The sequence below is a fragment of the Streptomyces sp. SAJ15 genome (assembly GCF_007595705.1).
Classification (GTDB): domain Bacteria; phylum Actinomycetota; class Actinomycetes; order Streptomycetales; family Streptomycetaceae; genus Streptomyces.
Genome location: NZ_NISY01000002.1, coordinates 115344 through 173014, shown reverse-complemented (window position 1 = coordinate 173014; position 57671 = coordinate 115344). Strand labels below are relative to the sequence as shown.

Here is a 57671-nt window from a genome sequence, read left to right as displayed (position 1 = left end):
CCGCCAGCCAGGGCGTGCAGGTCTTCGCGGAGAACGGGTCGGTGAAGCTGGACAAGGCCGTCGTCTGGCACCTCGACTCCGCCCACAACTGACGCCCCACGACCGACAAGGACACAAGACCGTGAAGAAGACCCTGCTCGCCGAGTTCACCGCACGCGAGGGAGTGCACGACGAGGTCGCCCGCCTGATCGGGGACTACGCCCTGAAGGTGCGCGAGGAAGAAGGCAACCTCGCCTTCGACGTCTACACCAAGACAGCCGACCCGCGCGCCTTCTGGATCTTCGAGGTGTACCGGGACGAGGACGCTTTCCAGACGCACCTGAAGGCCCCGTACGGCAGCCCCTTCAACACCGCACTCGCCCCGCTGATCGAGGAGGATGCCTCGGTGCTGACCTTCCTCGATCCGGTGACCTGACGGCTGCTCGATCCGGCGACCTGGCGTCGGCCGGGCCCGCGATGCGGGCCTGGCCCTTGCCGGTCGCGCCTCCCCCCAGCATGACCTGCAGATCAGCCAGGTGACGCTCCATCAGAACGAACGTAAAATGAGCGATCGTGAGCGTCATTTCGGCGTCAAGATATCGCCCGTAACGCCCACACCACACATAAATGCGCGCGCACAAAACCGTAGGTCAGCCCCCCCTACTTCACCGGCTCCAGCACCGCCACGTACTCCACATGGTGCGTCATCGGAAAGACGTCACGTCATGTGGAGCGAAGAGAAAGCCCAGGTCAGAGACCCTTTTTCAGCTCTTTGAGTGGCCGTTTGGGCCGTCGGAGCGTCAAACGAGCGTCACGCGCAGCGCCGTACGATTGCAGAAAGGCCAACGAATGCCGGCGTTGGACGGTACTCCCAACGGTCTCTGGGGGAGGCTCGCACCAGCGACCTGGCACGGCGTCGCGATCAGGACCGTCCTTGGTCCTGCAAGCTACCCTCCGTTTACACCGCTAGACTGCGGACTCGTGCCCTGGTGAGTGCGACATAGAGCGAGCGGTGAGCCTCGTCGGTGGGATCGAGCCCCTCTCGGAGCACGGCGGCGTCAGACTCTTCCAGTCTCACCCCGACCCTCGCCCACTCCCTGCCCTTCGCCTGGTGGCACGTCAGGCCGAGAACAAGTCGCTCCTGCGCGTCCTCCAACCGCAAGCGCAGGTTACCGAGAGCCTTGCGCGGTGTCCGCTTCTGGCTCTCCGACGGCTCGAAGTGCGTCTTCGCGACCACGCTCTCCGTCAAGGCGGTCCAGACTTCGCCGAGGTCGTCCTGGCTCGCCAGTCGCTGAAGAGCAGTCTCTAGGTCCGGACGCAGCCTCTCGAACGTTTCAGCTTCTTCGATGCCCAGTGTGGACCGAGCATCGCTGAGAAATGCGGCGGGCAGACCAAAGGAACTCTGGGTTAGCTCGTTCAGGAGCAAGGTGCACACTGCCTCCTGGAACGGTCCTGATGGCTGCTTGACGGCCAGCGGGAGGATGTGGGGGCTCCCGTCCCACAGCGTCTTCCAGCGCCGTGCGAGGACGACTTCGACGTCTCGTACCGCACCCGCGGGAAGCGCCACCGGCTCCCTGCGGCGCAGTCGGCGTGCCAGTGATGCCTGGTCGGTACTGCCCTGCCATCTGAACGACGTCTGGAGTTCGAGGCGCTCGAATTTCAGCAGCTCGATGAGCCGGCGCACGCTCTGCGGACGGGCGCCACGAAAGGCGTAGAGGGCTTGCCAGGGGTCTCCCACCAGAGTGACGGCCAGTCCCGCTTCCGCCGCGATGCCAATGATCTCCACGTCCAGCTCGTTCGCGTCGTAGACCTCGTCGACGAGTAGGGACCTGATCGTCATGGCGAAGTAGGTCGTCACGTGGGCGCGGATACGGTCAATGCGGAGGGCCGCGTGCAGGACCTCACGTACGTTCTCGTGCGTGCACCTTCCTTCGTGGACCGTAGTGGCGAAGTCTGCCGGCTTTATGTAGTTGTCCGGCTTCGGCTCAGATAGGTAGGTGGTGCTGACCTGGGTGCCCACGAGGCGGAGAGCGGGCTTCGCGGTAGTGCGGATGGTGGGGAAGTGTGTCCGCCATGTGTCCAGCACCTCCAGCTCCTCGTGGCCACCTGGCCACTGGAGGACCCCAGACCGCAGGAGGTGGGTGAGTAGGTCGTTCAGGATGGTGTCGAGGGTGATGATGCGATGGGGCCACGCCAAGGCTGAAGGGCCCCACTGTCGAAGCACGCGGCTACGTATCTCCTCAGTGGCCGAGCGTGTGAAGCTGACCGCCACAACCGCCCGGTGGTCGGTCGTGCGCGCGAAGCGGTGCAGGCCAAAGCGCTGTTGGGAGACGGTCGTCTTCCCGGATCCGGGAAACGCCTCTACATAGACGAGGCGGTTAGGGCTCGCGGCGGTAAGGAGCTGCTCCGGCGTAAGACCGCGCGTGCCAGGCCAGCGACTACTCATCGGAAACCGTCATTCGATGTGTGGCTGTTGGCCAGCCCCTCAGGGGAGGGCTGCCAGTACTGGAGTTCCTCCCATGGCGGCGCGTCCGGATCCGGCACGGCGGAGTCCGGCGGCTCAGGGATCGGATCGTGTCCGGTTGCTTCCGCCCACGCCATCTCTTCCTTCTGCCAATCATCCGGCCAGTGGAACTCCACTTCGTCAACGGCCTGTTGCTCATCCATGTCCCGTTGGTCGTCCAGCACGAGCCAGTCCGGCTCATCAATGTGCTCACAAGGGTCGGTCTCATCGGCCGGCATGGGCGGGTACAGGAACTCGAAAAGCCGCCGCATGTGATCGGGCACGGTCGGAAGGCGCGACGCCTGCTCGGGACCTGCTTCGTTGGCTTTTGCCAGGACACCGGCGAAGGCAAGCGCAAAGTCGCCCTTCTTACTGGAACCCAGCCCTGCTGGGACGCCGGGCTTCCCGTCCTTGCTCGCCCGAGCACTGCGGAACAGTTCATATACCGTCCGGGCCGTTACGAGCGGCTCGTGCAGGTCCACTTCGAGTAGGGCCGTCTCGATCAAGCCCTCGTTACCATCAGTGATCGATGGTTCCAAGGTCGGATGGCTGACAAAGGCTTCGACGACCGAAGGATCGTGGTCGGAAAGCCAAGTCGGCTTCTTGCGCTCGTTGCTTTCGAACGGTAGATCACTGTCGACGAGGATCGCCAGTTTGGTACACAGTTCCTGACCCCGAGTCGCCAGGAGATGCGCCGGCCACTGCCCGACCTTCCATCCCATGTGGACAATGCTGAGCGCGTCGATGAATGCCTGCTTGCGTGCGTCCTCTCCGGCCCAAGTCCTGCCGAACTCCCGAAGCACGGCGGCGTCGGTGACCCCCTCGACCAGGACGAGGCGGTCGGCGAAGAGGGCGGCGGACCGACTGGCGTCCAGATGGAGCCGTGTCTTCCGCAGTGTCACGTCGCGGTGCTTGTTCGGTACAACGTCGGCGACAGCACGGCACACTCTTCCCTGCGCCGTCTGGCGTACGACGACGAGTTCCTCGGGGACGCAGGACGTGATGACGTCCGTCGCATGGCTGGAGAGGATGATCTGCAGCTCTGGCCGCTTCTTGACGGTTCTGCGCAGGTATCGGACGAGAGCGTGCTGCAACTGCGGGTGAAGGTGTGCCTCAGGCTCCTCGATGACGACCGTCGCGTGGAAGGGCTTTGCACCGAAGAAGGAGTCCTCCTCCGCCTCGGAATCGGCCTCTGCCTGTTCGGAGTTCCTGGTCGCCTGCTCGATCTGCTGGATATCCGTGAGGGGCGGCTGGTCAGCAGCGTCTTGGGGAATTTCAGTGGAGTCCGGTATCGCCGCCAGGATTACGGCGATGTGCAAGAGGTTGACGTATCCCAATCCGGACATTTCAAGGGGCCGAGCGAATCTGCGTCCCTCCATGACAGCGAGCATGATTTCCAGTACTCGAGCCAAGTAGGTGTCGTCGATGACCTGCCCGCGGATGTACGACCACTGGCGACTCACGCCAGCCGACAAGTCTGTGAGGTACCCGCCGATCCTCTTTTCGACGGCGTCGATGATGCTCTCCTTGGCGAGCTCCTCAAGGAGCTGGGAGGCCCGCGCCCGGAGTCCCACAAGGTTTCGGGTGCCGTTCAAGCGCTGCTGTTCCGCACGGAGCAGCTCAACCAGGATCCGAGCTTCGCGGCGGGCCAGTTCGTCCAGCGGACTACGCAAGGCCGGCAGATAGATCAGCTTGTACGGGTCTAGGTCCAAGGACCTACCAGGCGTTATCTCGATCTTCGAGGTAACGCTGCCGAGCCTGCGCCCCAGTGTGACACCCCAGCTCTGAGCGACACCCCCAAGGCGCTGGTGGCCAACCTCGTACAACTGGTGTCCGAGACGGCCTTCCCCGGCGAGGCTATCGCCCAGCCGGTACTCCACCTTGATGGTGCGGGTGGACCTCTCGGGTGCGAGCGTGGCGGATCCGTACCTCGGCAGGACCGGGAAGCGAGAGCCGGGATGAGCAAGGTAGAGCGCATCCGTCAGCGTCGTCTTGCCGACGCCGTTGGCTCCGATCAGCACGCTGAAACGGCCAGGTAGATGGCAGACCATCTCACCGTCTACGCTCGCCCGAAACCCACTCACCGCGATACGACTCAGGTGCATCATGCCCCCCATGGACAAGAAGTACGTGAAGTCATCATCACCCCCAGCACTGACAACGCTGCTTCTCCTTTGATCACTTGCGGCCTGAGTGTGCCTGGGTTCGATCGGACGCCGGACGACTCCCCTTGCTCTCTTCAGGATGTTCTTTCCAACAGCTCGCCCCAAGACAGTCGGCACGGGCGGGCCGTGAACGTCCACTTGAGCAGGCAAATGCCGCTATTGCGCTGGTTTCGGACGGAGCCTGCCGGCCAGGTTCTATGAGCCGGCTGGCCATGTACTCCACCGGCGCTGCTCGCAGGGGCGGCTTCGGCACCGTGCGCCCGGAAACGGGTTTCGGTGTGACCGTTCCCGGCCTCGCCGGCTCTAGGGTGGCAGCCCGCCCCGCAGCAAGCCGAGTGGAGCCCATGGTCGTGAAGTACGTGTTGACGGAGCCGCAGGCTGTCTTGCTGCGGGAGATTGCGGCGGCTACCAATGCTGTGGCTCTTCCTCCCTCCGCGATCCACACGGCCTGGGCGCTGGAGAAGCGTGGCCTCATCAAAAGGACGCGGCGCGGTAGCGGGCACACCGCGCGGGCCGGGCGACGCCTCGCGTCACCGACTGCACGTCTCTGCCCTTGCGCTCGCGCGGGCGGGCGAGATCGGCCTCACGGTTTGGTACAGGCCCCGGCACCGGCTCACCTCCCGGGGTTCAATGGACGACGTGGATCAAGACATAGTCGGACTCATCGGAACCGCCGTCGGCGGAGCTATCGGAGTCGTCGGAACCCTGGTCGGTGTTCGGCAAACCGGCAGAGAGCAGCGCCGCAGCCAGCACGAACTGTGGCGTCGACAGGTGCGCCGCGACGCCTATAGCCAGTTCATAACGCAGGCGCAGGCGGTCATCGACGCCGGCAACCTGGCGAGCAATGACCTACCGACCGTGCAGGCTGATCACGTAGACGAGCTCCAGCGGGCGGAGGATCGGCTTTGGGCTGTACGGAACACCGTGATGCTCGAAGGTCCGGGCATCATCGTTGAGGCCGCTGATCGCGTATACGACGTTGTCCAGGGTTGGACCGCTGCATTGCGCACCGTTTTGTTGGACCCTGAACCTGATCGGGTGAGAAGCGCCGCTTCGCGTGCTACCTGGGCGGGTGCTGAAGCAGAGGATGCGCTGGAGGGATTGGGCAAAGCCTGCCAAGCTTTGCTCGATGAATGGGTCTCACCGCAGTAGGCCGGGGTGATCCCCCGTCCGCCGGAACCATGCGCCGCCGCTGGGCGGCCAGAGCGAGGGCTCCCTCGCTTGAAAACTTGGTCTGGTAATGAAACCCGCAGAGTGCTCTCCCGATCGGCTGATGTCGCGTGATCTCCTGACAGATGGGAGCTGAGTCCGGTAGATGTGTGCACGTGACTGACTCCACGCCCTGCGAGCCCGCCCTCGAAGACAGCAAGCCCACGTCCTTCACCTCGAAGGCGAAAGTGCTGTACCAGAAGCACAGGGAGAAGATTCATGCCGTCGGCGGCGTGGTCGTCAGCGCGGCCCTGACTGCCGCAGTCGCCCGCCTCATGGAAGGGCGGGACGCTGAAGACGCCGACAATCAGGCGCCGTCCCTCCCTCCTGAAGCCGCGAGCGAGCCCCGTCAATCCTCCCCCGCCCCTGACCGTGACCCCTTCCTCCGAAGGCTCCCTCCCGGTCAGCGCGCCAGCGACGAGGCCAGGGCGAGGTACAGGGAACTGACAGGGGACGAGCTTCCTGATGGTTACACCGTGGTTCGCCGCTGGATGTTTGGCAAGGCAGCCTAAGACGCCATTTCACTTGGTAAGCCGACGATGACATATGAGGGTCGCGGCGATGGCGGTGAAGGCGAGGAAGTGTTCCGGCTTGCGTTCGTAGCGGCGGTGGAGGCGGCGGCAGCTGGACAGCCAGGACATGGTCCGCTCCACGACCCAGCGGTGTCGGCCCAGGCGTTGGGATGACTCGACCCCTTTACGGGCGAGACGGTGCCGGATGCCGCGGGCGGCGAGCCATTGCCGCAGGTAGCGGTAGTCGTAGCCCTTGTCGCCATGCAGCTTGCCAGGTCGTCGACGTCGCGGGTCGCGGCGGGAGCGGATGGGCGGTATGCCGCGGACCAGCGGGATGAGGGCCTGGCCTCGATCCCTTCTTGCCGCGGTCGGTCGGATTCGGTCCTGTCAGCTGCCCCCTTTGAGGGCCCGGACGCTGACGGAGTCGATCGCGCACCGCGACCAGTCCAGCTCACCCCGGGTGCCGAGTTCGTCCAGGACCAAGCGGTGGAGCTTGGCCCACACTCGGGCCTCGGTCCACTCGGTGAACCGCCGGAAGGCGGTCACCCCGGACAGACCGAAGCCCGGCGGGAGTTGGTTCCAGGTGCAGCCCGAGGTGGCCACGAAAACGATCGCGGCCAGCACTTCGCGGTCCCCTCGCCGGCGATGCCCTCCACCTTGCGGGCGGACCGGTGCCGGTGGCACCACCCGCTGGAACAACGTCCACAGCTCTTCCGGCGCCATCCGCTCGACAAGCGCAGCAGTCATCACCCCAGACTGCCGCAAGATCACCCCAACTGAAATGGCGTCTAAGGGCGACCGCCACGCCGGTGACCGCACGGACGTTGCTGAGCGCCTTGTCATTGCGATCCTCGGCCACCCGGAAGGGCGACCGCCACCCCTGGCGTTTGCGCGGTCATCGGGGCAGTACGTGTTGCGATCCTCGGCCGCTCCAAAGGGTGACCGCCAGCGTTGCGCAGGGCCCGGCCAGACTGGTTCAGCGGACCGTTGCGATCCTCGGCCGCCCCGGAGGGCGACCGCCACCCGTCAGCGAGATCCGCGAGCAGTTCGACGTGGCGGCGTTGCGATCCTCGGCCGCCCCGGGGAGCGACCGCCACAGTCGTACTCGCCTTGGAGTTCGCGGACCGTATATCGGTTGCGATCCTCGGCCGCCCCGGAGAGCGACCGCCACGTGGATCGAGCAGCAGCTCGCCCGGGGCGTGTCGCAGTTGCGATCCTCGACCGCCCCGGTAAGCGACCGCCACCGGCGTAGGTGTAGCTGCTGATACAGCCGGGGAAGTCGTTGCGATCCTCGGCCGCCCCGGAGAGCGACCGCCACCCGTCGGCAGGCAGGTAGGTGCGGTGCCACTCCAGGCCGTTGCGATCCTCGACCGCCCCGAAGGGCGACCGCCACTCGACCCCCGCATCAACCTGCGGATCGTCGCGGGCAAGTTGCGATCCTCGACCGCTCCGAAGGGCGACCGCCACCTCGCTACGTCGATGTCCATCGGCAGCTGGCGCTGGACGTTGCGACCCTCGACCGCCCCGAAGGGCGACCGCCACGTGTCTGGGGTGTCGGTCACGGGGTGGAGCATACCGAGTTGCGATCCTCGACCGCTCCAAAGGGCGACCGTCACGGTCGCACCGGTCGCAACCTCGGCAAGTGGGGCGAGTTGCGATCCTCGGCCATCCGAAGGGCGACCGCCAGGGTGAAGCCGGCCGTCGGCACGCCGTCCCAGGCGCCGTTGCGATCCTCGGCCGCCCCGGAGGACGACCGCCACCGGTCGGGGTCCGGACGCTAGCCGTGTCCGGGAACACGTTGCGATCCTCGGCCGCCCCGAAGGGCGACCGCCACGATCCCGCAGCTCCTCGATCAGCCGACGGCCGGTGTTGCGATCCTCGGCCGCCCCGGAGGGCGACCGCCACTTGTCGGGTCCGGAACCATCGTCCGGACGAAGAGGTTGCGATCCTCGGCCGCCCCGAAGGGCAACCGCCACCCTGCCAGGCCCGAGGTCACCACTCCCAGAATAGAGCGTTGCGATCCTCGGCCGCCCCGAAGGGCAACCGCCAGCGGCGTCCGACCAGGCCGGGCCGGGGCCGACCTTGTAGTTGCGATCCTCGGTCGCCTCGAAGGGCGACCGCCAGGAGCCACGGCCGGCCGTCGACCCGCTCGATGATCCGGTTGCGACCCCGGTCGCCCCGAAGGACGACCGCCAGTTGACGCCGCCACGGAACATGAGAGCGTCCTCACCGTTGCGATTCTCGGTCGCCCCGGAGGGTGACCGCCACCTCGGTCGTGAGGTGCAGCGGGATCTTGCTCACGCTGTTGCCCTCGGCCATCCCGGTGAGCGACCGCCGAGCCTGGTTCGGCGTTCAAGGTTTTAAGCTCTCGTTCCTGTGACATTGACCCTTACACCATGGTCTTGAGCAGTTTATCGATGAGTCGCTGCTTGGTGGTCTGGATGGTCATGCAAGAGGCTCGATACCTCGTTGGGGATGGTAGGGGCCGATCCACTGGTGCAGGTCACCGGCGATTTCGATGGCGTGGCCAGCGTTGATTGCCAGTTCTAGTTCCCTCTGGGGGATGGATGCCATGTGTTCCTGCAGGGTGTGGTAGGTGGCCGGTGTTGGCAGGCCACGGCGGAGCTGGTCGACGGCGTTCTGGGCGGCCTGGCGGGTTTCTTCTTTGAGGTGGGGGCGGATGACGACTACGGCTACGGAGTGCTCGTTGTCGATGATCCTCATTCTGCGCGCGACCTCCGGGTAGTGCAGTTTTGCGCGCAGCGCTTCGATGACTTCTCCGGTGGCTCCGTTGGGGTCCTTGGAGTGTTGTCCTGCCTGGAGGCGGTAGCGGTGCTGGTAATACGAGCGGAGGGCGTCCAGATCGTCGGGGTAGGCCAGCCCGTCGCCGAAGTGGCGGGATGCTGCTGCGATGGCGCACGTGTTGTAGACCAGTTCCGGGTTGAGTCCGTCCCGGGGGTCGAAGATGGTCATGACGCTGTCCTGCGCTGGGCGTTTGCCCTCGCGGTTGACCCGTCCGGCGGCCTGCTGTTCGGACTCTGGTGTTGATCTGGCTCGGTATCCGCGAGGGAAGTCGAGGTTGACGCCAGCTTCGATGAGCGAGGTCGACACGAGGAGAGTGTCCAGGCCCTCCTCCAGACGTTGCTTCGTCGTCTGGATGGTTTCTCGGCGGTGGCCGCCGGTCATGCGGGTAGACAGGTGCAGGACGCCTGGGTCCTCGGCATAGTTGGTGCCGATCCAGACGCGGTGGACCTGGTTGGCGTCCTTGGTCCCGTTGACGACGACGAGGGCTTGGTCGTGCTCGGCCGCCTCGGTGGCGATGCTTGCCAGGGTCACGTCCGGGCCGGTCCGCCACTCGTATCTGACGCGGCGCAGCTGTTTGAAGAGCGGCGCGGGATCGGAGACGACGTCGCGTTGAGGGAGGCCGGAGCGCCAGGGGTTCAGTGCGGCGAGTTCCGGCTGGGTCGCCGATGACAGTACGAGGGTGACTCCGTAGTGCTCTACGAGTTCTCGCAGGCCGGAGAGGATCGGGGTAAGGAGACTGTCGGGGAGGGCCTGGACTTCGTCGAGGACGATCACGGAGTTGGCGAGCCGGTGGAGCCGGCGGGTGGCCCAGAGGGTGTTTCCGAAGATTGTTTCGATCAGGCGGACGGTGGTGGTGACGATGAAGGGGGCGTCCCAGTTCTCGGTTGCCAGTTTCGACCACCGGTTGGGTCGGCCGCCTTTCTGGCCGTGGCTCGCGTTCGTCGAGGTGCCGGCGGACTGTGGTGTGCGTTGCTGCGGGGCTTCGACGTTCACGGCTGAGTGGTGTTCCAGTACGACCGATGGTCCTTGCTCGGGGTCCAGGAGGTTTCGGTACTCCGCTGCGTTCTGTTCGGTGATGGAGATGAAGGGGACTGCGACGATGATGCGCCGCAGTCTGTGCAGGGAGGCGTGGCGGAGGGCGAAGCCTCCGCCGGTGAACGTCTTTCCGGCGCCGGTCGGGAGGTGCAGCCGGTAGACGCCCGGCTTGCCGGTGGCGGCTTGGAGTGCCTCCCGGTAGACGTTTTCGCGGAGTTTGTCCAGCCAGGAGGCTCCCTTGGAGCGCTGGCGTTCGGCGATGGCCTCTTGGCGGCGGGCCTCGTACCGCTCCCAGAGTTCCGCCATCCCGATGTGCGGCCGAATGTGCGTGCCGGGCCTGAAGTGGGCTGCGGTGTCGAGCCGGTCGGCGTCGACCACGGCCGAGTAGGTCATGCGGACCAGCATCTCCACAGCGATCGTGTCACGGGGGTCGAGCCAGTCCGGAGCGGCCGGGCATGAGCCGTCCAGGATTTCCGGCATGATCGCGGCGACCCTGTGGATGGCTTCGTCCACCTCGCTGGAGTCGGCCATTAGGGCCTTGAGCCGGAGCCGGACTTCCGACCACGCGGACAGACCGGTGTGGTGTCCCTCGATCACACCGGCGCAGGGCAGCAGAGCGGGGGAACGTTCGGTCGCCCGGGCGAACAGGAGGGCTCCGGCGTCGTTGTGTGGGGGCCGTCTGGTCTTGCGGCCGGTGGTGGCCTCCTCGATCAGCCCCTCCTGCCACGCACAGGCCCCTTTGCCCGTGTCGTGGTCGCGTCCGAGCTGGTAGGCGAGGTCACCGCCTCCCCATGGCTCTGCGAACCGACGGGCCAGCTCGCCCGTGCCGCGGGCGTGGTCTTCGTACCAGTGCCAGGTCCCTTGGTGGCCCGGCGAGTGGGCCACGAGCCTGCCCTCAGGGACGGGATTCGAACCAGCTAACGCGTCAACTGCCTTGCCTGCAATGATATTTGACTTTCTATCAGTTATACGCTGAGATCCCACCAGATCGCCGCATACCCCTCGAATCCCACGGCGTAGACCTCGGGGTTGTGCAACGTATGGAAGCTAGCCGCAGGCACTGACAACGGGCTGCGCCAGCAGGCAGGGAAGGGAACAAGTGCATGGTTGCGTCGCGTCCCCGAAAGCAGCGTGAGGAGAGGGCTGACCGGCCACTTCACGTCCAGGTGGAGGCGTGGGGGCCGCTGGCCTGCTTCACCCGTCCGGAACTCAAAGTCGAACGTGTTTCCTATCCGACCATGACTCCCTCAGCGGCGAGGGGACTGCTGGAGGCCATCTTCTGGAAACCGGAGATGGCCTACCGAGTCGAGCGGATCGAGCAGCTCAAGCCGGTGAGGTGGACCCGCTTCCGGCGTAACGAGGTCAACAACTCGATCGTCACCAGGCACGCCTACGAGAGCCTGCGAGCCAACACCGGCTACCGCTACGACGCCGCCGAAGACCGCGGCCAGCGGGTCATCGTCGCCTTGAGCGACGTCGCCTACCGCATCCACGCAACGATCCGCGCCACCGACCGGTGCACCGCGCCCTTACCGAAGTACCGCGACCAGTTCGATCGCCGGCTCGCACGTGGTGCCTGCTACGAACAGCCCCACTTCGGCTGCCGCGAGTTCGCAGCCTTCTTCGGGCCTCGCGGATCAGCGGAGGAGGCCGGCGCGGTCACGGTCGCCGATCAGGCGGGTATTCCGCCCATCGACGAGATCGGGCTGATGCTCCACCACATCGAGTACCTACCGAAGGGCAAGGAGCGCTACCACTGGTTCCGGGCCAGCCTGGAGCACGGCGTTCTTCACGTGCCCGACCGCCCGTTGGCCCCTGCCGATGTCGATGGCATGCCCGGAGCCGAGGGACGCGCCTCCGCGGACGGGGTGGCCTGACGTGCTGCTGCAGAGCCTCGTCCAGCAAACCGACAGCCGCCAGGGCGATGTCCCCCAGTACTATCTCGCGCGCCGGGTTATGTGGCAGATCGACCTCTCCAGCACAGGGAACGCGGAACCGCTGGTCATCGACCTCCGACAGGAACAGCGGAAGATCACCGCCCCGTACACCGGACGCTCCGGGCGGAAGCCGGCACCGATCCTGTTCGCCGACACCGCACAGTTCGCACTCGCTCATCCCGGTCTAGTGAAAGGGCCGGACGGGGAGAAGGTCCTCTCGATCAGCCCTGCCGACGTCACCAAGGCGAGAACCCGGCACGCCGCCTACCGCTCACTGGTCACGTCTTGGTGCAATGACCACCCGCACCTTCCCCAGGCGCAGACAGTGGCCGCGTGGCTGAACAGTCCGGCGCCGACCGTGTGGCCGCTGGAGATGGACAAGGATCACCTCGTCGCCATCAGCGTGGACGGCGAGTGGCTCCACGACCTGCTGGAAGCCAGGAGCTGGTGGGTCGACAAGGTCAAGAAAGCGAAGAGCGGAAAGGCGGGAAAGGCGAACCAGGGGCTCTGCCTCGTGTGCGGGCATGTCATGCCGTTGCTGTCCACGCTCCCGGTTCCCATCAAGGGCATCCCCAACTCCGGGATGAACACCCAACTGGTCTGTCTCAACCAGCCCGCCCACTTCAGGGCCAGCACCAAGCAGCTCGGTGCCACCCCCATCTGCGTCGACTGCGGCACCAAGTCCGCCACCGCCCTGAACACGCTGCTCGCCGACCCCGAACACCGCGCCTTCGCCGACGACTCCGCCATCGTCTGGTGGACTCGCAACCCCGACACCGACACGTCCATGTGGGCCCTGAACAACCCCGCGCCCGAGGAGGTGGCCCAGCTCATGGCCGGCCTCCGCCACCCCCGTCAGGGACGAGACGCGCTGGCAGTCCTCGACGAGGGCGCCTTCTACGCCCTCACCCTGCGGGTGAACACCAACAGGGTCATCGTCGCCGACTGGATCACCATCCCCGTCCCCGAACTGAAACGGAGACTTGGGACCTGGTTCTCCGACCAGCAGACCTGGGACGGCTGGAACAACACCTACACCTACTGGTCGGTCTGGCGACTCGCCCTCGCCTGCGCCCGCTGGGACAAGCGCAAGAACAAGTACGTCGATACCACCGTCCCCAAACATCTGCAGGCCGACCTCACCAAAGCCGCGCTCCACGGCGCCGCGCCACCGGCCCATCTCCTGCCGGTCCTCCTGCAGCGCGTCCGCGCCGACCACCACCTCGACCGGCCCCGCATCGCCCTGCTGCGCCTCGCCCTGATCCGTACGTCCACTCGCCACAAGGAGCTCTGTGTGCCCCAGCTGAACCCCCAGTCGACCGAGCCCGGCTACGTATGCGGACGGATCATGGCCATGCTCGAAGCGATCCAGCGCAAGGCCATGCCCAAGGCCAACACCACCATCACCGACAAGTACCTGAGCACCGCGGTCGTCTCCCCCCAAGCCGTCCTCACCCGCCTCCGCATCGGAGCACGCCCCCACCTGCGCACCATCGCCCGCACCAGTGAGCCTGCGGCCAAGGCCATGGACAACCGGCTGCGGGACACCTTCGACCTGCTCGACACCATCCCCGCCCATCTGAGTACCGAACAGCAGGCCCTGTTCGTCCTCGGCTACGACCACCAGCGAGCCCACTCCGCACGCGCTGCGGCAGAGGCCATCAAGGCACGGGAAGCCGGCAAGGAACTCGCCGCAGGGCAGCAAGCGGACGCCCTTCCTGAAGCCGTCGTCGAGGACGCTGACGCTTCGGACGACACCCTCTGGTGACGGACGCCCCGCCGCCGCCAGCTTCACCACGACGCCACAGCCCCGGAAGGACACCCAGTACAACCATGACCGACGCGCACCTGGACCCCACCCGCAAGCACGACTACGTCTTCCTCATCGACGTCAGGGACGGCAACCCCAACGGGGACCCCGACGCCGGCGGCATGCCCCGAACCGACCCCATCACCGGTCAGGGCCTCATCACCGACGTCGCCCTCAAGCGCAAGATCCGCAACACCGTCACGCTCCTCCACCAGGGCCGGCCCGGATTCGAGATGTACGTCGAACAGGGCGTCGCCCTCAACCCGCAGATCCAGCGCGCCTACATCGAAGGGGGCGCCAAGGAAGGCGAGACCACCACCGCGCAGGAGTGGATGATCCGCAACTTCTGGGACGTGCGCCTGTTCGGAGCCGTCATGTCCGTGGGCGACCAGAAGAAGCACGCAGGAAGGGCCCGCGGGCCCATGCAGCTCACCTTCTCCCGCTCCATCGACCCCATCACCCCGCTGGAGGCCGGCATCACCCGCGTCGCCCCGAACAAACCCGAGGACCTGGCCAAGGGCAAGGTCACCGAGATGGGCAACAAGCACTACGTCCCCTACGGCCTCTACCGCGGCCACGGCTTCTACTCCGGAGCCCTCGGCGCGAAGGCCAACGTCACTCCGGAGGACCTCGCCGCCTACTGGCAGGCCCTGACCATGATGTTCGACCACGACCGGGCATCCTCCCGCGGCGAAATGGCCATCCGCGGCCTGTACGTCTTCTCCCACGACGACGCCTACGGACAAGCCCCCGCCCACAAGCTCTTCGACCTGATCCGCATCAAACCACTCGGCCACAGCGAGGCGCGCTCTTGGGACGACTACACCGACCGCATCACCATCGACGAAGACAAGGTCCCCGCCGGGGTGACCCTGACCCGGCTCATCGACTGAACCTGCCGGGCTGCTTGGAATCACCACCTCTAAGCAACCTGGCGTGACATACCGGAGGGTTGATGACGGTCGCCCGCCAATGCAGCCAGGGATCACAACCTCTTGGCCGAGGACCCAGGGGTCCGGTTCGGATCCATGCGGTCGCCGTCTGGGCGGCCGAGGATCGCAACGTCAACACATACGGTGCGCGCTTCCCATTCTGATGGGAGTTGCGGCTGCCTTTAGGACAAACAAGGATCGCCACCGCTCATTCGTCTTCGCCGCTGAGCAGGGCAACGTTTGGCGGTCGTCCCCGAAGACAGCCGAGGGTCGCAACGCCCCCTTCCCCCAGAGCACCGCGAAACACTGCTCAGGCGGCGGTCGTCCTCCGGGACGCCCGAGGATCGCAACTCATTGGTTTCGCCTCCGTACTCGCCCGGGGTCACGTGGCAGTAGCCTTCCGAGGCGACCAAGGATCGCAACATCAACTCCCGGATGGTCGAAGGCGTCAAGTACGCGATGGTGGCTGTCTTGTGGGACGGCCGAGGATCGCAACAACGAGTACGGCACACAGTTCCGGCAGTTTGGACTGGCCATAGCGGTCGCCCTCGGGGGCGACCGGGGGTCGTAACATCGAGGCCGTGGTAGGCAAGGGACTCATCAAAGCCTGTGGTGACTCTCCTTTCAGGATCGCAACGCCCCAGTTGACGAGAAGGCCGACAACCTGTAGGGAGCAGCGGTCGTTCTTCGAAGTGGCCGAGGAGCGCAACCGCCAGTGAGGCGATACGGCCGACCGTGCGTGGGCCGTTGACGGTCGTCCGCCGCGACCGAGGATCGCAATCTCGACACCCTGAACGAGTACTGGACCCAGTTGAACGTGGCGGTCACTTTCGGGACGGCCGAGGATCGCAACGTAATGTTGTCGACGACACTCAAGTGCGGCATGCACCCTGGGCAGCAGGTCGCCCGTCACCGGGACGGCCAGCCCGCCAGCGCGGCGTCGGCTTCCCTCTTGGGCAAGGAGCCGTGTGCTGCTGCAGGCTGCGCAGCACCTCCGGGCCGCACGGCCGGAGTGGATCCGTCAGCTGTGCGACGGCTTCTTCGATCTGCTCCCGGTCACGCTCGTCCCGGATGACGACCACCGGGACACTGTGCTCGTCTTCAATCATCTGGAACTCACGGTCCACCTTGGGGAAGTCAGGGGTGCCCTGCAGCTTCTGGGATGTGCGCCCCCAGCCCCGCTTCCGGGGCCCCCGCCCTGCTGGTAGGCGTAGCGCCGCTGGTAGTAGTGGTGCAGCGCGTCGAGATCGTCCGGCGCGGCGAGCGGATGCGGTCCGAAGAACTGTTCCCCGGTCTGCACCGCGGTGCGGTACTCGTCGCTGCGCGGCCGGCTGCCGTCTGCGGGGTCGAAGACGATCACGGTGCCGGCGGGCAGGCGTCCGTCGCGGTTGCAGCGTCCTGCCGCCTGCTGCAGGGACTCCGGCGGCGCCCACGCCCGGTACACGCGTGGGAAGTCGACGTCCACACCCGCCTCGATCAGACTGGTCGACACCACCTGGACCGGCTCCCCCGGCCGAGCAGTTCACGGATCTGTGCGATCACCTCCCGGCGGTGGGCGCCGGTCATCCGTGTCGACAGGTGCAGCACCACACCCTGCGCGAAGGCGGCTTGAAGGTGACGGTGGAAACGGGCTGCGTCCCTGGTCGTGCCGACCACCGTCAGCACCTGCGGGTGCGTCGCCGCCTCCCGGGCGATGCTCTCCAGCGTGACGTCCTGCCCCGTCCGCCACTCGTACTCCACCCTGCGCAGGGCGTCGAACAGCGCCGCCGGGTCGTCGATGACCGCTTTGCGCTCCAGCCCCTTCCACGCCGACAGCTCCCAGAACGACGGCTGGGTCGCCGAGACCAGCAGCACCGTGGCGCCGAAGTGATCCACCAGCCCCCGCAGCCCGCTCAGGATCGGCGCGAGAAGACGGTCCGGCAGCGCCTGCACCTCGTCCAGGACGATCACCGAGCCGGCCAGGTTGTGCAGACGCCGCATCTGCGACGGCTTGTGTGAGAAGAGGGACTCGGACAGCCTGACCGTGGTGGTCACCACGAACGGCACGTCCCAGTTCTCCGCCGCCAGCTTCGCCGTCCGGGCACGCTGCCGCAACGCCTCGCGCTGCTCCTCGGCCAGCTCACCGAACCCAGCCTCCTCCACGTCGAGGTCCACGGCACTGTGATGCTCCAACACCACCGCCGGCCCGCCGTCGGAGTCCTCGGGGTCGAGCAGGTCCCGGTACGCGGCCGCGTTCTGCTCGGTGATCGAGATGAACGGCACCGCCAAAACGACACGGCGCTTGCCATGCTGTGCCGCGTGCCGCAGCGCGAAGGCTCCCGCGGCCATGGTTTTCGCCCCACCGGTGGGGACCTGAAGCACATACACGCCCGGCTCGCCCGCCGCCACCGCGCACGCCCGCTCGTACACCGACTGCCGCAGCGCATCCACCGGCGAGGAATCCCGCCCCGCCAGGTACCGCTTACGCCGAACCTCGTAACGCTGCACCAGCGCCGCCATGTCCACCGGCTCCCCCACCCGCACCGCCGCACCCTCGAAGTGGGCGGACGTGTCGAGGTAGTCCGCGTCCACGACACAGGAGAACAGCATCCTCACCAGCAGGTCCAGCCCCAACCCCTGCTCCGGCCTCGGCAGGTCGAGCAGCCAGCCGGGCAGAGCGACCCGCGAGGAGCGGTGAATCTCCGGAACGATCCCCTCCACAGCGCGGATCGCCTCCTGAACCCGCGCAGCCTCCGAACCGCCCGGACGGCCCTTGTGTAACTCGTCCCGCAGCCGCTCCAGGTCCGGAAGCCCGCCGTGATGCCCGAACACCACCGCCGCACACGCCAACTGCGTATACCGCTCCGCCAGCACCGTGCCGGCATGCTTGTGCCCAACCCCCACCCTCTCCCACCTCCGCGCGCCTCGACGGCCCGGAGCCCGTCCTGCCACGCACACGCCCCCTTGCCCACGTCGTGCACCAAGGCCAGATACTCCGCCAACTCCCCGGCCCCGAACACCTCCCCGAAACGCCGCGCCAACGCAGCCGAGCCACGCAAGTGGTCCTTCAGCGTGTGCCGCACCCCCGAGACACCACTCAGGCTGTGCGCATACAACACACCCGCCACTACCCCGTCTCCTCCCCCACCAGGCGCACGGCGCCCTCCGCGACGAGACCAAGACCGTATCCGCACCTTCGGCCACCAACCGGCCACAGACCCGAATCAGCCCCCCCAAAAAAATGCCTAACCCACACTGCGAACACCGAGCCGCGAAGCCGTCCCATTCCTGTTGACCTGACAGCACCACCTCTCCAGCATCCGGGTCAAAGCCAGCAGGAGCGCCTAAGACCCGATGGCACAGCACGTGCAACTCACCGATCAACAGCCTCCCAAGACAACCGCCAAGAGGCCGCCACACCCTGGCCACCGACGTGGTTGTGCATTGCGATCCTCGATCGCCCCGAAGGGCGACCGCCACGGTGCACGTCTGGCCGCTCGGCCCGAAGGCGTTGGTGTTGCGATCCTCGGTCGTCCCGGAGGACGACCGCCACGGCGGATGCCGGAGAGGTCGTAGTCGTCGAGGGAGGGTTGCGATCCTCGGTCGCCCCGGAGGGCGACCGCCACCTCGCCCGCAAGGTCGCCGCTCTGGAGCGGGAGGTGTTCCGATCCTCGGTCGCCCCGGAGGGCGACCGCCACCCCTGCTTCAGGCGTCCGGGTCCGAGGTCCAGACGATGTTGCGACCCTCGGTCGCCCCGGAGGGCGACCGCCACGCTGCTTGAGCAGTGTAAACAGCCTACCGCTCACTCCTCTGTGGGTGAGCATCGAGTAACAGAGTTGCTGAATACGGACATACGACTTAGGTGCAATTCGCGTGTCGCGTGTGTGCTTCTGGTTCCGAAGCAGTCGTGAGGAAGGAACACTCATCCAACTGTCGGCCGTGTAGCGGACATCGTGGTCGTCAAAGTACGCGATCGCCATAGGGAGGCTGGTGGAGGGCCTGCGCTCTGGCGCCCCAGGGGAGGCGGCAACGTCCTGCTCCGCTGGGCCGGCGCCCTCCCGGTCAGGGGTCCGGAGCCGGGCTGGCCGGGCCTGGCCGAGCGGAGCAGGGCGCACTGGAGGCCCCGTCGGCCGGGCCGGCCGAGCCCGCTCCCCCGGGCGGCCCATGGCCGGTCGCATCACCCGGACAACTGCTTACTTGGCTGGTGGCGCTGGCGGCTGACGTCGCCCAAGACCGCGCCTGGACAGCAGACAGGCTGACTCGGGGCTGTGAGCCGGTGACGGTGATGGCTGGGCGAACGGCCCCGATGTCCCCGGCAGCCCGCCACGCCTACGAAACCAGGAGCCCACCTGAACAGCGACGCGATAGACCTGATGCCCCATCAGAACGAGCGTCAAATGAGCGTCAAGACGCCTCGCAGAGCGTCATTTGAGCGTCAAGATATCGCCCGTAACGCCCATAGCGCACATCATGCACACCCATCAAAACCGCAGGTCAGGACCCCTTCGCGGCCGGCTCCAGCACCGCCACGCACTCCACATGGTGCGTCATCGGAAAGAGATCGAACGCCCGCATCCGCCGCACCCGGTACCCCGACTCGCCGAAGTACTTCAGGTCCCTCGCCAGGGCGGCGGGATCGCAGGCTACGTAGGCGATGCGGCGGGCGCCGAGGGTGGTGAGGTGGCGGACGGTCTGGGCGCCGGCGCCGGCTCGGGGTGGGTCGAGGACGACGAGGTCGGCCTCGGTGATGCCGGTGCGGGGCAGGACCTGTTCGACCTTGCCCTGCTCGATGCGGACGCGGTCCAGGTCGGCCAGGTTGTGGCGGGCGTCCTCGACGGCGCGCTTGCCGGACTCGATGCCGAGGACGGCACCCGTGTCGCCGACCCGCTCGGCCAGGGCGCCCGCGAAGAGGCCGACGCCGCAGTAGAGGTCCAGGGCCGTCTCGCCCTTGCGCGGCATGAGGCCCTGCATGACGGCCTCGACCAGGAGGCCGGCCGCCTGGGGGTGGACCTGCCAGAAGCCGCCGGCGCCGACGCGCCAGGTGCGGTCGACGGCCCGCTCGCGGACGAAGGGGCGGCCGTGGACGCGGTGCACGCCGCCGGTCTTCTCGTCGACCCGCAGCACCGAGACCGGCTTGTCCAGCTCGACCAGCGGCAGCCGGCCGCCGGGGCGCGGGGTCAGGACGACCTGGCGGTCGTTGGAGCCGGTGGCGGCGATCGCCTCCACCGTGTCCATCTGCGGCCACGAGCGGCGCTCCACGCCCAGCTCGGTCACCCCGGGCGCCGCGATCATGCAGTGGTCGACGGGGACGACCTCGTGCGAGCGGTGCTTGCGCAGGCCCGCCCGGCCCTCGTCGTCGACCGCGTACTGCACCCGGGTGCGCCAGGCCGGGACCTCGCCCTTGGGCAGCTTGTCCCCCGGGGCCGGCTCCACGGTGCCGTCCCAGCCGGCCTGCTCCGGGGTGAGCCCGGCCAGCCGCGCCAGCTGCTCGGCGACGACCGCGCCCTTGAAGCGGCGCTGCGCGCCCGGGGCCACGTGCTGCCAGTCGCAGCCGCCGCACCGGCCGGGGCCGGAGAACGGGCAGGGGGCCTCGACCCGGTCCTTGGCCGGCTCCAGCACCCGCACGGCGTCCGCCCGCAGGAAGCGCGAGTGCTCCTCGCCCTCGGTGACCCGGGCGATCACGCGCTCACCGGGCAGGCTGTGGCGTACGAACAGCACCCGTCCCTCGGCGGTGCGGGCGATGCAGTGGCCGCCGTGTGCCACCGGGCCCACCTCGACCTCGTACTCCTCGCCTACCAGAGACGCGTGGGCTGCCGAGGCTTCGGATCGCATGGCGGGGTGGCTCCAGTACGTGAGGGGGACGACAGCCGTCCAGTCGACGACAGCCGTCCAGTCTACGTCCCGTGCCGGGCCCTCCGTGACCGCCGAGACGCTCCGAGGGTGTCCGTCACGCTCACAGGCCGATGGGAGGCGCCCGCCGGGGGCGCCTCCCACCCGCGCACTACTTCTTGACCGCCGCCTTTTTCTCCTCCTTGGGCTGCGCCTGCTGCACCGGTACCGGTCCCCGTCGCACCGAGCCCGGAGCGTTCCACTCGGCCCGCTTGCGGGCGCGCTTGCGGGCGAGCTCGGAGGAGTCGAGCTGCCAGGGGACGGAGGTGACCATCACACCGGGGGTGAAAAGCAGGCGGCCCTTGAGGCGGAGCGCGCTCTGGTTGTGGAGGAGGTGCTCGTACCAGCGGCCGACCACGTACTCCGGGATGTAGACGCTGACCACGTCGCGCGGGCTCTCCCGGCGGAGGCTCTTGACGTAGTCGATCACGGGTCGGGTGATCTCGCGGTAGGGCGAGTCGAGGACCTTCAGCGGGACGTCGAGGCCGCGCTCGTGCCACTCGGTCTGGAGGGCCTTGGTCTCCGCGGCGTCGACTCCGACGCTCACCGCCTCCAGCTTGTCCGAGCGCATGAGCTTGGCGTAGGCCAGGGCCCGCAGCGTCGGCTTGTGGATCTTGGAGACGAGAACGATGGCGTGCACCCGGGAGGGGCGGACGGCGTCGTCGTACGGGGCGTCGTCGGCCGTCAGCTCCTCGGCGACGCCGTCGTAGTGGCGGCGGATCGCGGACATGGTGACGTAGAAGATCACCATGCCCAGCAGCGCCACCCAGGCGCCGTGGGTGAACTTCGTGAGCAGCACCACGACCAGCACCAGGCCGGTGAAGAAGGCGCCGAAGGTGTTGATCGCGCGGGAGCGGATCATGCGCCGGCGGGCCGCCGGGTCGCGCTCGGTGCGCAGGTGGCGGTTCCAGTGCCGCACCATGCCGGTCTGGCTGAGCGTGAAGGAGACGAAGACGCCGACGATGTAGAGCTGGATGAGCTTGGTGGAGTCCGCGCCGTAGATGTAGACCAGCACGGCGGCGGCGCCGGCCAGCAGCACGATGCCGTTGGAGAAGGCGAGCCGGTCGCCGCGGGTGTGCAGCTGGCGGGGCAGATAGCGGTCCTGGGCGAGGATCGAGCCCAGCAGCGGGAAGCCGTTGTACGCGGTGTTGGCGGCCAGGAACAGCACCAGGGCGGTGGCCGCGGCCAGCACCACGAACATGAAGGTGCCGTCGCCGAAGACGGCGGCCGCGACCTGCGAGATCACCGGGTTCTGGGTGTAGTCCTCGCCGACCGGCTTGCCGTCCTTGAGCAGGTCGTGCGCCGGGTTCTCGGCCATCTTCACGTCGGTGGCCATGGCCAGCGCGATGATGCCGCAGAACATGGTGACGGCGAGGCCGCCCATCAGGGCCAGCGTGGTGGCGGCGTTCCTGCTCTTGGGCTTGCGGAACGCGGGCACGCCGTTGCTGATCGCCTCGACGCCGGTGAGCGCGGCACAGCCGGAGGAGAAGGCCCGCAACAGCAGGAAGACCAGCGCGAAGCCGGCGAGGCCGGTGTGCTCGGGCTGGATCTCGTAGCCGGCGGTGGGGGCGTTCATGTCGTCGCCGCGGACCAGACCGCGGTAGGCGCCCCAGGCCAGAAGCAGGAAGACGCCGGCGACGAAGACATAGGTGGGGATCGAGAAGAGCTTCCCGGACTCCCGCACGCCGCGCAGGTTCATCAGCGTCAGCAGCAGGATGATCGCGACCGCGGAGAGTTCCTTGTGCTCGACCACGAACGGGACCGCCGAGCCGAGGTTCTCCACGCCCGAGGAGATCGACACCGCGACGGTGAGCACGTAGTCCACGAGGAGCGCGCTGGCCACCGTCAGTCCGGCCCGGGGGCCGAGGTTGACGTTGGCGACCTCGTAGTCGCCGCCGCCGCTCGGATAGGCGTGCACGTTCTGCCGGTAGGACGCGACCACCGTGAACATGAGCACGACGACCGCGACGGCGATCCACGGGCTGTAGCTGTAGGCCGACACTCCCGCCACGGACAGGACGAGCAGCACCTCGCCGGGTGCGTACGCCACGGAGGACAGCGGGTCGGAGGCGAAGACCGGCAGGGCTATGCGCTTGGGGAGGAGGGTTTCTCCCAGCTTGTCGCTGCGCAGCGCCCGGCCGATCAGTATCCGTTTCGGGATGTCGGTCAGTTTGGACACGGAGAGGATCGTAAGCGCTCGTCAAGACCTGCGCCCAACCGCCACCCCAAGGTGTGGCGGTCGGGCGCGCGAACGGCCGGCGAACGCGGCCCGGCGATCAGGGGAGCCGATCAGCCGGAACGATCAGCGGAAACGATCAGCCGAGTCGGGCCGGAAGGCCCCGGTGACCATTGGAGATGAAGGACTCGACGTGCTGGAGCCCCTCCTCCGGGACCTCCAGCGACAGCCCCGGGAAGCGCTCGAAGAGCGCCGGGAGGGCGATGGTGGCCTCCAGCCGGGCCAGGGTCACGCCCAGGCAGTAGTGCACGCCGTGGCCGAAGGCCAGGTGGTCCTTGACCTCCCGGGTGATGTCGAAGCGGTCGGCGTCCTCGCCGTGCAGCGCGGTGTCCCGCCCCGCGGCGGCGTACGCGATGAGAATCGCGTCACCCTTGGCGAGGACGGTGCCGTCGGCGAGCTCGATGTCCTCCACCGCGTAGCGCAGCGGCAGGTTCGCCACCGGCGCCTCCAGCCGCAGCGCCTCGTCGATCACGTCGTCCCAGCTCGCCTTCCCGGAGCGGACCAGCGCGAGCTGGTCGGGGTGGGTGAGCAGCAGGTGGATGGCGTTGTCGAGGAGGTTGACGGTGGTCTCGTGGCCGGCGCTGATCATCAGCAGCAGGGTGTCGACCATCTCCTGCTCGGTGAGCCGGGAGTCCCCGTCCTCCTCCCGGGCGGCGATCAGGCCGGTGGTGAGGTCGTCGGCCGGCTTCTGGCGCTTCTCGGCGACGAGCCCGCCCAGGATGGCGTAGACCTCGGCGTAGGTGGCGGTGACCTCGGCCGGGTCGGCGGAGGTGTGGAAGATCGAGTCCACGCAGCGGCGCAGGCCCTCGCGGGTGTCCTCGTCGTTGATGCCGAACAGCTCGCAGATCACCTGGATGGGGATCGGGTACGCGTACCCCTCGCGCAGGTCCACCAGCTCGCCCTCGGGGGCGGCGGCCAGGTCGTCCAGCAGGTCGGTGACGATCTGCTCGATGCGCGGGCGGAGCGCCGCGGTGCGCTTGCCGGTGAACGCCTTGGAGACCAGGCCGCGGAGCCGCTTGTGGTCCCCGCCGTACGCCGTGAACATGTTCTGCACCGCGACCCAGGTGAACAGCGGCCACTCCGGGGAGACCTCACCGTTGATCCACTTCGGCCAGTGCTGCCGCGGGTCCTTGGAGACCCGGGGGTCGATGAGCAGCTCCTTGAGCAGGGTCTGCTCGGTTATCGCCCACGCCACCACGCCGCCAGGGAGCTCCACGCGCGTCGCCGGCCCCTGGGCGCGGATGCGGGCGGCCTCCGCGTGGATATCGCGGCCGGTGGGGTCGATGACAACAGGTCCTGACTGGCTGAACTGGCGTTCCATCGGCTCACTCCGAAGTTCTCGTCGATGTGGTCACGCGCGGGTACGGTCTCGGAGACCGGCGCCGGCGTCGGCAGCGGCGTCGTCACCGTCAGCGGTACCGGGGGGAAGCGGACCGGCAGCGCGGTCATGGCGCGGTGGAAGGGGCCGGGTCGCCACTGGAGCTGGTGCGCCGGGACGGCGAGCTCCATGTCCGGGATGCGGTCCAGCAGCTTCTCGACCGCGATCCCGGCGGCCAGCCGGGCCGAGTCCTTGGCGGGGCAGACATGCGGGCCGGCGCTCCAGGCCAGGTGGGCGCGGTTGCCGGTGCGGTGGTCGGAGGCGAGGACCGGGTCGTTGTTGGCGGCCGCGAGGCTGACGACCACCGGTTCGCCCTCGCGCAGCCGGACCCCGGCGAAGTCCATGTCGTGCAGCGGGTAGTGCACGGCGTAGTTGGCCATCGGGGGGTCCAGCCACAGCACCTCGTCCAGCGCGTCGTCCACCGGCAGGCTGCCGCCGGCGAGGTCGCCGGCGAAGCGCTCGTCGGAGAGGAGCAGCCGCAGCGCGTTGGCGATCAGGTTCTGCTGCGGCTGGGTGCCGGCGCCCATGAGGACGACCAGCTGGTGGATCATCTCCTCGTCGCTGAGCCGCACCGGGTGCGCCATCATCCAGGAGATGATGTCCGGGCCGGGGTGCCGCCGCTTGAGGGCGACCAGCTCCAGCAGCGTCTCGGTGAGCAGGGCGTTGGCCCGCTCGGCGTCGACGCCGTCGAAGATCCCGGACATGCCCTCCACCAGTCGTTCCCCCAGCGCCGGCGGGCAGCCGAAGACCTGGTTGAAGACGAGCAGCGGCAGGATCTTGGCGTACTCGCCGAGCAGGTCCGCCTGGCCGGTGGGGGCGAAGCGGTCGATGAGGGTGTCCGCGGCGTGCTCGACGTAACCGCGCATCGCGTTGGGGTCGACCCGCTCCATGCTGTCGGTGACCGCGGACCGCAGCCGGCGGTGCGCCTCGCCGTCGGAGAACAGGCAGTTGGGGCGGTAGTGCATCATCGGCACCACCGGGCTGTCCGGCGGAACCCGGCCGTCCGCCAGTGCCTTCCAGCGGCGGGCGTCCTTGCCGAACTTCTCCGGGCTGCGCAGCACCTCCAGCGCCGCCTGGTAGCCGAGCACGAGGTTGGCCTGCACCCCGGGGGCCAGCTCGACCGGGACCACCGGGCCGTACTGTCGCAGCCGGGCGTAGACGCTGTGCGGATCGGCCGCGAAGTCGGGTCCGTAGATCGGCACGCCGGCGCCGGCGTGCCCCGGTCCGCCGGCGTGCGCGGGGCAGCCGGGGGGCGGCGCGACGCCGGCGTCAGGACGGTAGGTCACACATGCTCCTGGGAAGAGGCGGAACGGGAGTGCAGGTACTGGACGAGCGCGATGAGTGCCTTGGTGGAGGAGGTCCGGTCGCGGGCGTCGCAGGTGACCAGCGGGGTCTCCGGAAGCAGGTCGAGCGCCTCGCGAATCTCCTCCTCGGCGTGCACCGGGGCGCCGTCGAAGTGGTTGACGGCGACGGCGTACGGCAGCCCGTGCTCCTCCAGCAGACCCATCACGTCGAAGGACTGCTCCAGGCGGCGGGTGTCGGCGAGCACCAGCGCGCCCAGCGCGCCGCGCGTCATGTCCTGCCACAGCCGGGTGAAGCGCTGCTGCCCGGGCGCGCCGAACAGGTACAGGACCAGCGAGTCGCTGAGGGTGAGCCGCCCGAAGTCCATGGCGACGGTGGTGGTGGTCTTGTCCTTGATGCCGGCCAGGTCGTCGACGAGCGCGCCGGCCTGGGTCATGGTCTCCTCGGTGCGCAGCGGCCGGATCTCCGACAGCGAGCCGACGAAGGTCGTCTTGCCGACGGCGAAGTGCCCGACGACCAGCAGCTTGGCGGCGGTTCGTACGGTCTGACGCAGATAGACGCCGTTGTCAGAGGCGAGCGCGGAGTCCATCGAGCACCTCCTGCAGAAGCTGGGCCTCGGGCAGTTGCGCCGAGGGGATGGGGGACCGGGTGGTGAGGTGGCCGCTGTCCACGAGGTCGCCGAGCAGGACCTTGGTGACGCTCACCGGCAGGTGGAGGTGGCCGGCGATCTCGGCGACCGAGAGCGCTCCGCCCAGACACAGCTCCATGAGCTCGCGCTTCTCCGGGCTGAGTCCGCCCAGCGGCCGGTCGCCGCGCGCCATCACCAGCGTGACCAGGTCGAAGGTGTTGCGGGTCGGGTGGGCACGGCCGTCGGTGACGACGTACGGCCGCACCAGCCCTCGCTCCTGACGCCGCGGCGGGGTCATGCCCGGCTGCCGATCCCCTGCCAGGCCGTGTCCTGCCGCGGTGGCGTGGTGAGTTCCTTGCCGAGCCGGTCGACCAGCTTCTGCATGCGGTAGGTGACCGCCTCCATGTCGACGTTCTCGCTGGCGGAGACCGCCAGATAGGCGCCGGGGCCGGCCGCGATCAGGAAGATGTAGCCGCCGACGAACTCGACCAGCGTCTGCCGCCAGGGGGTCTCCTGGCGCTCGCAGAACTCCGAGGTGGAGCGGCTGATCGACTGGAGGCCGGAGAGGGCCGCGGCCTGTCGCTCGGCGTCGTCCCGGTCGATGCCCTCGGAGTGGGCCCGGAGCATGCCGTCCGCGGAGAGCAGGATCGCGTGCCGCGCCTCCGGCATCTTGACGACCTCGTCGAGCATCCAGCCCAGCTCGTTGTTCATGTGGTCGTTCATGCCTGGCGGTTCCCTTCGTCGTGGTGGGGGGCTTCGTCCGGGGCCTCGGCGCGACCCGACCGGGTTCCGCGCGCGAAGGCGCCCATGCGGCGTGCGGTCTCCTCCGCCGAGCGGACGCGGTGGGAGCCCGTGCCGGGCTCCTCGGCGCCGGCCGCCTGCGCGGCCTCGGCCCGCTGGGCGGCCGCGATCGGCCAGTCGTCGGCGGCCGGGGTCAGCGACCGTTCCTGCGCCGTGGCGGTGGGCTGCCGGCGCCGCCGCTTGGGCAACCCGCCGGCCGTGGACGGGTAGCTGCGGGGTACGTCGTCGGTCAGCGGCGGATGGCCGAGCGGCGAGGCGGGTTGCGGCGCGGCCGGCCGGGCGGCGGGCTGGGCCTCGTGGGCGGCCGGCCGCGGAGCGGCGTGCCGGCCCTGGCCGGCGGGCGCCGCGGACGCGCCGGCGGGCTGGGCGGCGGCGGTCATCGGTGCGCTCCGGTCGTCCTCCAGGTGGGTCAGCAGCGCGCTGGGCAGGAACAGCACGGCGCGCACACCGCCGTAGGGCGAGCGGGTGTCCACCGAGACGCTGAAGCCGTAGCGCGCGGCGAGCACGCCGATGACGGGGAAGCCGAACTGGGGCGGATCGCCGAGCCGGGCGACGTCCACCGGGCGCTGGGCCGCCAGCCAGGACTGGGCCCGCTTCACCTCCTGCCCGTCCATGCCGACGCCCGCGTCGTCGATCACCACGCAGGCGCCGTTGTGCACCGGCTGCAGGCTGACCTCGACCTTGGTGTTGGGCTGCGAGTGGCGGGCGGCGTTGTCGAGCAGCTCGGCCACGGCCAGCACCACCGGCTCGACGGCCCGGCTGACCACGGCGATGTCGATCTGGGTGTGCACCTGCACCCGGCGGTAGTCGCGGATGCGGGAGGTGGCGCCGCGGACCACGTCGGTCAGCGAGGAGGAGGCGCGCTGGCGGCCGGGCCAGGAGCCGCAGAGCACCGCGATGGCCTGGGCGCGGCGGCCGAACTGGGAGTTGGCGTGGTCGATCTCCAGCAGGTCGCGGAGGACGTCGGGGTTGTCGTGCCGGTCCTGCATCTCGGAGATCGAGAGCTGCTGTTCGTGGGCGAGTCCCTGGAGGGCCCTCATCGACGCCTTGAGCGCCGCCTTCGCCGCGACATCGGCCTTGGCCTGGGCCTTGTCGACGGCCTTGGCGAACAGGTCGCTCGCCAGTTGGAGACTCTGTGCGTACGCGGTTCCCGCGAGCCGTTCGTCGCGGAGGCCGGGCAGCGGGACCGGTCTGCCCACCGAATCCGCGACGGCCGGCAACCGAACCGAGACCAGGTGCTGTATCTCCTCGTCACGCGCCCGTAGGTTGCCTTCCAGGGTGGCACTGTGCTTTCGCACGGAGGTGGTGATCTGGCGCTGGCGCAGCAGCAGAACCAGGGCGACGAGCAGAGCCGCACCCAGGCACCAGGTCACCACCTCCGATATGTGATCTGTCATCAGTTCCTCATGGACGGGGGGATTCAGGAGTCCAGAAGCGGAATTCGACGATCATCCTAGCCACGCTGGTGACCATGTGTCCGGTCCCCGTCACAAATTGCGAGTTGCTGAGGCAGAGGCCACACCCGGGGGCAAACGGGAGGACTCGTCAGGGGCGCGCGGAAGCAGCCGTGGATGCGCCCGCCTGGATGCCAGGTAGCGTGGTGGCCGAGACAGTCCGTAGTGCGGAAGGAAAGTGAACGATGTCTGTGCAGGTCACAGCGCTAAGGGAAGGTGCGAGGTAGCGGACGTGCACATCGTCATCATGGGCTGCGGTCGCGTCGGCGCCGCCCTCGCCCAGACCCTGGAGTCCCAGGGCCACACCGTCGCGGTGGTCGACCAGGACCCGACGGCCTTCCGCAGGCTCGGCGCGGGCTTCGGCGGGCGGCGCGTCACCGGCGTCGGTTTCGACCAGGACACGCTGCGCGAGGCCGGCATCGAGGAAGCCGGCGCGTTCGCCGCGGTCAGCAGCGGCGACAACTCCAACATCATCGCCGCCCGGGTGGCCCGCGAGATGTTCGGCATCGAGAACGTCGCGGCCCGGATCTACGACCCGCGCCGCGCCGAGGTCTACCAGCGGCTGGGCATCCCGACCGTGGCCACCGTGCGCTGGACCGCCGACCAGATGCTGCGGCGGCTGCTGCCGTCCGGCGCCGAGCCGCTGTGGCGCGACCCCAGCGGCGGCGTGCAGCTCGCCGAGGTGCACACCTCGCCGAAGTGGATCGGCCACAAGGTCAGCCGGCTCCAGGAGGAGACCGGGGTCCGGGTGGCGTTCCTCACCCGTCTGGGCGAAGCGATGCTGCCGACGTCGCAGACGGTGTTGCAGGAGGGCGACCTCGTGCACGTCATGATGCGTACGGACGAGGTCGAGAAGGTCGAGGCCGCCTTTGCCGAGGGGCCCGAGGAGGGCGGTCACTGATGCGGGTCGCGATTGCCGGGGCCGGCGCGGTGGGCCGTTCCATCGCCGGTGAGCTGCTGGAGAACGGCCACGAGGTGCTGCTGATCGACAAGGCGCCCACCGCCATCTCGGTGGAGCGGGTGCCGCAGGCGGAGTGGCTGCTCGCCGACGCCTGCGAGATCACCTCGCTGGACGAGGCGGCGCTGCAGCGCTGCAACGTGGTCATCGCGGCGACCGGCGACGACAAGGTCAACCTGGTGGTCTCGCTGCTCGCCAAGACCGAGTACGGGGTGCCGCGGGTGGTCGCCCGGGTGAACAACCCCAAGAACGAGTGGCTCTTCAACGAGTCCTGGGGCGTCGATGTCGCGGTCTCCACGCCGCGTCTGATGTCCGCCCTCGTCGAGGAGGCGGTGAGCGTCGGCGACCTGGTGCGGCTGCTGCGCTTCAGCCATGGCGACGCCAACCTGGTCGAGCTCACGCTGCCGCCGGAGGCGGCGCTGGCCGGGACCCGGGTCGGCGAGGTGGACTGGCCGCAGGACACCAGCCTGGTGACCATCATCCGCGGCACCCGGGTGCTGACGCCCAGCAAGGACGACGTCCTGGAGGCCGGGGACGAGCTCCTGTTCGTCGCCGCGCCGGCACGCGAGGAGCAGCTGGAGGACCTGCTGTCGGTCCGCCGGGAGACCACCGGCTGACGGGCCGGGCCGCTACGCGAAGGGCCGGGCCCGGGACCCCTGGGGGTTCCGGGCCCGGCCCTTTCCACGACGCGGGTACGGGACATCATCCCGCCGCGACGGCGGGAAGCCCAACGGCGCAGACCGGCGGTGCCGAACCGACCGCAATCCGCCCCAAGGCTCGGCCACCGCGCTCGGGATGCCGGGAGCGGGCCCGCGCGGGCCCAGAGCGGCTCACGGTGGGGAAGAGCACGCGCAGCGCTCAGGCGCGCTCCGGCGCCGTGTCCCGCTCCGTCTTCTCCCCCGCCGCGGCGGCGCCCTCACGGGCCGCGGCGGCCCGCTCTTCCGCCTCCATCTCCGCGATCACATCGATCGGCGGCGGCGCCTTGGCCAGGAAGATCCAGGTCAGATAGACGCAGAGCAGGAACGGCGGGATGCCGAGGCAGACCTTGACCCAGCCCAGCTGGGTGGCGTCGCCCCACCAGTACAGCGGGAAGAGGATGGCCGACTTGGCGAGCAGGATCAGCCCCCACGCCCAGGTGGCCCTGGTGTAGGCGGTGAAGCGGCCCGGGTTGCGGGTGCGCCAGGAGAGGTTCTCCTTGAGCATCGGGCCGAGCAGCACGCCGATCAGCGGATAGCGGAAGATCGCCGAGAGGATGTACGCGATCGCCAGCCCCAGCGTGTAGAGCATGCCGGGCAGGTAGAAGTTCTTGGCGTCGCCGGACATCATCGCGAAGATCGCGCCGAAGGCCACCCCGAAGACGCCGCTGAACGCGTGCTTCAGGGTCTCCTTGCGCACCAGCCGGGCCACGGCGAGCACCATGGTGAGGCCGAGCGCCGCCATGGCCGCCAGGTGGATGTCGCGCTTGATCGTGTAGATCAGGACGAAGACCAGGCCGGGCACGGTGGTGTCCACCATGCCCCGGATCCCGCCGAACGCCTCCAGCAGCGCGGTGTCGGCGGCCGCCCGGCTCTGGGCGGCGCCGTGCGCGGCCGCGGCGCCCTGGTCCTCCGGGGTCGAGGTGTCGTGAGACGTCACCGGCTACTCCTGTCCGAGCGGTCGGAGCTCGTACTTGGGGTTGAACAGCACCCGCCGTCCGTGGCTCATGGAGATCCGGCCGGTGGCGATCATCTTGCGGCCCGGCTCTATCCCGATGATCGAGCGCCGGCCCAGCCACACCACGTCCAGGGCCGCGGTGCCGTCGTACAGCTCCGCCTCCAGGGCGGGCACGCCGGCCCGGGGCCGCAGGGTGACCGTGCGGAGTGTACCGGTCACCTTGACGATCTGCCGGTCGCCGCATTCGCCGATCTTGGTGCAGCCCGTCGCCTCCGCGTCCTGCTCCAGCTCCGCGGAGTGGAGCTCCTCCTGAGAGCTCGACAGCCGGTCGAGCATGCGCCGAAAGCGGCCGGCGGGCTTGTCGGGTCGGGGTACGGCACTCATACGGCCAGCGTACCGGTGCGCCGCGGCGACGCCCACGGACCTCGCGGACCCCGGCTGAGCCCCTGCTCCTGGGCCCCCGGGCGCCGCGCCGGCCGGGGTTCGGCCCCCGGCCTCCAGCCCGGGGACCGGAGACTCACCCCTCGAAGCGGTAGCCCATCCCCGGCTCGGTGATGAAGTGCCGCGGGTGCGAGGGGTCCGCCTCCAGCTTGCGGCGCAGCTGGGCCATGTAGACGCGCAGGTAGTTGGTCTCGGTGCCGTAGGAGGGGCCCCAGACCTCCTGGAGGAGCTGCTTCTGGCTGACCAGTCGGCCGGCGTTGCGGACCAGGACCTCCAGCAGGTGCCACTCGGTCGGGGTGAGCCGGACGTCGCGGCCGCCGCGGTCGACCTTCTTGGCGGCGAGGTCGACGCTGAACGCGTCCGTCGTCACCACGACGGCGTCCTCGCTGTGGCCGCTGGGCTCGGCGCGGCGCACCGCCGCCCGCAGTCGGGCCAGCAGCTCGTCCATGCCGAACGGCTTGGTGACGTAGTCGTCGGCGCCGGCGTCGAGCGCCTCCACCTTCTCGTCGGAGGTCTGCCGGGCGGAGAGGACCAGGATCGGCACCCGGGTCCAGCCGCGTAGCCCCTTGATCACCTCGACGCCGTCCATGTCCGGCAGGCCCAGGTCGAGCACGACGACGTCCGGGTGGCGGGCGGCGGCGAGCTGGAGGGCGGTGGCTCCGTCGGGGGCGGCGTCGACCTCGTACTTGCGTGCCTTGAGGTTGATCACGAGGGCGCGCACGATCTGCGGCTCGTCGTCCACCACGAGCACCCGGTTCATTCGGGGCCTGCCTTTCTGTTCTTCTGTTGTGAGCGGGTCATGAGGTGGCCTGCGCCGGCAGGTCGGGGCGGACCGGTGGGCGACCCGGCGCCGCCCGCAGCGACAGCACCATGGTCATGCCGCCGCCGGGGGTGTCCTCGGCGGCCAGCTGGCCGCCCATGGTCTCGGCGAAGCCGCGGGCCACGGCGAGCCCGAGGCCGACGCCGGCGCCGCGCGGGGCGTCACCGTACCGCTGGAAGGGCTCGAAGATGCGGTCCTTGGCGCTGTCCGGGACGCCCGGCCCCCGGTCGGCCACGCGCAGCTCCACCCGGTCGCCCAGGGCGCTGGCGGAGACCAGGACGGGCTTGCCGTCGGGGCTGTACTTGACGGCGTTCTCGACGATGTTGGCGACGCTGCGCTCCAGCAGACCGGGGTCGACCGCGACCATCGGCAGGGTCTCCGGGATGTCCAGCACGACGCTGTCGTCGGGGACGCCGACCAGCGCCATCGGCACCACCTCGTCCAGGTCGATCTCCCGGATCAGCGGGGTGACGGTGCCGGTCTGCAGCCGGGACATGTCGAGCAGGTTGCCGACCAGGTGGTCCAGCCGGTCGGCGCCCGCCTCGATGCCGGCCAGCAGCTCCGCCTCGTCCTCCTCCGACCAGGCCACGTCGTCGGAGCGGAGCGAGGTCACCGCGGCCTTGATGCCGGCGAGCGGGGTGCGCAGGTCGTGGCTGACGGCGGCGAGCAGCGCGGTGCGGATGCGGTTGCCCTCGGCGAGCTCGTGGGCCTTCTCGGCCTCGCCGACCAGCCGCTGCCGGTCTAGCACGACGACGGCCTGGGCGGCGAAGGCCGCCAGCACCCGGCGGTCCTCGGCGGGCAGCACCCGGCCGCTGAGGGCCAGGGCCATTTTCTCGCCCACCGGCATGTCGACGTCCGCGTCCTCGGGTCGGACCGGGGGCGGCGCGCCGTCGGTGGCGCCGACGGCGCCGGCGCAGGTCCACGGGTCGACGTCGCTGGCCCGCTCCAGCAGCGCCACGGAGTCCATGGCGAAGGTCTCCCGCACCCGCTCCAGCAGCGCCTCCAGGCTGGTCTCGCCGCGCAGCACGCTGCCGGCCAGGAAGGACAGCACCTCGGACTCGGCGCGCAGCCGGGCGGCCTGGTGGGTGCGGCGCGCGGCCAGGTCCACCACGGATGCCACCGACACGGCCACCCCGAAGAAGATCACTATCGCCACGATGTTCTTGGGGTCGGCGATGGTCCAGGTGTGCAGCGGCGGGGTGAAGAAGTAGTTGAGCAGCAGCGAGCCGAACGCGGCCGAGGCCAGTGCCGGCAGCAGCCCGCCGAGCAGCGCGGCGGCCACCGTCAGCGACAGGAAGAGCAGCATGTCGTTGGCGAGGCCGAGCCCGGGGTCGAACTGGCGCAGCGCCAGCGTGAGCGGTATCGGGCCCACCAGGCCGACCAGCCAGCCGGCCAGGATGCGGGAGCGGCCGAGCCGGGCGCCGCGCGCCACCGGCAGCCCGCGGCCCTTGGCCACCTCGTCGTGGGTGACGATGTGCACGTCGAGGTCGGGGCCCGAGTCGCGGGCCACGGTGGCGCCCACGCCGGGGCCGAAGACGTACTGCCAGGACTTGCGACGGCTGGAGCCCAGCACGATCTGGGTGGCGTTGACGCCGCGGGCGAACTCCAGCAGCGCGTCGGGCACGTCCTCCCCTATGACGTGGTGGAAGGTGCCGCCCAGGTCCTCCACCAGGGTGCGCTGCACGGCCAGTTCCTTGGGGGAGGCGGAGGTGAGCCCGTCGCTGCGGGCGATGTAGACGGCGAGGATCTCGCCGCCGGCGCCCTTGGCGGCCATCCGGGCGGCGCGCCGGATCAGCGTCCGGCCCTCGGGTCCTCCGGTGAGGCCGACGACGATGCGCTCGCGGGCGCTCCAGATGGTGGAGACGCGGTGCTCGGAGCGGTACTGCTGGAGGTACTCGTCCACCCGGTCGGCGGTCCACAGCAGCGCCAGCTCGCGCAGGGCGGTGAGGTTGCCGGGGCGGAAGTAGTTGGACAGCGCCGCGTCGACCTTGTCGACCTTGTAGATGTTGCCGTGCGCCATGCGGCGGCGCAGCGCGTGGGGCGACATGTCGACCAGTTCGATCTGGTCGGCGCGGCGGACCACCTCGTCGGGGACGGTCTCGCGCTGCCGCACCCCCGTTATCGACTCCACCACGTCGCCCAGCGACTCCAGGTGCTGGATGTTGACGGTGGAGACGACGTCGATGCCGGCCTGGAGCAGTTCCTCGATGTCCTGCCAGCGCTTGGTGTTGCGGGAGCCGGGGACGTTGGTGTGGGCGAGCTCGTCGACCAGGGCGACGGCGGGGCGGCGGCGCAGCACCGCGTCCACGTCCATCTCGGTGAAGGTGCTCCCCCGGTACTCCATCTCGCGGCGCGGGACCTCCTCCAGGCCGTGCAGCATGACCTCGGTGCGGGGTCGCCCGTGGTGCTCGACGAAGGCGACGACGAGGTCGGTGCCGCGCTCCACCCGGCGATGCCCTTCGGAGAGCATGGCGTAGGTCTTGCCGACGCCGGGCGCCGCACCCAGATAGATCCGTAGCTTTCCGCGTGCCATGGCCCCATCTTCGTGCTCGGGCCGGTCGGCCACCCTGCTGTTCGGCGTGCTCTCGCCGCACGCATGCTCGACTGTACGACTCCAAGGAGGGACAAACCGGGCGATGGGCGACGCCGAGCCGGGTATTGACGCGGTTCTGACGCCCGTTGTCCGGCGCGCCTCCCGCCACGATCCGCGGAATATTCCGTCGCCCGGACGCGGAACCGCTGCCAGCATGGCGCCCATGACCGACGTACGGGACTTAGACGAACAGGTGCGGATCGCGCACACCTGGCAGCTGGACGCCTCCGAGCTCGCCGCGGTGCGCGCGCTGATGGACGAGGCGTTCGAGGGGGATTTCGACGACGAGGACTGGGACCACGGCCTGGGCGGTGTGCACGCCCTGCTGTGGCGGGACGGGGTGCTGGCCGCGCACGGCGCGGTGGTGCAGCGCCGGCTGGTGCACGGCGGGCGGGCGCTGCGCGCCGGCTATGTGGAGGCGGTCGCGGTCCGCGAGGAGCTGCGTCGCCAGGGGTACGGGGCGGCCGTGATGCGGGCCCTGGAGCCGGTGCTGCGCGGCGCCTACGAGGTGGCGGCGCTGTCCGCGGCCGATGACGCGGCCGCCTTCTACGAGGCGCTGGGCTGGGTGCGCTGGCAGGGTCCGACCTCGGCGCTCACCCCCCAGGGCGTGGAGCGCACGGAGGAGGACGACGACTCCACCTATGTGCTGCCGCTGTCCGCCCCGCTCGCCCTGGACGGCGAGCTGGTCTGCGACTGGCGGGACGGCGACGTCTGGTGACCGTCGACGGAGTGCCGCGGGGCCGTGCCGGACGGTCCCCGGCACCCGCGGACGGCCGGGCGTGGGGCGGAAGGGCTCCGCACGACACGACCGAGGGCGGGGCGGCGGCGTCCGTGGACGCGCCGCCCCGCCCTCGGGGTCGGGTGCTCGGTGTGCCGCCGAGCGGCCCGGTCACTTCTCGAGGAGCTCCTTCAGCGCCACGTTGAGCCGGAGGACGTTCACCCGGGGCTCGCCCATGAAGCCGAGGATCCGCCCGTCGGTGTGGTCCTCGACCAGCTTCTCGACCGTGCCCGCCGGCAGGTCGTTCTCCTTGGCGACCCGCTTGACCTGGAGCTCCGCGTAGTCCGGGGAGATGTGCGGGTCGATGCCGGAGGCGGAGGCGGTGATCGCGTCGACCGGCACCTCGCTCTGCGGCACGCCGTTGAACTCGGCCACCTGCTTGCGGCGGTCCTTGACCGACTGGAGCAGCACCTTGCTGTCGGCGGCCAGGTTGGAGGCGCCGGAGACGACGATCGAGTACTGGGTGTTGACGGCGTTGGTGCCCGCCGCCGAGGGCCGCGGCTGGAACCACTTGGGGTCCGGCAGCGGGTTCCCGTCCTTGTCCTTCTCGTCCAGGTTGAAGCTCTGACCGATCAGCTCGGAGCCGACGACCTTGCCGTCCGACGTCACCTCGGAGCCGTTGGCCTTGTCGTGGAAGGCGGCCTGGGCGATGCCCGTGACGACCAGCGGGTAGATCACGCCGCAGACGATCGTGAGCACGAGCAGCGCGCGGAGCCCCGCGCCCACCAGCCGGGCTGTGCTGCGTACGGAGTTGTTCATGGTCGTCACCCGATGCCAGGGATGAGGGAGATGAGCAGGTCGATGAGCTTGATGCCGATGAACGGGGCGACGAGGCCGCCCAGGCCGTAGAGGCCCAGGTTGCGGCGGAGCATCCTGTCCGCGCTCATCGGGCGGTAGCGCACGCCCTTGAGGGCGAGCGGCACCAACGCGACGATGATCAGCGCGTTGAAGATCACCGCGGACAGGATCGCCGACTCGGCCGAGTCCAGTCGCATGACGTTGAGGGTGTCCAGGCCCTCGTAGCCCGCCACTCCCGCGAACATCGCCGGGATGATGGCGAAGTACTTCGCGACGTCGTTGGCGATGGAGAAGGTGGTCAGGGCGCCGCGGGTGATGAGCAGCTGCTTGCCGATCTCCACGATCTCGATGAGCTTGGTCGGGTTGGAGTCCAGGTCCACCATGTTCCCGGCCTCCTTGGCGGCCGAGGTGCCGGTGTTCATGGCCACACCCACGTCCGCCTGGGCCAGCGCCGGGGCGTCGTTGGTGCCGTCGCCGGTCATCGCGACCAGCTTGCCGCCGGCCTGCTCCCGCTTGATCAGCGCCATCTTGTCCTCGGGCGTGGCCTCGGCGAGGAAGTCGTCCACGCCCGCCTCGTCCGCGATCGCCTTGGCGGTCAGCGGGTTGTCACCCGTGATCATGACGGTCTTGATGCCCATACGGCGCAGCTCGTCGAACCGCTCCCGCATGCCGTCCTTGACAACGTCCTTGAGGTAGATGACGCCCAGGACGCGGGCGCCGCGCTCGTCCTCCTCCGCGACGAGCAGCGGGGTGCCGCCGGCCTCGGAGATCTGGCTGGCGAGCTGGTCGGCGTCGGCCGCTATGGTGCCGCCGCGTTCCTTGACCCAGGTGAGGATCGAGGCGGTGGCGCCCTTGCGGACCTTGCGGGCCACGCCGTCCTCTTCGAGGTCGACCCCCGACATCCGGGTCTGGGCGGTGAACGGCACCCACTCGGCGCCGACGAGCTCGCCCTCGTGCCGCTCACGCAGCCCGTACCTCTCCTTGGCCAGCACGACGATCGAGCGGCCCTCGGGCGTCTCGTCGGCGAGCGAGGAGAGCTGGGCGGCGTCCGCCACCTCGGCGGCGGTGGTGCCCTTGACGGGCACGAACTCCGCGGCCTGGCGGTTGCCGTAGGTGATGGTGCCGGTCTTGTCCAGCAGCAGCGTGGAGACGTCGCCGGCGGCCTCGACGGCCCGCCCGGACATCGCCAGCACGTTGCGCTGCACCAGCCGGTCCATGCCGGCGATGCCGATCGCGGAGAGCAGCGCGCCGATGGTGGTCGGGATGAGGCAGACCAACAGCGCGGTCAGCACGATCATCGTCTGCTCGGCGCCCGCGTGGATCGCGAACGGCTGGAGGGTGACGACCGCCAGCAGGAAGACGATGGTGAGCGAGGCGAGCAGGATGTTCAGCGCGATCTCGTTCGGCGTCTTCTGCCGCGCCGCGCCCTCGACCAGGTTGATCATCCGGTCGATGAAGGTCTCGCCCGGCTTGGTCGTGATCTTGATGACGATGCGGTCGGAGAGCACCTTGGTGCCACCGGTGACGGCCGAGCGGTCGCCGCCGGACTCGCGGATGACCGGCGCGGACTCGCCGGTGATCGCGGACTCGTCGACGGAGGCCACGCCCTCGACGACGTCGCCGTCGCCCGGGATGATGTCGCCCGCCTCGCAGACCACCAGGTCGCCGACGCGCAGCTCGGTGCCGGGCACCTGCTCCTCGGTGGTGCCGTCGAGCCGCCGCGCGACGGTGTCGGTCTTGGCCTTGCGCAGGGTGTCGGCCTGCGCCTTGCCGCGGCCCTCGGCCACCGCCTCCGCCAGGTTGGCGAAGACGACGGTCAGCCACAGCCATATCGCTATCGCCCAGCCGAACCCGTCTCCCGGGTCCAGACAGGCCAGCACGGTGGTGAGCACCGAGCCGATCTCGACCACGAACATGACGGGCGACTTGGCCATCACCCGCGGGTCGAGCTTGCGGAAGGCGTCGGGGAACGACTTGACCAGCTGCTTGGGGTCGAACAGCCCGCCGGAGACCCGGCCGGCGCCGTGGTCGTCGTGTGGCGCGAGGTGCGCGGAGTCCTGCTTCGGCGGGCGCGTGGAGGTGGCAGTGGACATGGGGTCCTCGACAGACGTGGTGGCCTGCGGCGCGTCCTTGGTCAGGTCGCTCATGCGAGTCCCTCCGCCATCGGGCCGAGGGCGAGCGCCGGGAAGTACGTCAGGCCGGTGATGATCAGGATCGCGCCGACCAGCAGCCCCGCGAAGAGCGGCTTCTCGGTGCGCAGGGTGCCGGCGGTCTCCGGGACCGGCTTCTGCTCGGCCAGCGAGCCCGCCAGGGCCAGCACGAACACCATCGGGAGGAAGCGGCCGAGGAGCATGGCCAGGCCGATCGTGGTGTTGTACCAGTCGGTGTTGGCGTTGAGGCCGGCGAAGGCGGAGCCGTTGTTGTTGGCGCCGGAGGTGAAGGCGTAGAGGACCTCGGAGAAGCCGTGCGCCCCGCTGCCGTTCACCGAGGAGTCGGCGCCGTTGAGGATGGACTCCGGCGGGCCGGACAGCGCCATGGAGAGCGCGGTGAAGCCGAGCACCAGCGTCGGGGTGATCAGGATGTAGCAGGCGGCGAGCTTGATCTCGCGCGAGCCGATCTTCTTGCCCAGGTACTCCGGAGTGCGGCCGACCATCAGGCCCGCGATGAACACCGCGATGATCGCCATGACCAGCATGCCGTAGAGGCCGGAGCCGACGCCGCCGGGCGCGATCTCGCCGAGCATCATGCCCAGCATCGTGAGGCCGCCGCCGAGGCCGGTGAACGAGGAGTGGAAGGAGTCCACCGCACCGGTCGAGGTGAGGGTGGTGCTGGTCGCGAAGATCGCCGAGGCGCCTACGCCGAACCGCTGTTCCTTGCCCTCCATGGCGCCGCCCGCCTCCTGGAGCGCGGCGCCGCCGTGGTGGAACTCGGTCCACATCATCAGGGCGGTGAAGCCCACCCAGATGATCGCCATGGTGGCCAGGGTCGCGTAGCCCTGCCTGACGTTGCCGACGAGCTTGCCGAAGGTCCGGGTCAGCGAGAACGGGATGACGAGGATCAGGAAGATCTCGAAGAGGTTGGTGAACGGGTTGGGGTTCTCGAAGGGGTGGGCGGAGTTGGCGTTGAAGTAGCCGCCGCCGTTGGTGCCGAGCTCCTTGATGACCTCCTGCGAGGCCACCGCGCCGCCGTTCCACTGCTGGCTGCCGCCGCCGAACTGGCCGACCTCGTGGATGCCGGAGAGGTTCTGGATGGCGCCACAGGCCACCAGCACCACCGCGCCGATGATCGACAGCGGCAGCAGAATGCGGACGACGCCGCGGACCAGGTCGGCCCAGAAGTTGCCCAGCTCGCCGGTGCGGGCCCGGACGAAGCCCCGGACCAGGGCGATGGCCACGGCCATGCCGACCGCGGCGGAGACGAAGTTCTGCACCGCCAGGCCGCCGGTCTGGACGAGGTGGCCCATGGCCTGCTCGCCCGAGTACGACTGCCAGTTGGTGTTGGCGACGAACGAGGCGGCGGTGTTGAACGCCTGGTCGGGGCTGATCGCGGTGAAGCCGAGGGAGAGCGGCAGGTGGTCCTGGAGGCGCTGGAGCGCGTACAGGAAGAGCACACCGACCGCGGAGAAGGCGAGCACGCCGCGCAGATAGGCGGGCCAGCGCATCTCGGTGTTGGGGTCGGCGCCGACGCAGCGGTAGATCAGCTTCTCGACGCGCAGGTGCTCGCGGGAGCTGTAGACGGCGGCCATGTAGTCGCCGAGGGGGCGGTAGACCAGGGCGAGCGCTCCGATGAGCGCGACCAACTGGAGAACGCCGGCGAGTTCGGAACTCATCGTGGTGCTCAGAACCTCTCCGGGAAGACCAGCGCGAGGATCAGGTAGCCCAGCAGGGCGACCGCCACGACGAGACCGACGATGTTCTCCGCGGTCACAGCCTGGTCACCCCCCTGGCGACGAGAGCCACCAGCGCGAAGACCGCGAGCGTGGCGAGGACGAAGGCCACGTCGGCCATCGTGAGCTCCTAGAGAGGTTCGGGGAGAGGGCCCGCTCCGGGAGGCTGCGGAAGCCTCCACCGGCCCTCGGGGACCCCTAGAGGAAAGCGCCTACTCATCGGTTTGCACCCGGCGTTGACGGCTCCCTTACGGCCATGAGCGCGCTCTTAGCGAATCCCTGACGCTCCCCGCCCTTACCTGCGAAAACGCCGGTGGGCCGCACCCCCTTGTCAGGGGTACGGCCCACCGGAACCGTGCGTTTTCTGCCGTGATCCATCCGGTTTCACGCCGTGCGGAGCCGCTCACGGACCCCGTACGGCACCGGCGTCAGCGCACCTCGGAGATCTCCGGGCCGCGCTGCAACTGGTCGGCGCCGCCCGCGAACCGCGAGCCGGCCTCCTCCTGCTGCACCCCGTCCGGCACCATCTGCGCGTCGTTCGGCAGCTTGAGGACGATCGGGTCGCGCGGGGCCATCGGGCCCTCGCCGCGCACCACGACCGTGTCGCGGAAGATCGCCTCCAGCAGGCTGCCGGTCTCGGGCTTGACCGCGCCCTGACCGGAGATCACTCCGCGGAGGAACCAGCGCGGCCCGTCGACACCGACGAACCGGACCATCTGCACGCCGTTGGTGCCGTCCGGCAGTTGGACCGGGACCTGGGCGCGCAGCTCCCAGCCCAGCGGACCCTCGAGCTCGTCCACGACGCCGCCCTGCTGGGTGATGCCGTTGGCGATCTCGTCCCGTACCTCGTTCCAGATGCCTTCCTTCTTGGGCGCGGCGAACGCCTGGAGCTGTACGGCGCTGTCACGCAGCACCACGGTCGCGGCGACGATCGCGTCCCCGGCGACCTCCACCCGCAGCTCCATGCCCTCGACACCGGGCACGAAGAGGCCACCCAGGTCCACGCGGCCCTCGCCGGGCTCGCGCACCTCGGAGACGTCCCACGGGCCGTCCGGGCGCGGTGCCGGGGGCAGGCTCACCCTGCTCGCGGGCGCGGCCTCGTCCTCGGTCTCGTCGGCCTCTCCGACCAACTCCTCGGAGGCGACGTCGAGGGTCTCGACAGCCTCCTCGCTGCGCTTGCGGCGACGTCCGAACACGTCATTGTCCTTCCCGGTCGGAACCGACCGAAGCGTATCCATTCCCACCCGTCGAGCCGTCCACGGCGGCATGGCCGCCGGTGGACCCGAAGCCCCCAAAGGCCCGCGCCGAACCGGGAAGCTCCGCCACCTCGTGGAAGCGCACCTTCTCGACCTGCTGGACGACCAGTTGAGCGACGCGGTCGAAGGGCTCGAACCGCACCGTCTCGCGCGGGTCGAGATTGACCACGATCACCTTGATCTCTCCACGGTACCCGGCATCGATGGTCCCCGGGGCGTTCACCATGGCCACACCGCAGCGTGCCGCCAGGCCGGAGCGCGGGTGCACGAAGGCCGCGTACCCGTCCGGGAGCGCGATCGAGACGCCGGTGGGCAGCACCGCGCGCTCGCCGGGCGCGAGCTCGGCGGCCTCCGTGGTGACCAGGTCGACCCCGGCGTCGCCGGGGTGGGCGTAGGCCGGGATCGGCACCTCGGGGTGCACCCTGCGGATCAATACGTCTAGCGGCGTCCGGTCCACGCCGGCCTCCTGTTCCTGTCGTCGCTCATCGCATGAGCACCTTGGTGAGCGGGGGCGCCCGCGAGCGCACCGCTCACGGGTTCACCTCGAAGGCCCGGGCCACCCGCCGCTGGTCCGGGTCGGCGAGCGCGGCGTTGATCTCCTCGGGCCGGCCGTTGTCGATGAAGTGGCCGATCGGCACCTCGACGAAGAGGGCGTCGGCGCGGACCGCGACGGGACCGTCGGGGCCACCGACCCGGCCGGTGGCGGTGGAGAAGATCTTGCGGCCGTCGACCGCGGTCACCTCGGCCTCCAGGTGCAGCACGGTGCCGACCGGGACCGGGCGGACGTACTCCGTCTCCAGCCGCTTGGTCACCGCGATCACCCGCAGCAGCCAGCTGAGCGCGCCGAGCGCCTCGTCCAGCGCGGTGGCCAGCACCCCGCCGTGGGCGAGGCCCGGTCCGCCCTGGTGGGCGGGCTGGACGGTGAACTCGGCGGTGAGGCTGACGCCCTCCCCCGCCCGCGCCTCCAGGCGCAGCCCGTGCCGCTGGGCGTCCCCGCAGCCGAAGCACTGGTCGTAGTGGGCTCCTATGAGCTCACCGGGCGCGGGCGCATCGGGGTGCCGCACCGGGGGCTTGGCCCCGTCCGGCGGCGTCAGACCTGTCCTTCTTCCACTCACAGCGCCAGACCTTACCCGCGCGGCAGGTACTCCTCGGCCGTCGTGCCAAGCTTGAGGTCATGCAGCACTACGAAGAACGCCTGACCGCTCCCCGTTCCTGGTGGCTGATCGCGCTCCTGGCCGGGATCGCGATGGGGTTGATCCTGCTGCCGCTCGGCACCCTGCCGATGCTGGGCGGGCTCATCATCGGCGGCGCGCTGGCCGCGACCGGAGTCAGCTCGTACGGCTCGGCGCGCATCCGGGTGCTCTCCGACTCGCTGGTCGCCGGGGACGCGCGGATCCCGCTGTCGGCCCTGGGCGCCGTCGAGGTGCTGAACGCCGAGGAGGCGGCCGCCTGGCGCCGGCACAAGGCCGACACGCGGGCGTTCATGCTGCTGCGGGGCTACATCCCGACCGCCGTCAGGGTGAAGGTCACCGATCCAGAGGACCCCACTCCGTATCTCTATCTCTCCAGCCGTCGTCCGGAGCGGCTCGCGGCGGTGCTGGAGGCGGTGCGGGCCGGCTAGGGACGCCGCCGACGAGAGACGGAACCGGCCACGCGGGCGCGCCCATGCGCCGTAGCGCCGCCCGAAGACGTACACACGAGGAGGCCCCGGAGCGCGTCGGCGGACGCGCGGGGGCGCACGACGTGTCGACGGATGCGCACGGTCGGTGGTCGGGTCCGGGCCGACGCCCCATCCCCGCGCCGGGGGCCGCGCTACGTCGCGCCGGGGACCCGGGGCTACGTCGTCTGTACGGCGCCGTCCGCGGGGGGCAGCGCCTCCCAGGGGGTCTGCCGGGCGCGCAGGTCCTTGCGCACCTTGCGGGCCAGCTTCCGGGTGTCACGTCGGTTCATCGTGGCGCCGGCAACCGCTCCGATCATGAAGGGCGCCAGCCCCGGCAGATTGCGGAAGCTTCGCTTCATGACCTGCTGGCGCAGCTCGCGCCGGAGCTGGACGCCGAACGCGGCGTTCACCGTGGCCGGGACGGCCACGTCGATGCCGCGCTCCTGGGACCAGGCGCCGAGGTAGGCCATGGCGCGCTGGGCGGTCCCACCCGGCGCCCGTACCCCGTAGACCTCGTGCAGCTCGGCGACGAGTTTGAACTCTATGGAGGCGACGCCGATGATCTCGGCCGCCAGCTCGGCGGGCATGGCGGGCGGGACCGGCAGCATCGCCGCGGCGCCCACGCCCGCACCCACGGTGGAGGTGCCGTTGACGGCACCGGCCACCAGCTTGTCCGCGAGCTCCTCCGGGCCGAGCCCGGGAAACTGCCGGCGCAGCGTCGCGAGATCGCGGACGGGAACGCGCGGGGCGTTGGCGATGATGCGCTCGACGATGGTGGTCAGCCCCGCCCGCACACTCGCACTGCCCCGCCCCGTGGCCGCTTTCGCGCCGCGACCACAGGCGACCGCGAGCGAGGCCGCCCGGCCCCGCTCGACATGCCCGTCGCGCCGCGCCGCGTTCACGCCGGATCCGACCGTCAGGCCGCGCAGTCGCGGCAGATCGGCTGGCCGTTCTTCTCCGAGGCCAGCTGGCTGCGGTGATGCACGAGGAAGCAGCTCATGCAGGTGAACTCGTCCTGCTGCTTCGGCAGCACACGGACGGCCAGTTCCTCGTTCGAGAGGTCCGCGCCCGGGAGCTCCAGGCCCTCGGCCGCCTCGAACTCGTCGACGTCGACGGACGAAGTCGACTTGTCGTTCCGTCGAGCCTTCAGTTCTTCCAGGCTGTCCGAATCGACGTCGTCGTCGGTCTTGCGTGGGGTGTCGTAATCCGTTGCCATGTCGCTCTCCCCCTCTGGGTGTCTGCGGTGTCTCCAGCGCACGTAACGCGTGAGGGGCCGGTCTTGTGCCCGACCCGAGGCGGAGATTTTGCCTCACATCAAGGTCTGTTACTCAATCGACACCCAACCGCACCTCTAAGAGGCGATCGGGTTGAGTGGCGAACGCGACCGTACACGGTCCGGAAGCCACCTGGCACATATGCCATGACGTGTACTTCCCGTGATCACGACACCCGGAAACCCGGATTTTCCGGGCCTTCCGCCGACCGAGGTGATCACTGAGCGTAGATGGCCGAAAAATCGGCCATGTGATCGATCACACAGGGACGAGATGGGTGCCTGATCCTGAAAATTCCTCCCAAAGCGAACCTTGAGGCCGACAGCGTACAACCATCTCGGAGCGCGGGCACGGCCCCGCGCTCCCGAGACGGAGTGCCTCGCGATTCCGAGAGGGAGTGCGAGGTCAGAGCGGAAGCACGACCCGCATCTCCAGACCGCCCCCCTCGCGCGGCTGCGCCGTGATCCTGCCGCCGTGCGCCCGTGCCACCGAGCGCGCGATGGAGAGTCCCAGTCCCACGCCCTTGTCGCTGCCGGTGCGCTCGGTGCGCAGCCGGCGGAACGGCTCGAAGAGGTTGTCGACCTCGTAGGCCGGGACCACCGGTCCGGTGTTGCTCACCACCAGCACCGCCTCGCCGCGCTCGGCCTCGGTCGAGACCTCCACCCAGCCGCCCTCGGCGACGTTGTAGCGCACGGCGTTCTGCACCAGGTTCAGCGCGATCCGCTCCAGCAGCACACCGTTGCCCTGGACCACCACCGGCTTGCGGCTGCCGCGCAGCTCCACGCCCTTGGCCGCCGCCTCGCCCCGGGCCTGCTCGATCGCCCGCAGCGCCACCTCCGCGAGGTCCACCGGCTTGCGGTCGACGATCTCGTTCTCGCTGCGGGCCAACAGCAGCAGGCCCTCCACCAGCTGCTCGCTGCGCTCGTTGGTGGCCAGCAGGGTCTTGCCGAGCTGGGCCAGCTCCGGAGAGGCGTCCGGGTCGGAGAGCTGCACCTCCAGCAGGGTGCGGTTGATCGCCAGCGGGGTGCGCAGCTCATGCGAGGCGTTGGCCACGAACCGCTGCTGCGCGGTGAAGGCCCGCTCCAGCCGGTCCAGCATCTCGTCGAAGGTGTCCGCGAGCTCCTTGAGCTCGTCGTCCGGACCCTCCAGCTGGATCCGCCGGGACAGGTCCGAGCCGGCCACCTGGCGGGCGGTGCGGGTGATCCGGCCCAGCGGCGAGAGCACCCGGCCGGCCATCCCGTAGCCGAAGGCGAACGCGATCACGGCCAGGCCCATCAGCGCCAGCAGCGAGCGGCGCAGCAGCCCGCTGAGCGCCAGCTGCCGCTGCTCCTGCATGCAGTCGTTGAGCGCCGCGTTGAAGGCGTCCGGGTTCAGGTTCTTGCCGACGATCTCCGGGCAGGTGTTGTTGGTCGGGTAGACCTTGCCGGAGACCACCTCGAACGGCAGCTCGTTGCCGAGGTGCAGGGCCTGGGCGGCCAGCAGATAGATGATCGTCAGCAGCAGCACGCCGGCGATCAGGAACATCCCGCCGTACAGCAGCGTCAGCCGTATCCGGATCGTGGGGCGCAGCCACGGGGTCCGGCGCATGCCCGGAGGGTCCCAGCCGGGCTTCGGAGGGGCCGCCGGCGGTGGCGGCGGGTTCGTCGCCGCGGCCATCAGATCCGGTATCCCGAGCCGGGCACGGTGACGATCACGGCCGGCTCACCGAGCTTGCGGCGCAGGGTCATGACGGTGACCCGGACCACGTTGGTGAACGGGTCGGTGTTCTCGTCCCAGGCCTTCTCCAGCAGCTGCTCGGCCGAGACCACGGCGCCCTCGCTGCGCATCAGCACCTCCAGGACGGCGAACTCCTTGGGCGCGAGGTGGATCTCCCGGCCGTCGCGGAAGACCTCGCGGCGGTTGGGGTCCAGCTTGATGCCGGCGCGCTCCAGGACCGGGGGCAGCGCCACGGTGGTACGCCGACCCAGCGCCCGCACCCGCGCGGTCAGCTCCTTGAACGCGAACGGCTTCGGCAGGTAGTCGTCGGCGCCCAGCTCCAGGCCCGCGACGCGCTCGCTGACATCGCCGGCGGCGGTGAGCATCAGCACCCGGGTGGGGATGCCCAGCTCCACGACCCGGCGGCACACGTCGTCTCCGTGGACCAGCGGCAGGTCGCGGTCGAGGACGACGACGTCGTAGTCGTTGACGGCGATGCGCTCCAGGGCGGCGGAGCCGTCGTACACGACGTCGACGGCCATGGCCTCCCGGCGCAGCCCCGTGGCCACCGCATCAGCGAGCAGCTGCTCGTCCTCGACGACGAGTACACGCACGTCGCTAGTCCTTTCATCGTGGTCATGCCGGCCCTGCCGGTGTCGTACGCGGGGGCGGGCCATCGTTCACTCAGCGTGCACGGGCGTGCGTCGCGAGAGCCTCCATCCTGCCTCGAAGTCTCATAAACCGGCGGTAAGGGGGTCCGGTCCCGGATTCCTTCGGTGATTGAGGTTTCCGCCCCTCAAGGCGTGGGGAGGACGACTGCACACCCGCGATCACGCCCTGTTATGTGGCACGCCCCAGGCACCGCTCGACTCTCTGCCGCACAGGGACCACGCACGTGATTGCCCCTCCGTCCCGGCCTCCGGGCTGGAGGACACCCTCAGGGCACACCCCCGTGCCGACGACCCGACCCAGACGAGGGGGCGCCGTATGGACGCGTTCACCGCAGGCATTCTGCAGCGCATAGAGACCACGAAGAACGACCTCCACCGCGCTCGTGAGGCGGGCGACGACTTTCTCGCCGAGGTGGAGCTGGCGGAGTTGGAGGATCTTCGCCGGCTCGCCGCCGAGCACGGCGTCGAGGTCGGTGCCGTAACGGCCTGACCTCGGCGGACGTGCAGCGCCCCGGTGCCCTCGCGGCACCGGGGCGCTGCCGTGTTCCCGGTTCGGCGGTCGCGGCCGGCGGGCCGCCGCCGGTCAGTCGTGCCAGGCGCCGAGCTCGTCGAGCCGCCGCTGGAGCGGTTCGAAGAGGCCGGGGACGGCGGCGACGGTGAGCCCACCGTCGGCCGGAGCGCCCGGCCGGCCACCGGTGAGCGCGCCCGCCTCGCGGGCGATGAGCTCGCCGGCCGCGTAGTCCCAGGGGTTGAGCCCACGCTCGTAGTAGCCGTCGAGCCGGCCGCAGGCCACGTCGCACAGGTCGATCGCGGCCGAGCCGCCGCGCCGGATGTCCCGCACCTCGGGCAGCAGTGCCCGCACCACCTCCGCCTGGGCGGCCCGGCGCGTGGTCAGGTAGCCGAAGCCGGTGCCGATGAGGGCCTGCTCGACGGGGGGTGCGGGGCGCACCCGGGCCGGCTCCCCGTTGACGTACGCGCCGCCGCCGAGGGCCGCGTGGTAGGTCTCGCCGCGCATCGGGGCGGTCACCACGCCGACCAGCGTCTCGCCGTCCGCCTCGGCGGCGATGGAGACCGCCCAGGACGGCAGACCGTAGAGGTAGTTCACGGTGCCGTCGAGCGGGTCGATGATCCAGCGCACCCCGCTGCTGCCCGGGGTGCTGGCGCCCTCCTCGCCCAGCAGCCCGTCCGCGGGGCGCCGCTCGGCCAGGTAGTCGGTGATCAGCTTCTCGGCGGCCAGGTCCATCTCGGTGACCACGTCGATGGAGCTGGTCTTGGTGGCGGCGACGCCCAGGTCGGCCGGGCGGCCGTCGCGCAGCAGCTCGCCCGCCCGCCGCGCCGCGTCGAGCGCGACGTCGAGCAGCTCCACTATGAGCTCGTCGCCGGGCTGGGAGGTCAGGGGGCCGGTCATGGTGCTCCTTCGTTCGCTTTCGCGGCCGGACGACGGCGGAGCGGCTCTCCCGCCCCGCCACGGCCCGGCCGCGCGGTCGTCGCTCCGGGTCCTTCGGCGTGGGCGCCTCAGGCGTACGGGCTGTCGGCCCCGGCGGCGGCGGGACGGGGGGCGCGGGCGGGGCAGCAGCCCACCGGGCACAGGTCGTGGCCGGGGCCGAGGGCGCCGAGGGCGCAGCGGTCCACCGGGCGGCCGCGCTCGACGGCGGCGCGCTCCAGCACCAGCTCGGCCACGGCCGCGGCGAAGCGCGGGTCGGAGCCGACGGTGGCGGCGCGGCTGACCGGCAGGCCCAGCTCGGCGGCCTTGGCGGTGGCCTCGGTGTCGAGGTCGTACCGGACCTCCATGTGGTCCGAGACGAAGCCGATGGGGACCATCACGGCGGCCGGGACGCCGGCGCCGTGCAGCTCCTCCAGGTGGTCGCAGATGTCCGGCTCCAGCCAGGGGATGTGCGGGGCTCCGCTGCGGGACTGGTAGACCAGCCGCCAGGGGTGCGCCACGCCGGTCTCCTCGCGCACGGCCTCCGCGACCAGCCGTGCCACGTCCAGGTGCTGGGCCACATAGGCGCCGCCGGCGCCGTGGCCCTCCACCGGGCCGGAGGTGTCGGCGGCGGCGGTCGGGATGGAGTGCGTGGTGAAGGCGAGGTGGGCGCCGGCTCGCCGCTCCTCGGGCAGCTCGGCCAGCGCGGCCAGCGTGGCGTCCACCATGGGACGCACGAAGCCGGGGTGGTTGAAGTAGTGGCGCAGCTTGTCCACGCGCGGCAGCGGCAGCCCCTCGGCCTCCAGCGCGGCCAGCGCGTCGGCCAGGTTCTCCCGGTACTGGCGGCAGCCGGAGTACGAGGCGTAGGCGCTGGTGGCGAGCACCAGGATGCGACGCCGGCCGTCGTGGACCATCTCGCGCAGCACATCGGTCAGGTACGGCGCCCAGTTGCGGTTGCCCCAGTAGACCGGCAGGTCCAGGCCGCGCTCCGCGAAGTCCTTGCGGAGCGCCTGGAGCAGCTCCCGGTTCTGCGCGTTGATCGGGGAGACGCCGCCGAACAGGAAGTAGTGCCGGCCGACCTCCTTGAGCCGCTCGCGCGGGATGCCGCGACCGCGCGTGACGTTCTCCAGGAACGGGACGACGTCTTCCGGCCCCTCCGGGCCACCGAAGGAGAGCAGCAGCAGGGCGTCGTACGGCGTGCCGTCGACCGGGCCCTGGGCGGGGTCGGCGGGCGCCTGGCGTTGTGGCTGGGCGGACATGTTCCGATCCTGCCACCCGTCACCGACAGCCGGAAAACCGGCGGGAAATGCGGCTGCGTCGGCCCACGACGCGCCGTAAGCTGTATCGGACGCGTACATTCCTTACCGATCCGGGAGCGGCACCACCCGCGGACCGGCCGCCGTGCGCTGCCCACCCCTGCCCGACACCGGCCCCTAGACGGCGGAGCCTCCCCTCGTGCCCAGTCCCTATCGTGTGATCTTCGCCCGCCCGGGCACCAAGGCGTTCTCCGCCGCCGGCTCCCTCGGCCGGATGACGCTGTCGATGATGGGCATCGGCGTGGTCACGATGGTCTCCCAGCTGACCGGGCGCTACGGCCTGGCCGGCGCCGTCTCGGCCACCCTCGCGCTCTCCGCCGCCGTCATCGGCCCGCAGATATCCCGGCTGGTGGACCGGCACGGGCAGCGCCGGGTGCTGCGCCCGGCCACCCTCTTCTCCGCCGTCGCCGTGACCGGCCTGCTGGTCAGCGCGCACGAGCGGTGGCCGGACTGGACGCTCTTCGTCTTCGCGGCGGCGGTGGGCTGCGTGCCGAGCATCGGCTCGATGGTCCGGGCCCGCTGGGCGGAGATCCTCAAGGACGCGCCCCGCGAGCTGCACACTGCCTACGCCTTCGAGTCGGTCGTCGACGAGGCGTGCTTCATCGTCGGCCCGATCCTCTCCATCGGCCTGTGCACCGCCTGGTTCCCCGAGGCGGGCCCGCTGGTGGCCGCCCTGTGCCTGGTGGTCAGCGTGCTGTGGCTCACCGCCCAGCGCGCCACCGAGCCCGAGCCGCACCCGCGCGACAAGCAGACCGGGGGCTCGGTGCTGCGCTCGCCGGGGCTGCGGGTGCTGGTGGCGGCCTTCGTGGCGACCGGCGCGATCTTCGGCGTGGTGGACGTGGTGACCGTGGCCTTCGCCGAGGAGGAGGGCCACAAGGCCGCCGCGAGCCTGGTGCTCGCGGTCTACGCGACCGGCTCCTGCCTGGCCGGCGTGGTCTTCGGGCTGCTGCACCTGAAGGGCTCGGCCCCGCGCCGCTGGCTGCTGGGCATGTGCGCCATGGCCGTGAGTATGATCCCCCTCCAACTGGTCGGGAGCCTGCCGCTCCTGGCCGTGGCGCTCTTCGTGGCGGGCCTGGCCATCGCACCGACGATGGTCACCACCATGGCCCTGATCGGGCAGCACGTACCGCGCGCCAACCTGACCGAGGGCATGACCTGGGTGAGCACCGGGCTCGCGGTCGGGATCGCGCTCGGCTCCTCGGCCGCCGGGGTGGTGGTCGACGAGGCCGGCGCCCGGGCGGGGTACCTGGTGGCGGCGGCTGCCGGGGCGCTCGCGGCGGCGGTGGCGTTCCTCGGGTACCGCTGGCTGCGGCCGGCGCCACAGCGGGAGGGAACTGACGGGCATGAGCGCGACGGGGACCACGGGCAGGGCCGGGAAGACCGCGCGGAGCGGCGCGAGGACCGCGCGGAACAGCGACACATGGCGTAACTGGGCGGGGAACGTCACCGCGAGCCCGTCCGGGGTCGCGACACCCGCCTCCACCGAGGAGCTGGCGGCCGTCGTCCGCGTGGCCGCGCGGGAGGGCGTTCCGGTGAAGGCCGTGGGCACCGGCCACTCCTTCACCACCGTGGCCGCCACCGACGGCCTGCTGGTCCGCCCCGACCGGCTGGTCGGCTTACGGGCCCTGGACCGGGCGGCCGGAACGGTGACCGTCGCCGCCGGCACCCCGCTGTGGCAGCTGAACGAGACCCTGTCCGCACACGGTCTGTCGCTGACCAACATGGGCGACATCATGGCGCAGACGGTGGCCGGCGCGGTGAGCACCGGAACGCACGGCACCGGCCGGGAGAGCGCCTCGCTCGCCGCCCAGATCGCCGCCCTGGAGCTGGTGACGGCCGACGGCTCGGTGGTGCGGTGCGCGCCGGGCGGCCCGCCCGAGGAGGCGGCGCTCTTCGCGGCGGCGCGGCTGGGTCTGGGCGCGCTGGGCGTCATCAGCGCGGTCACCTTCCGGGTGGAGCCCGAATTCCTGCTGACCGCGCGGGAGGAGCCGATGACGCTCGACCGGGTGCTCGGCGACTTCGAGCAACTCGTCTTGGACAACGAGCACTTCGAGTTCTACTGGTTCCCGCACACCCGCCACTGCAACACCAAGCGCAACAACCGCAGCCCGGGCCCCGCCGCCCCCCTCGGCCGGTTCGGCGGCTGGGTCGAGGACGAACTGCTGTCCAACGGGGCGTTCCAAGCGCTGTGTTCGGTCGGGCGCGCCGTCCCCGCCGCCGTCCCCGGCCTCGCCCGGATCGCCGGCGGCGCGCTGTCGGCCCGTACGTACACCGACATCCCGTACAAGGTCTTCACCAGCCCGCGCCGGGTGCGCTTCCTGGAGATGGAGTACGCGGTGGAGCGGGCGGCCGCCCCGGAGGTGCTGCGCGAACTGGAGGCGGTCGTCGAGCGCTCGGGGTTCGCGGTCAGCTTCCCGGTGGAGGTGCGGACCGCGCCGGCCGACGACATCCCGCTGTCCACCGCCTCCGGCCGGGACACCGCGTACATCGCCGTGCACATGTACCGCGGCACCCCGCACCGGGAGTACTTCACCGCCGTCGAGCGGATCATGGTCGCGCACGGCGGACGGCCGCACTGGGGAAAGCTGCACAGCCGTGACGCCGGATTCCTGGCCGGCGTCTATCCGCGGTTCGGCGAGTTCACCGCCGTCCGCGACCGTTGGGACCCGGACCGCGTCTTCGGCAACGACTACCTGCGGCGGGTGTTGGGGGACTGACCACCCGGAGCCGGGCGGCCGCCATCGCCGCGGTCGACGCCGACACCGGAAGTAGTAGTTCCGCTTCTGAAGATTCCGTGAAACTTGCCACCCCCGCCGTGCCCCGGGGCGCCACCCCCGGGAGTCAACTCACCGACCTCCGGGCAACTTGGCTGGCGCGCCGGGTCCACCCAGGTGGCCCGAATGGAGTACTGTGGCGAGCCCTGGCCCCGCTTTCCCGTCCGGCCGCCCGGACCCAGCGGGAGGGGCCAAGAGCGGCAACTCAACCGGCGGCGCCGCGACATGGAACGGAGACCGCTGCACAACGTGACATACGTCACTTTGCGCTGCAAACAGGTAACCGTGCCATAACGGCGGATCGCGGCCCAGGCCCGACACGCCGGGCAACTCGGCAATGTTGTGGCAGGCTGCACCCGGGCAGGCCACACTCGTCTAGCGGGAGAACGGCAGCGACGCACGTGACGTCGGCAGGCACCACCCGGGAGGTCCCCATGCCCGAACTGCGTGTCGTGGCCGTCAGCAACGACGGCACACGGCTGGTGCTCAAGGCTGCGGACAGCACGGAATACACGCTCCCCATCGACGAGCGGCTGCGCGCCGCCATTCGCAACGACCGCGCACGGCTCGGCCAGATCGAGATCGAGGTCGAGAGCCATCTGCGGCCGCGCGACATCCAGGCCCGTATACGCGCCGGCGCCTCCGCCGAAGAGGTCGCGCAGATGGCGGGCATCTCCGTCGACCGCGTACGCCGCTTCGAGGGGCCGGTGTTGGCGGAGCGCGCGTTCATGGCCGAGCGCGCCCGGAAGACCCCGGTACGTCGCCCCGGCGAGAACGCCGGGCCGCAGCTCGGCGAGGCCGTCGCGGAGCGACTGCTGCTGCGCGGGGCGGAGAAGGACACCGCCCAGTGGGACTCCTGGCGGCGCGACGACGGCACCTGGGAGGTGCTGCTCGTCTACCGCGTCATGGGCGAGCCGCGCTCGGCGACCTGGACCTACGACCCGCCCCGGCGGCTGGTCCAGGCCGTGGACGACGAGGCGCGCGCGCTCATCGGCGAGTCCGACGACACGCCCGAGCCGAGCTTCCCCTTCGTACCGAGGATCGCGCGGCTGCCGCGCGAGCGGGACCGTGATCGGGACCGGGACCGGCTGCTGGACCGGTCGGGGCTCTCCGCGACCGAATCCGGCGATGCCGACTCCCCCGCGTCCGAGGAGGAAGCCGGTGGCGGCGTTCGCGAGCGCGATTCGCTGACCAGTCTGCTGGAGGCGGTGCCCAACTTCCGCGGCGACATGGTCGTCCCCGAGACGGCGCCCCAGCCGGCGACCCCGCCGGACCCGCCCGAGGAGGAGGCGGAGGCCGCCGAGCCCCCCGCACCCGCCGCGAGCGCCGGCTCCGCCTACGCCGACGTGCTCATGCCCCGCTCCGTCACCGGTCACCGCGACCGGCTCACCGGCACCACCGACCGCCAGGCCGAGGCCGACGGGGTGCGACCGGGGCGTCGGGCCGCGGTACCGAGCTGGGACGAGATCGTGTTCGGGACGCGGCGCAAGAAACCGGACTAGGCAGGCTGCTGCCCCTACCCGGGGTTCTGGTTCGTTGCCACCTGAGGCGCTGGGCCCCTGCCTTGCTGGTTGCGGGCGTCTGCGCCGCCGGGTGCGGTGGTCCGCGTACGCGCCAGGGCCTTGATCGGGTGCGGTGGTCTGCCGGGGTGACGCCTCCCGCGCCTGCGCGGCGGGGCGTGTGCGACGGGTGCGGTGGTCCGCCGGGTGCGGCGTCGTTGCGCCTGCGGCGGGCTGCACCCGCCCACCCGCCCCATCACCCCGCGTGCGCAGGGTGACGCGCCGGCTCCGTTCACCCTGCGTGCGGCGTGACCGGCACGCAGGGTGTTCCGGGGAGGGGTCAGCCGGGGTGGGGGCCCGTGGCGACCGGGCGGGTGGGGTCGGCGGACCAGGCGCTCCAGGAGCCGACGTAGAGGGCGGCCGGGATGCCGGCCACGGCCAGGGCGAGCACCTGGTGGGCGCCGGAGACGCCGCTGCCGCAGTAGACGCCGACGGGAGCGTCCTCGGTGGCCCCCAGGGCGCCGAAGCGCTCGGCGAGGGCGGCGGGCGGGAGCAGCCGGCCGTCCGGTGCGACGTTCTCCGTGGTGGGCGCGGAGAGCGCGCCGGGGATGTGGCCGCCGACGCGGTCGATCGGCTCGACGTCGCCCCGGTACCGCTCCGCGGCCCGCGCGTCGAGCAGCACGCCGTCGCGGGCCAGCGCGGCCGCGGCGTCGGCGTCCAGGACGGGGAGCGCGCCCGGCGCGGGGACGAAGTCGCCCTCCGCCACCTCGGGGATGACCTCGCTCAGCGGACCGCCGTTCGCCGTCCAGGCCGCCAGGCCGCCGTCGAGGACGCGTACGGACGGATGTCCGGACCACCGCAGCAGCCACCAGGCGCGGGCCGCGGCCCACCCCTGACCGCCGTCGTAGACCACGACGTCACGATCGGCCGAGACCCCCGCGCGGCGCATGGCGGCGCCGAAGACCGAGGGGTCGGGCAGCGGGTGGCGGCCGGCGGTGCCGCCGGCCGGGCCGGCGAGTTCGGTGTCCAGATCGACGTAGACCGCGCCGGGGATGTGCCCGGCCTGGTACGCGGGGTGGCCGGGCGGGCCGCCGAGCTGCCAGCGGACGTCCAAAAGGGCTGGTGGTCGCGGACCGGCCGCCTCGCCCGCGAGTTCTGATGCGGCAATGATGGCACTCATAGGACCAATCCTTGCGTAGAAGCGTCTGCGTCGAATGCTGTTCTCGGTCACCCGGCGTGCATCCGATTGCTCTCGGAGGTGAATGACGCCGAAACGGAAGTGCAATGCAAATTCGGGCATTCTCCCGCGGGAACCGATGAATTCCGGCGCGGCCGGGGCGCGCCGGACGGCCGGTGGTGCAAGCATCTGGAGGGGCCCCGTCCCGTACCACCCCAACCGCCCCGAGGAGCCGATCGGCCAGTGACCGCACGGCTACCACGATGGTCCGAGGAGAGAGTGAGATGACCGAGGCACCGGCTCGGTGCGCACCGGGCACCCCCTGTTGGACAAGTCTGATGGTGCACAGCCTGAACGCGACGCAGGACTTCTACCATTCCCTGTTCGGCTGGGAGTTCCGTCCCGGACCGCAGCAGCTCGGCGCGTACGTCCGAGCGACTCTCGACGGGCAGAGCGTGGCCGGGATCGGTGAACTGCCGCCCGAGCGCCACCTCCCGATCGCCTGGACCACCTATCTGGCCTCCGACGACGCCGACGACACCGCGGAGCAGATCCGCAGCTGCGGCGGCACCGTGGCGGTGGGCCCGCTGGACGCGGAGGAGGCCGGTCGGATGGTGATCGCCTCCGACCCCTCGGGGGCGGTGTTCGGGGTGTGGCAGGCCAGGGCGCACCTGGGGGCGGAGCGCGAGGGCGTGCCCGGCACCCCGGTCTGGCGCGAACTGGTCACCTACGAGACCACGACCGCCGGCAAGTTCTACCAGGCGGTCTTCGGCCATGAGGCGGAGGCGCTCGTCTCGGCCGACTTCGACTACGTCACCCTGCACCTGGCGGGCCGGCCGGTGGCGGCCGTACACGGGGTCGGGCACGGCCTGCCGCGCGACCGCGGGCCGCACTGGATGACCTACTTCGAGGTCGAGGACGCCGACGCGGCGACGCGCCGGGTCACCGAGCTGGGCGGCCAGGTGCTCCAGCCGCCGCGGGACGGCGCCACCGGGCGGCTGGCGACGGTCGCCGACCCGGAGGGCGCGGTGTTCACGGTCGTGCGGACGGCTCGCTGACGGAGACGGCGGCGGCGGGGGTGGCGGAGCGTATGGTCCGGACGGCGTCCGCCGGCCCCGCGTCCACCGGCAGGACGTCCGGGGAGAGTGCCGCGGCGCCCGCCGCGGCCGCGGTCATCCGACGCCGGTGGTGGCGCCGGCACAGCACCTCGTAACCCACCTCGTTGCCGGGCTGGTTGACGTCTCCGATGACCACCTGGGCGCCCTCGACGACCATCTGGCCGCCGACGGTGCGCGCGTTGTGGGTCGCCCGTGCCCCGCACCAGCAGAGCGCCTCGACCTGGAGCACCTCGATGCGGTCGGCCAGCTCCACCAAGCGCTGGGAGCCGGGGAAGAGCTTGGTGCGGAAGTCCGTGGTGATGCCGAAGGCGAAGACGTCGAGCCCGAGGTCGTCGACGATCCTGGCGAGCTGGTCGATCTGGAGCGGGGCCAGGAACTGCGCCTCGTCCGCGATCACGTAGTCGACCTTGCCGCCGGCCGACAGATGGGCCACGACATAGGCGTAGAGGTCGAGCCCCTCGCCCGCCTCGACCGCCTCGGTGACCAGGCCCAGCCGCGAGGAGAGCTTCCCGGTGCCCGCCCGGTCGTCCCGAGTGAAGATCATCCCTTGCAGGCCGCGCGCCGAGCGGTTGTGCTCGATCTGCAGAGCGAGGGTGCTCTTTCCGCAGTCCATCGTTCCGGAGAAGAACACCAGCTCGGGCATGAGGGGGGAGGGCCTTTCATGGGGATCGCGGGGCGGTGCGGGCGTACGGGGTGGCGCGGGTCTGCGGCAAACCGCACGTTACCGCGCGGTAGACGGTCAGGAACGTACTTCGAGGAGGGGGACCAGTTGCTCGGTCGGGGTCATCGAACCGTGCAGGCCCACCATCGCGGACTCCTTGGGCTCGGTCACGGAGGCGACGATGGCGACGTCCGCGCTGGCCGCCGCGACCACGTCGCCGATCCGGCGGTAGACGCGCTCGTCGACGCCGTCGTCCGGCCGTCCGAACCAGCCGGCCGCGATGGCCTCGTCCCGGCTGGCCACCCACATCCGGTCGCCGAGCACCTCGCGCCAGACCGCCAGCACGTCGCCGGCGGCGCCGGGGACCGCGTACAGGTGGCGGGCGCGTCCCTCGCCGCCGAGCAGGGCCACGCCGGCGCGCAGCTCCCAGTCCTCGTCGAAGTCGATCCGGGACTCCGGGTCGAAGGGGATGTCGATCATGCCGTGGTCGGCGGTGACATAGAGCGCCGAGCGCGGCGGGAGCTGCTCGGCCAGCCGCTGGGCGAGCCCGTCGACGTAGCGCAACTGGTTGCGCCACTCCGCGGAGTCGAGGCCGAAGCGGTGGCCCTTGCCGTCCACCTCGCTGTAGTACGTGTAGACCAGCGCGCGGCCCGCGGCGCCGAGTTG

General features: G+C 70.3%; 51 protein-coding genes and 1 CRISPR repeat array (2 of these 52 cut by a window edge). Of the genes, 16 read left to right on the top strand and 35 right to left on the bottom strand.

Annotation, left to right across the window (positions count from 1 at the left end):
• Positions 1 to 92, top strand: partial view of a glycoside hydrolase family 32 protein gene (locus tag CD790_RS06280; protein WP_144382046.1) — the final stretch only. 2470 nt of this gene lie to the left of the window's left edge; 92 of the gene's 2562 nt are visible here — the last part of the coding sequence; its start codon lies off the left edge, out of view; its stop codon occupies positions 90 to 92.
• A gap of 29 nt (positions 93 to 121) precedes the next feature.
• Complete coding sequence (locus CD790_RS06275; RefSeq protein WP_144382045.1) at positions 122 to 415, top strand: putative quinol monooxygenase; 294 nt, start codon at positions 122 to 124, stop codon at positions 413 to 415.
• Between the two features lie 522 nt (positions 416 to 937).
• On the opposite strand, the gene CD790_RS06270 is transcribed toward CD790_RS06275, so the two are convergent.
• Together CD790_RS06270 and CD790_RS06265 are read right to left on the bottom strand one after the other, a co-directional pair.
• A complete protein-coding gene (locus CD790_RS06270) occupies positions 938 to 2425 on the bottom strand; it encodes a UvrD-helicase domain-containing protein (RefSeq protein ID WP_144382044.1) in 1488 nt (495 codons plus the stop codon).
• Complete coding sequence (locus CD790_RS06265; protein WP_186318902.1) at positions 2422 to 4590, bottom strand: ATP-dependent endonuclease; 2169 nt, start codon at positions 4588 to 4590, stop codon at positions 2422 to 2424. The genes CD790_RS06270 and CD790_RS06265 overlap by 4 nt, the downstream gene beginning before the upstream one ends.
• 696 nt (positions 4591 to 5286) lie before the next feature.
• Here CD790_RS06265 and CD790_RS06260 point away from each other — a divergent pair.
• Entirely contained in the window at positions 5287 to 5799 is a 513-nt protein-coding gene (locus CD790_RS06260) for a hypothetical protein (RefSeq protein ID WP_144382042.1), read from the top strand.
• A 173-nt stretch (positions 5800 to 5972) separates the two neighbouring features.
• The gene (locus tag CD790_RS06255) at positions 5973 to 6368 is read left to right on the top strand and encodes a hypothetical protein (protein ID WP_144382041.1); all 396 of its coding nucleotides are present in this window, start codon (positions 5973 to 5975) and stop codon (positions 6366 to 6368) included.
• Positions 6369 to 6377: 9 nt separating this feature from the next.
• Here CD790_RS06255 and CD790_RS35565 read toward each other — a convergent pair whose 3' ends face one another.
• The 3 genes from CD790_RS35565 to CD790_RS06245 all read right to left on the bottom strand — a co-directional run bounded on the left by CD790_RS35565 (position 6378) and on the right by CD790_RS06245 (position 11093).
• The gene (locus CD790_RS35565; RefSeq protein WP_260867460.1) at positions 6378 to 6746 is read right to left on the bottom strand and encodes a transposase; all 369 of its coding nucleotides are present in this window, start codon (positions 6744 to 6746) and stop codon (positions 6378 to 6380) included.
• A gap of 9 nt (positions 6747 to 6755) precedes the next feature.
• Positions 6756 to 7115 (bottom strand): transposase, encoded by a 360-nt coding sequence (locus CD790_RS35560; RefSeq protein WP_260867372.1) that lies wholly within the window; start codon positions 7113 to 7115, stop codon positions 6756 to 6758.
• 1698 nt (positions 7116 to 8813) lie between these two features.
• Positions 8814 to 11093: a CRISPR-associated endonuclease Cas3'' gene (locus CD790_RS06245; RefSeq protein WP_144382040.1), complete on the bottom strand. Its 2280-nt coding sequence runs from the start codon at positions 11091 to 11093 to the stop codon at positions 8814 to 8816.
• A gap of 218 nt (positions 11094 to 11311) precedes the next feature.
• Between CD790_RS06245 and cas5c the strand changes: the two genes are divergently transcribed.
• The 3 genes from cas5c (at position 11312) to cas7c (ending at position 14848) form a co-directional block, all read left to right on the top strand.
• Positions 11312 to 12085: a type I-C CRISPR-associated protein Cas5c gene (cas5c, locus tag CD790_RS06240; protein WP_186318901.1), complete on the top strand. Its 774-nt coding sequence runs from the start codon at positions 11312 to 11314 to the stop codon at positions 12083 to 12085.
• Between the two features lies 1 nt (position 12086).
• Positions 12087 to 13913, top strand: coding sequence for a type I-C CRISPR-associated protein Cas8c/Csd1 (locus CD790_RS06235; protein WP_186318900.1), 1827 nt, complete (start codon positions 12087 to 12089; stop codon positions 13911 to 13913).
• A 65-nt stretch (positions 13914 to 13978) separates the two neighbouring features.
• Complete coding sequence (cas7c, locus tag CD790_RS06230; protein ID WP_144382038.1) at positions 13979 to 14848, top strand: type I-C CRISPR-associated protein Cas7/Csd2; 870 nt, start codon at positions 13979 to 13981, stop codon at positions 14846 to 14848.
• Between the two features lie 1144 nt (positions 14849 to 15992).
• On the opposite strand, the gene CD790_RS35555 is transcribed toward cas7c, so the two are convergent.
• From CD790_RS35555 to CD790_RS06185, 10 genes are all read right to left on the bottom strand, one after another.
• Positions 15993 to 16382, bottom strand: a complete 390-nt coding sequence (locus CD790_RS35555; protein WP_260867370.1) for a hypothetical protein — start codon at positions 16380 to 16382, stop codon at positions 15993 to 15995.
• Positions 16364 to 17770 (bottom strand): CRISPR-associated helicase/endonuclease Cas3, encoded by a 1407-nt coding sequence (locus CD790_RS35550; RefSeq protein ID WP_260867369.1) that lies wholly within the window; start codon positions 17768 to 17770, stop codon positions 16364 to 16366. The genes CD790_RS35555 and CD790_RS35550 overlap by 19 nt, the downstream gene beginning before the upstream one ends.
• Before the next feature lie 539 nt (positions 17771 to 18309).
• Positions 18310 to 18638: a CRISPR direct-repeat array (repeat unit 37 nt; unit sequence GTTGCGATCCTCGGTCGCCCCGGAGGGCGACCGCCAC).
• Between the two features lie 722 nt (positions 18639 to 19360).
• Positions 19361 to 20698 carry a class I SAM-dependent RNA methyltransferase gene (locus CD790_RS06220; protein ID WP_144382037.1) on the bottom strand — a complete coding sequence of 446 codons (1338 nt, stop codon included), beginning with the start codon at positions 20696 to 20698 and terminating at the stop codon, positions 19361 to 19363.
• 169 nt (positions 20699 to 20867) lie between these two features.
• Entirely contained in the window at positions 20868 to 22934 is a 2067-nt protein-coding gene (locus tag CD790_RS06215; RefSeq protein WP_144382036.1) for an APC family permease, read from the bottom strand.
• A gap of 136 nt (positions 22935 to 23070) precedes the next feature.
• Positions 23071 to 24207 carry a cytochrome P450 gene (locus CD790_RS06210; protein ID WP_260867368.1) on the bottom strand — a complete coding sequence of 379 codons (1137 nt, stop codon included), beginning with the start codon at positions 24205 to 24207 and terminating at the stop codon, positions 23071 to 23073.
• Positions 24171 to 25655, bottom strand: a complete 1485-nt coding sequence (locus CD790_RS06205) for a cytochrome P450 (RefSeq protein WP_260867367.1) — start codon at positions 25653 to 25655, stop codon at positions 24171 to 24173. Before CD790_RS06205 ends, CD790_RS06210 begins: the two co-directional genes overlap by 37 nt.
• Positions 25652 to 26260: an ATP/GTP-binding protein gene (locus tag CD790_RS06200; protein WP_144382034.1), complete on the bottom strand. Its 609-nt coding sequence runs from the start codon at positions 26258 to 26260 to the stop codon at positions 25652 to 25654. Before CD790_RS06200 ends, CD790_RS06205 begins: the two co-directional genes overlap by 4 nt.
• Positions 26238 to 26597: a DUF742 domain-containing protein gene (locus CD790_RS06195; protein ID WP_144382033.1), complete on the bottom strand. Its 360-nt coding sequence runs from the start codon at positions 26595 to 26597 to the stop codon at positions 26238 to 26240. The genes CD790_RS06200 and CD790_RS06195 overlap by 23 nt, the downstream gene beginning before the upstream one ends.
• Positions 26594 to 27022, bottom strand: coding sequence for a roadblock/LC7 domain-containing protein (locus CD790_RS06190; protein WP_144382032.1), 429 nt, complete (start codon positions 27020 to 27022; stop codon positions 26594 to 26596). The genes CD790_RS06195 and CD790_RS06190 overlap by 4 nt, the downstream gene beginning before the upstream one ends.
• On the bottom strand, positions 27019 to 28497 hold the full coding sequence (locus tag CD790_RS06185) for an ATP-binding protein (protein WP_144382031.1): 1479 nt from the start codon (positions 28495 to 28497) through the stop codon (positions 27019 to 27021). The genes CD790_RS06190 and CD790_RS06185 overlap by 4 nt, the downstream gene beginning before the upstream one ends.
• Positions 28498 to 28786: 289 nt before the next feature.
• Between CD790_RS06185 and CD790_RS06180 the strand changes: the two genes are divergently transcribed.
• Both CD790_RS06180 and CD790_RS06175 read left to right on the top strand, forming a co-directional pair.
• Positions 28787 to 29455 (top strand): TrkA family potassium uptake protein, encoded by a 669-nt coding sequence (locus CD790_RS06180; RefSeq protein WP_144382030.1) that lies wholly within the window; start codon positions 28787 to 28789, stop codon positions 29453 to 29455.
• A complete protein-coding gene (locus CD790_RS06175) occupies positions 29455 to 30129 on the top strand; it encodes a TrkA family potassium uptake protein (RefSeq protein ID WP_144382029.1) in 675 nt (224 codons plus the stop codon). Before CD790_RS06180 ends, CD790_RS06175 begins: the two co-directional genes overlap by 1 nt.
• A 241-nt stretch (positions 30130 to 30370) precedes the next feature.
• Here CD790_RS06175 and CD790_RS06170 read toward each other — a convergent pair whose 3' ends face one another.
• From CD790_RS06170 to CD790_RS06155, 4 genes are all read right to left on the bottom strand, one after another.
• The gene (locus tag CD790_RS06170) at positions 30371 to 31147 is read right to left on the bottom strand and encodes a DUF3159 domain-containing protein (protein ID WP_144382028.1); all 777 of its coding nucleotides are present in this window, start codon (positions 31145 to 31147) and stop codon (positions 30371 to 30373) included.
• A gap of 3 nt (positions 31148 to 31150) precedes the next feature.
• Positions 31151 to 31549, bottom strand: a complete 399-nt coding sequence (locus tag CD790_RS06165; RefSeq protein ID WP_186318899.1) for an OB-fold nucleic acid binding domain-containing protein — start codon at positions 31547 to 31549, stop codon at positions 31151 to 31153.
• A gap of 133 nt (positions 31550 to 31682) precedes the next feature.
• Positions 31683 to 32366, bottom strand: a complete 684-nt coding sequence (locus CD790_RS06160; protein WP_144382026.1) for a response regulator — start codon at positions 32364 to 32366, stop codon at positions 31683 to 31685.
• Between the two features lie 37 nt (positions 32367 to 32403).
• A complete protein-coding gene (locus tag CD790_RS06155) occupies positions 32404 to 34959 on the bottom strand; it encodes a sensor histidine kinase KdpD (RefSeq protein ID WP_144382025.1) in 2556 nt (851 codons plus the stop codon).
• Positions 34960 to 35182: 223 nt separating this feature from the next.
• Between CD790_RS06155 and CD790_RS06150 the strand changes: the two genes are divergently transcribed.
• Positions 35183 to 35737, top strand: a complete 555-nt coding sequence (locus tag CD790_RS06150; protein WP_144382024.1) for a GNAT family N-acetyltransferase — start codon at positions 35183 to 35185, stop codon at positions 35735 to 35737.
• A gap of 171 nt (positions 35738 to 35908) precedes the next feature.
• Here CD790_RS06150 and kdpC read toward each other — a convergent pair whose 3' ends face one another.
• The 7 genes from kdpC to CD790_RS06115 all read right to left on the bottom strand — a co-directional run bounded on the left by kdpC (position 35909) and on the right by CD790_RS06115 (position 42852).
• Complete coding sequence (gene kdpC / locus CD790_RS06145; RefSeq protein WP_144382023.1) at positions 35909 to 36556, bottom strand: potassium-transporting ATPase subunit KdpC; 648 nt, start codon at positions 36554 to 36556, stop codon at positions 35909 to 35911.
• 5 nt (positions 36557 to 36561) lie between these two features.
• On the bottom strand, positions 36562 to 38688 hold the full coding sequence (gene kdpB, locus CD790_RS06140) for a potassium-transporting ATPase subunit KdpB (RefSeq protein WP_186318950.1): 2127 nt from the start codon (positions 38686 to 38688) through the stop codon (positions 36562 to 36564).
• Between the two features lie 50 nt (positions 38689 to 38738).
• A complete protein-coding gene (gene kdpA, locus CD790_RS06135) occupies positions 38739 to 40424 on the bottom strand; it encodes a potassium-transporting ATPase subunit KdpA (protein WP_144382021.1) in 1686 nt (561 codons plus the stop codon).
• An 8-nt stretch (positions 40425 to 40432) separates the two neighbouring features.
• Positions 40433 to 40522, bottom strand: a complete 90-nt coding sequence (kdpF, locus tag CD790_RS06130; protein WP_043188605.1) for a K(+)-transporting ATPase subunit F — start codon at positions 40520 to 40522, stop codon at positions 40433 to 40435.
• A 387-nt stretch (positions 40523 to 40909) separates the two neighbouring features.
• Positions 40910 to 41677: a DUF3710 domain-containing protein gene (locus CD790_RS06125; protein ID WP_144382020.1), complete on the bottom strand. Its 768-nt coding sequence runs from the start codon at positions 41675 to 41677 to the stop codon at positions 40910 to 40912.
• Position 41678: 1 nt separating this feature from the next.
• On the bottom strand, positions 41679 to 42194 hold the full coding sequence (gene dut / locus CD790_RS06120; protein WP_144382019.1) for a dUTP diphosphatase: 516 nt from the start codon (positions 42192 to 42194) through the stop codon (positions 41679 to 41681).
• A gap of 73 nt (positions 42195 to 42267) precedes the next feature.
• Positions 42268 to 42852, bottom strand: coding sequence for a PaaI family thioesterase (locus CD790_RS06115; protein ID WP_144382018.1), 585 nt, complete (start codon positions 42850 to 42852; stop codon positions 42268 to 42270).
• A gap of 59 nt (positions 42853 to 42911) precedes the next feature.
• Here CD790_RS06115 and CD790_RS06110 point away from each other — a divergent pair, with 59 nt between their 5' ends.
• Entirely contained in the window at positions 42912 to 43358 is a 447-nt protein-coding gene (locus CD790_RS06110; RefSeq protein WP_144382017.1) for a DUF3093 domain-containing protein, read from the top strand.
• Positions 43359 to 43573: 215 nt separating this feature from the next.
• Here CD790_RS06110 and CD790_RS06105 read toward each other — a convergent pair whose 3' ends face one another.
• From CD790_RS06105 to CD790_RS06090, 4 genes are all read right to left on the bottom strand, one after another.
• Entirely contained in the window at positions 43574 to 44299 is a 726-nt protein-coding gene (locus CD790_RS06105) for a hypothetical protein (RefSeq protein WP_144382016.1), read from the bottom strand.
• Between the two features lie 14 nt (positions 44300 to 44313).
• A complete protein-coding gene (locus CD790_RS06100) occupies positions 44314 to 44613 on the bottom strand; it encodes a DUF4193 domain-containing protein (RefSeq protein ID WP_144382015.1) in 300 nt (99 codons plus the stop codon).
• Between the two features lie 463 nt (positions 44614 to 45076).
• On the bottom strand, positions 45077 to 46327 hold the full coding sequence (locus CD790_RS06095; protein WP_144382014.1) for a cell wall metabolism sensor histidine kinase WalK: 1251 nt from the start codon (positions 46325 to 46327) through the stop codon (positions 45077 to 45079).
• Positions 46327 to 46980 carry a response regulator transcription factor gene (locus tag CD790_RS06090; RefSeq protein ID WP_144382013.1) on the bottom strand — a complete coding sequence of 218 codons (654 nt, stop codon included), beginning with the start codon at positions 46978 to 46980 and terminating at the stop codon, positions 46327 to 46329. Before CD790_RS06090 ends, CD790_RS06095 begins: the two co-directional genes overlap by 1 nt.
• Positions 46981 to 47353: 373 nt before the next feature.
• Here CD790_RS06090 and CD790_RS34430 point away from each other — a divergent pair, with 373 nt between their 5' ends.
• Positions 47354 to 47527 carry a hypothetical protein gene (locus tag CD790_RS34430; RefSeq protein ID WP_186318898.1) on the top strand — a complete coding sequence of 58 codons (174 nt, stop codon included), beginning with the start codon at positions 47354 to 47356 and terminating at the stop codon, positions 47525 to 47527.
• 93 nt (positions 47528 to 47620) lie between these two features.
• On the opposite strand, the gene CD790_RS06085 is transcribed toward CD790_RS34430, so the two are convergent.
• Positions 47621 to 48445 (bottom strand): inositol monophosphatase family protein, encoded by an 825-nt coding sequence (locus CD790_RS06085; protein WP_144382012.1) that lies wholly within the window; start codon positions 48443 to 48445, stop codon positions 47621 to 47623.
• 107 nt (positions 48446 to 48552) lie between these two features.
• Positions 48553 to 49719: a ferrochelatase gene (locus tag CD790_RS06080; protein ID WP_260867366.1), complete on the bottom strand. Its 1167-nt coding sequence runs from the start codon at positions 49717 to 49719 to the stop codon at positions 48553 to 48555.
• Positions 49720 to 49915: 196 nt separating this feature from the next.
• Here CD790_RS06080 and CD790_RS06075 point away from each other — a divergent pair, with 196 nt between their 5' ends.
• The 3 genes from CD790_RS06075 (at position 49916) to sepH (ending at position 54052) form a co-directional block, all read left to right on the top strand.
• On the top strand, positions 49916 to 51205 hold the full coding sequence (locus CD790_RS06075; protein ID WP_144382011.1) for an MFS transporter: 1290 nt from the start codon (positions 49916 to 49918) through the stop codon (positions 51203 to 51205).
• Complete coding sequence (locus CD790_RS06070; RefSeq protein ID WP_144382010.1) at positions 51120 to 52493, top strand: D-arabinono-1,4-lactone oxidase; 1374 nt, start codon at positions 51120 to 51122, stop codon at positions 52491 to 52493. Before CD790_RS06075 ends, CD790_RS06070 begins: the two co-directional genes overlap by 86 nt.
• A gap of 491 nt (positions 52494 to 52984) precedes the next feature.
• Positions 52985 to 54052 (top strand): septation protein SepH, encoded by a 1068-nt coding sequence (gene sepH / locus CD790_RS06065; protein ID WP_144382009.1) that lies wholly within the window; start codon positions 52985 to 52987, stop codon positions 54050 to 54052.
• 337 nt (positions 54053 to 54389) lie between these two features.
• Here sepH and CD790_RS06060 read toward each other — a convergent pair whose 3' ends face one another.
• Positions 54390 to 55229 (bottom strand): sulfurtransferase, encoded by an 840-nt coding sequence (locus CD790_RS06060; RefSeq protein ID WP_144382008.1) that lies wholly within the window; start codon positions 55227 to 55229, stop codon positions 54390 to 54392.
• Positions 55230 to 55510: 281 nt separating this feature from the next.
• Between CD790_RS06060 and CD790_RS06055 the strand changes: the two genes are divergently transcribed.
• Entirely contained in the window at positions 55511 to 56284 is a 774-nt protein-coding gene (locus tag CD790_RS06055) for a VOC family protein (protein ID WP_144382007.1), read from the top strand.
• On the opposite strand, the gene CD790_RS06050 is transcribed toward CD790_RS06055, so the two are convergent.
• A complete protein-coding gene (locus tag CD790_RS06050) occupies positions 56259 to 56987 on the bottom strand; it encodes a thymidine kinase (protein ID WP_260867365.1) in 729 nt (242 codons plus the stop codon). The two genes, CD790_RS06055 and CD790_RS06050, sit on opposite strands and share 26 nt — an antisense overlap.
• Positions 56988 to 57083: 96 nt before the next feature.
• Positions 57084 to 57671, bottom strand: partial view of an alkaline phosphatase family protein gene (locus tag CD790_RS06045; RefSeq protein WP_144382006.1) — the end only. 621 nt of this gene lie beyond the right edge of the window; 588 of the gene's 1209 nt are visible here — the last part of the coding sequence; its start codon lies beyond the right edge, outside the window; it ends in the stop codon at positions 57084 to 57086.

Coding starts and splice junctions, on each gene's coding strand:
- CD790_RS06270 (WP_144382044.1), bottom strand. CDS start 2,425: ATGAGTAGTCGCTGGCCTGGCACGCGCGGTCTTACGCCGGAGCAGCTC.
- CD790_RS06265 (WP_186318902.1), bottom strand. CDS start 4,590: ATGATGCACCTGAGTCGTATCGCGGTGAGTGGGTTTCGGGCGAGCGTA.
- CD790_RS35560 (WP_260867372.1), bottom strand. CDS start 7,115: ATGACTGCTGCGCTTGTCGAGCGGATGGCGCCGGAAGAGCTGTGGACG.
- cas5c (WP_186318901.1), top strand. CDS start 11,312: ATGGTTGCGTCGCGTCCCCGAAAGCAGCGTGAGGAGAGGGCTGACCGG.
- cas7c (WP_144382038.1), top strand. CDS start 13,979: ATGACCGACGCGCACCTGGACCCCACCCGCAAGCACGACTACGTCTTC.
- CD790_RS06220 (WP_144382037.1), bottom strand. CDS start 20,698: ATGCGATCCGAAGCCTCGGCAGCCCACGCGTCTCTGGTAGGCGAGGAG.
- CD790_RS06200 (WP_144382034.1), bottom strand. CDS start 26,260: ATGGACTCCGCGCTCGCCTCTGACAACGGCGTCTATCTGCGTCAGACC.
- CD790_RS06195 (WP_144382033.1), bottom strand. CDS start 26,597: ATGACCCCGCCGCGGCGTCAGGAGCGAGGGCTGGTGCGGCCGTACGTC.
- CD790_RS06190 (WP_144382032.1), bottom strand. CDS start 27,022: ATGAACGACCACATGAACAACGAGCTGGGCTGGATGCTCGACGAGGTC.
- CD790_RS06185 (WP_144382031.1), bottom strand. CDS start 28,497: ATGACAGATCACATATCGGAGGTGGTGACCTGGTGCCTGGGTGCGGCT.
- CD790_RS06175 (WP_144382029.1), top strand. CDS start 29,455: ATGCGGGTCGCGATTGCCGGGGCCGGCGCGGTGGGCCGTTCCATCGCC.
- CD790_RS06165 (WP_186318899.1), bottom strand. CDS start 31,549: ATGAGTGCCGTACCCCGACCCGACAAGCCCGCCGGCCGCTTTCGGCGC.
- CD790_RS06160 (WP_144382026.1), bottom strand. CDS start 32,366: ATGAACCGGGTGCTCGTGGTGGACGACGAGCCGCAGATCGTGCGCGCC.
- CD790_RS06155 (WP_144382025.1), bottom strand. CDS start 34,959: ATGGCACGCGGAAAGCTACGGATCTATCTGGGTGCGGCGCCCGGCGTC.
- CD790_RS06150 (WP_144382024.1), top strand. CDS start 35,183: ATGACCGACGTACGGGACTTAGACGAACAGGTGCGGATCGCGCACACC.
- kdpC (WP_144382023.1), bottom strand. CDS start 36,556: ATGAACAACTCCGTACGCAGCACAGCCCGGCTGGTGGGCGCGGGGCTC.
- kdpB (WP_186318950.1), bottom strand. CDS start 38,688: ATGTCCACTGCCACCTCCACGCGCCCGCCGAAGCAGGACTCCGCGCAC.
- kdpA (WP_144382021.1), bottom strand. CDS start 40,424: ATGAGTTCCGAACTCGCCGGCGTTCTCCAGTTGGTCGCGCTCATCGGA.
- CD790_RS06110 (WP_144382017.1), top strand. CDS start 42,912: ATGCAGCACTACGAAGAACGCCTGACCGCTCCCCGTTCCTGGTGGCTG.
- CD790_RS06100 (WP_144382015.1), bottom strand. CDS start 44,613: ATGGCAACGGATTACGACACCCCACGCAAGACCGACGACGACGTCGAT.
- CD790_RS06095 (WP_144382014.1), bottom strand. CDS start 46,327: ATGGCCGCGGCGACGAACCCGCCGCCACCGCCGGCGGCCCCTCCGAAG.
- CD790_RS34430 (WP_186318898.1), top strand. CDS start 47,354: ATGGACGCGTTCACCGCAGGCATTCTGCAGCGCATAGAGACCACGAAG.
- CD790_RS06085 (WP_144382012.1), bottom strand. CDS start 48,445: ATGACCGGCCCCCTGACCTCCCAGCCCGGCGACGAGCTCATAGTGGAG.
- CD790_RS06080 (WP_260867366.1), bottom strand. CDS start 49,719: ATGTCCGCCCAGCCACAACGCCAGGCGCCCGCCGACCCCGCCCAGGGC.
- CD790_RS06070 (WP_144382010.1), top strand. CDS start 51,120: ATGAGCGCGACGGGGACCACGGGCAGGGCCGGGAAGACCGCGCGGAGC.
- sepH (WP_144382009.1), top strand. CDS start 52,985: ATGCCCGAACTGCGTGTCGTGGCCGTCAGCAACGACGGCACACGGCTG.
- CD790_RS06060 (WP_144382008.1), bottom strand. CDS start 55,229: ATGAGTGCCATCATTGCCGCATCAGAACTCGCGGGCGAGGCGGCCGGT.
- CD790_RS06055 (WP_144382007.1), top strand. CDS start 55,511: ATGACCGAGGCACCGGCTCGGTGCGCACCGGGCACCCCCTGTTGGACA.
- CD790_RS06050 (WP_260867365.1), bottom strand. CDS start 56,987: ATGCCCGAGCTGGTGTTCTTCTCCGGAACGATGGACTGCGGAAAGAGC.